Here is a 54,869-nt window from a genome sequence, read left to right as displayed (position 1 = left end):
CCCCGATAGTCACCCCCGCCTCCGCCGCGCGCTCTGCTTGCAGGGCGCGCGGCGGAGTGTTCGGGTGTCCGGGTTCCTGACGGCACGACCGCCCGCTCCGTCCGACAACCTTGAGGCCCCTCGACGTCCTGGCGTGACCTTGCCGTGTTCGTTACGCTCGCTCACGTGCCTTCGGAGTAACGGAACCGTACGATACAAGTCCGTTTGATCACGGTTGGATAACGGAAGCGTATCGAATCAGGTAGCCTCGATCCGGTCAGTTGAACGGAACACCCCGAGACGGGGGTCGCAGGAGGCAATCGAGTGGGTCGGCACAACAAGAAGACGGACTCCCATATCCGCCGCAATTCGGTCATCGCGCTTACCGGACTCGTCCCCATCGGACTGATCACCGCAGCCAACACGGCCGGCGCCGCACCCAAGGTCCCTTTCCTTTCCACGAGCTCCTCGTCGGAGGTCGCCGACGTCGCCCAGGAGGCGACTGACACCGCACCCGAGGCCGCGGAAGCCGTCACCCCCGTGGCCGAGACGGCCGCCGAGGCCGCACCGGCAGCCGAAGCAGCGCCCGCTGCGCCGGCGCTCGCACCCGTCCAGGCCACCCCTCCCCTTCCGGCGAGCATCGCCCAGGGCGCGCTCGGCATCCCGGCCATCAGCGTCTCGGCGTACCAGAACGCCGAACGCATCCTCGCGGTCGAACAGCCGGGTTGCGGCATGTACTGGACGCTCATCGCCGGAATCGGCCGCGTCGAGTCCACCCACGCCTACGACGGCAAGGCGGACGACAAGGGCAACATGCTCAAGCCCGTCCTCGGTCCCGTCCTCGACGGCACCCTCGGCGGCAACGCCGTGATCCGCGACACCGACGGGGGCACGTTGGACGGCGACGCCAACTACGACCGCGCCGTCGGACCCACCCAGTTCCTCCCCGAGACGTGGAATCGTTATGCGGGCGACGGCAACGGCGACGGCGTCGCCGATCCGCAGAACCTCTTCGACTCCGCGCTGACCACCGGAAAGTACCTGTGCGACGGCGGATTGAACGTCAAGGACCCGATTCAGGCCGCCAAGGCCGTGCACCGATACAACAACTCCGCCGCCTACGTGGCCAACGTGCTCGCATGGTCCGCCGGCTACTCCAGCGGAATCATCCCGGCGGCCGCGGACCTGCCGCGCATCCACTGAGCGCACATCCTTACCATTGAGTCATGCCAGTCCTGAGCGAGTCCGCTGTACGTAGCGCCCTGGCGCGCGTCCAGGATCCCGAGATCCGGAAACCGATCACCGAACTCGGGATGGTCAAGAGCGTCGACATCGCGGCCGACGACAGCGTCGACATCGCGATCTACCTGACCACCGCGGGCTGTCCGATGCGGACCGAGATCAGCGACCGGGTAACCAAGGCCGTGGCGGACGTCCCCGGTGTCGGTGCGATCCGCGTCGAACTCGACGTGATGAGCGACGAGCAGCGCACCGAACTCCGCAAGTCGCTGCGCGGAGACTCGGCCGAGCCCGTCATCCCGTTCGCCCAGCCCGGCTCGCTGACCCGCGTCTACGCTGTCGCGTCCGGCAAGGGCGGTGTCGGCAAGTCCAGCGTCACCGTCAACCTTGCCGCCGCACTCGCGGCCCGCGGACTGTCGGTGGGCGTGCTCGACGCCGACATCTACGGACACTCCGTTCCCCGCATGCTCGGCACCGACGCCAAGCCCACGCAGGTGGAACGCATGATCATGCCGCCCGTCGCGCACGACGTGAAGATGATCTCGATCGCCCAGTTCACCCAGGGCAACACCCCGGTCGTGTGGCGTGGGCCGATGCTGCACCGCGCGCTGCAGCAGTTCCTCGCCGACGTCTTCTGGGGCGACCTGGACGTTCTGCTGCTCGATCTGCCGCCCGGCACCGGCGACGTCGCCATCTCCGTCGCACAGCTGATCCCCGGTGCGGAAATCCTCGTCGTCACGACCCCGCAGCAGGCGGCCGCCGAGGTGGCCGAGCGCGCAGGCGCCATCGCACTGCAGACCCGTCAGCGGATCGTCGGAGTCGTCGAGAACATGTCCTGGATGGACTTGCCCGACGGCAGCCGGATGGACATCTTCGGGTCCGGCGGCGGGCAGGCCGTCGCCGACCGACTGACGAAGGCCGTGGGCGCGAAGGTGCCGCTGCTGGGGCAGATCCCGCTCGAGCAGGCGGTCCGTGAAGGCGGCGACGGCGGTGTTCCCATCGTCCTCGGCCACCCGGATTCGCCGGCCGCGACGGCACTCCGCGACATCGCCGACAAGCTGGCCGTCCGCAAGCGTGGACTCGCCGGAATGTCGCTGGGGATCGACACCACCCGCCACCTCTAGGCGCTGCGCGCTCGTGCGCCATTCTGGTTGCTGGAACAACCGGAAAGGCGCACGAGCCCGGAGGGCCTATGTTGCGTCGAGGTCGATCGGGGGGCGCTCGCCTGCCGCGAGCGGCTTGCTCTGCGGTGGAGTGGGCGCCGACGGATCGGCGCTGACGGCCTTCGTTCCCGGCTTGTCGAACGACACCGAACTCGGCTTGTCGAAGTTGCCGGTGAGAATCGAATCGTCACCGTCGAGCAGGTGTTTGGTGATGACCGCGCGCGGTGTCATGCCGCGCAGCTGATTGAGGTCCGACAGCGGCTTGCGCAGATCCTCGAACTCCGGACCGAGCTCGTCCTTGAGCTGCTGGCTGGCGCCGCTCGCATACTCACGGACCTGCCTCAGTGATTTCGTTACCCAGCTGACCGCACCCGGAAGCCGCTCGGGTCCCAAGATGACCAGAGCCGCGACGAGGAGGACCATGAACTCGCCCCAACCAATGTTGCCGAACACGTGGTCAGCCTACTGTGCGGTGAGGGTGTGTGCCCAGGTGACGGAGCGATCTCACAGCAACCTCTCGAGTCAGTCGGAGGCCGGGGTCACGTCGACATCGACGAGTCGGCCCTCGCGGATCAGCTGAACCCGGACGGGTTCGCCGATCTTCTGCAGGTTGACGGCGACGACCAGTTCGTCGGCGCTCGTGACCGTGCGGTCGCCGACCTTGACGATCACATCGTTCTCGATGATCCCGGCCCGCGCGGCCGGGCTGTCCGAGCGGACATTGGCCACCTGGGCACCGCTGGTGTTGTCGTTGACGACGGTGCGGGCGTTGACGCCGATGTCCGGGTGGTGCATCCGGCCGTCCCGGATGAGGGTCTGAGCGACCGTCGTGACGTCGTCGATGGGAATCGCGAAACCGAGACCCACCGAGCCGCCGGACTCACTGAGCATGGCGGTGTTGATGCCGATCACCCGGCCGGTGTCGTCGACGAGCGCGCCGCCCGAGTTGCCGTGGTTGATGGCGGCGTCGGTCTGGACGGCGTCGATGACGGCGTTCGTGTCGGAGCCCTCGCCGGACAGTCGCATCGGACGGTGCAGGGCGCTGACAATTCCGCGGGTGACGGTCTTGCTGAGCCCGAGGGGCGATCCGACCGCGACGACGTCCTCACCGACCTGCACGTCGCCGGACTTGCCGAGTTCCGCGACCGTCAGGTTGTCGGCGGAAACCTTGAGTACGGCCAGGTCGGTCTTGATGTCGCGACCGACGATCTGGGCCTCGGCCTTGGTCCCGTCCGAGAAGATCACCTGGATCTTGCCGCCGTCGGGGGCGGTGGCCGCGGCGGAGATGACGTGATTGTTGGTGACGATGTAGCCGGCGCCGTCGATGACGACACCGGAACCGGTGCTGCCCTGGTCGCCGACCGCCACCTGGATGGAGACGACGGCAGGCAGCACGGCGTCCGCGACTTGCGCGACGGGCGACTGGCCGAGGTCTTCCTCGCCGCCACCCTGGACGAGGGTGACGCTCTGGCTGGTGAGCGAGCTGCGATCGGCGGTGATCACGGCGGCGAGGAGGCCACCGACCAGACCGATCGCGAGCGCGATTCCGCCGAGCGCGACGAGGGCCTTCGGCGCCACCTTGCCGGCGAACAGGACCTCGCGGGCGCTGAGCGCGGGAGCGGGCGGGCGCGAATGTTCTTCGGCGTGCAGCGCCGGGGAGCCGAGCTCGACGCCCGCATCGGGATCTCGCCAGGGGTCGGCGGGCGGTGCCTCGCCCGCCGGGGTCGCGGGCTTCCGGTGAGGATCACGCTGAATGGTGTCGACCTCGCCGTCCGGCCGGCCGAACGCCTCCGCCAGCACGGGGTCGGGGGCACCGACCTTCACCGAGGGTTCGCTCTCACGCCGGGCATCCGACGGGGCGAAGGAACCGGTGACGCCACCCGGTCGGCCGAACGCGCGGCTGGACGCTGCGTCGATCTGCGGGCGGTAGACGGGCCTCGGATCGAGCCGTGGGGCGTCCGCCGGGCGGAGCGTGCCCGCCTCGTCCGCCACGGGACCGTCGGGTGCCGTCGTATCGGAACCCGGAGTCTTGTAATCCGCCGTCACGCTGTCGTGTCCCCCTCGTGTGCGTCAGTCACGCGCCCCAGTATCACCGATGCCTCGCTGAGCGCGGACACCGCCGTCGTCGGTCCGGATGCGCTCAACGGCGCCGGCGCCGGGACCAGATCCGGCTCGTGATCGAGTACGCGCTCGTGACCGGCGAATCCGGGGAGTGGGAGTCGAACGGGGACTTGTCGGCGGGATCGCCCTGGTTGCAACTGGGGATCTGGCTCAGCAGACCCAGGAGACCGGAGGGCATGGCGACGTCGCCGCTGCGGCGCAGGGCACGCCGAGCCTGCTGCTGGGAGTCCACCTCGAACGCGCACTCGGGGCAGATCGACAGGTGGTGGGCGGCGCGCAGATAAGCGGACATGCGGAGCTCACCGTCGACGTAGGCGGCGATCGCCTCACTCGCCAGGTGTTCGGTGGAGCCAAACTGGCGAGGTACACGCCCCTGCGTCATTCGTCCCTCCTGGTAACTACCCGACGCCGATCTGATCGGAGTCAACCTTTCCGTTCACAGCCAGATGCTCACGCAGAGCCTGCCTGCCGCGGTGGATGCGGCTACGCACGGTTCCGAGCTTGACACCCAGTGTGGCACCGATCTCCTCGTAGGACAGTCCTTCGATGTCACACAGCACGACCGCGGCGCGAAACTCCGGGGCCAACGAATCGAGCGCTGCCTGCAGATCCGCGTCCAGGCGGGCGTCGTGGTAGATCTCCTCGGGGTTCGGCCCGTCGGCCGGGACACGATCGTAGTCCTCCGGGAGCGCTTCCATGCGGATGCGGTTACGACGGCGGACCATGTCGAGGAAGAGGTTGGTGGTGATGCGGTGCAGCCAGCCCTCGAACGTGCCGGGCTGGTAGTCGGACAGGGACCGGAACACGCGGATGAACGTGTCCTGAGTGAGGTCCTCGGCGTCCTGCGCGTCGCCCGACAGCCGGTAGGCCAGTCGGTAGACTCGGTCGCCGTGCTCGCGGACGAGTTCGTCCCAGGACGGCATGGCGGACTTCTCGCCTGTGGCATCGAACACAGCCGTACCCGTCAGCTCGGCGTCCGACAGCTGCTCGTCGGTGTTTCTCTCGTCTGGAGCCATCGTGTGGTTGCTCATCGAGTTAAGTGGATCCTCCTACTCAGGACCGCAGATCACTGAACGTGGTATAGGCGTCAACTCCCGAGGGCCGGGATTTGTTCCCGGATTCTCGGACCTTCCTCCGTCGTCGTGATCTCCCCGCCGGGCGGTCTTCGGATCTGGCGTTGGACATACTCTTTCCCACCGCGATATGTGTGCGGTGTGAGCAAGCTGAGGTATTCCTGAGAATCGCGGCCGGACAGGTCGCGGCATCGTTGTCGAGCGCGCCTCGCAGCGGCGATGACGAGACCCCGATAGCCTCATGTGCGTGCAGACAAACGCCGAACGGATACTCACCCACGCAGAAGGGGCTGTCCGTGAAGACGAGGCCCTCGGTGCGGCCAGGGAGCGGGCGGACGACCTCGGTGCCGGACCGGTACCTCCCGCGGTCGGTGCTGCTCTAGCCCTGTTTGCCCGCATGCTGGACGCCAAGACGGTCGTCGAGGTCGGAACCGGCGCGGGTGTGAGCAGTTTGTGGCTGCTCCGGGGCATGCGCGAGGACGGCGTCCTCACCACCATCGACAGTGAACCCGAGCACCAGCGGGCCGCCAAGCTGTCGTTCCGGACCAACGACATCGCACCGGCCCGGACACGGCTGATCAACGGCCGGGCACTCGACGTCCTGCCGCGGCTCGCCGACGGGGCGTACGACCTGGTATTCGTCGACAGCGCACCGGTCGATCACCCGCACTACGTCCGCGAAGGGGTCCGCCTGCTGCGTCCGGGCGGCGCCATCGTGCTGCACAACGCCCTGCACGGGGGGCGGGTCGTCGACCCGAGCCAGCGTGACGCGGCGACCGTCGCCGTCCGCGAGGCCGCGAAGGCGCTCGCCGAGGACGACCAGTTGATCCGCGTGTTCCTGCCGATCGGCGACGGACTGCTCTGCGCGTCCAAGCTCTGAGAGCCCCGTTCCGGGGCCCTCCCGCTAGATCCAGACGCCCTTGCCGATGGCGACGACGCCGCCGTTGCTGACGGCGAAGCGTTGCTTGTCGCGCTCGAGGTCGACGCCGATGATTTCGCCGTCGCCGACGACCACGTTTTTGTCGAGGATGGCGCGGCGCACCACGGCGCCCTTGCCGATGCGCACACCGGGCATGAGGACGCTGCCCTCGACCGTCGCGCCGCTGTCGACCATCACGTTGGAGCTGAGCACGGAGTTGCGCACCGTGGCCGCCGACAGGATGCACCCGGCCCCGACCACGGACTCCTGCGCGAGGCCGCCCTGCACGAACTTGGCGGGCGCCAGGTTCTCCGTCTCACCGCGGATCGGCCACCGGCGGTTGTAGAGGTTGAAGATCGGGTGGACCGACACGAGATCCATGTGGGCGTCGTAGAACGCGTCGAGCGTTCCCACGTCGCGCCAGTAGCCCCGGTCGCGGTCGGTGGCGCCGGGAACGATGTTGTCCTTGAAGTCGTACACGGACGCCTCGCCCGCCTCGACGAGCGCGGGGATGATGTCGCCGCCCATGTCGTGGTCGGAGTCGGAGTTCTCGGAGTCCGCCCGGATCGCGTCGACCAGCACCTTGGTGGTGAACACGTAGTTACCCATCGACGCGAACGTCATGTTGGGGTCGTCCGGGGTTCCCGGCGGATGCGCCGGCTTCTCGAGGAACTGGACGATGCGGCCCGACTCGTCGCTGTCGATACAACCGAACGCGAACGCCTCGCTGCGCGGCACCCGGATCCCGGCCACCGTCACGCCGGCACCCGACTCGATGTGGTGCTGCACCATCTGCTCCGGATCCATCCGGTACACGTGGTCGGCACCGAACACGACGATGTACTCGGGATCCTCGTCGTAGACGAGGTTCAGCGACTGCAGGATCGCGTCCGCACTACCGGTGTACCAGCGCGGGCCCAGACGTTGCTGCGCGGGAACGGGAGTGATGTATTCACCCGCGAACCCGGACAGTCGCCACGTCTGAGAGATGTGGCGGTCCAACGAGTGCGACTTGTACTGCGTCAGAACACACAGGCGGAGGTATCCCGCATTGACCAAATTGCTGAGCACGAAATCGATCAACCGGTAGGCGCCTCCGAAAGGCACAGCGGGCTTCGCCCGATCCGCGGTGAGCGGATAGAGACGTTTGCCCTCGCCGCCGGCGAGCACGATTCCAAGCACATGTGGCTGGCTCCTCACCCTGTCAACCTATCGGGCGGCCACTCCCCCCGCCAGCGAAGCGCCGAGTCACCGTTTCTCCGATACCTGAATGTGTCCGAGAGCGGTGGCCCGAAGCGTCCCGGACGGTTACGTTAGGCCGGTGCGGGTGGCGATGATGACCAAGGAATACCCACCGGAGATCTATGGCGGTGCGGGTGTACACGTCACCGAACTGGTTGCTCAGTTGAAGCAGCTGTGTGAGGTGGACGTGCACTGTATGGGCGCTCCGCGCGTCGGAGCGGTCGTGCACACCCCCGATCCCGCGTTGGCCGGGGCCAATCCGGCACTCGCGACGCTGTCCGCCGAATTGCGCATGGCCGACGCCGCGACCGGTGCCGACGTCGTGCACTCCCACACCTGGTACACCGGCCTGGCGGGCCATCTGGCGTCCGCGTTGTACGACGTCCCCCACATCCTCACCGCCCACTCCCTCGAGCCACGGAGGCCGTGGAAGGCGGAGCAGCTGGGCGGCGGCTACCGCATCTCCTCGTGGTCGGAGCGCAACGCCGTCGAGCACGCCGACGCGGTGATCGCCGTGAGCGCCGGGATGCGACTCGACGTCCTCGACGCGTACCCGTTCGTCGACCCGCACCGGGTCCACGTGGTGCGCAACGGGATCGACACGTCGGTCTGGCATGCGGGGCCCGCAGGTCCGAGAGACTCCGCCCTCGCGAAGATCGGCGTCGACCCGGACCAGCCGATGGTGGCGTTCGTCGGCCGCATCACCCGGCAGAAGGGTGTCGGTCATCTGATCGCCGCAGCCCACCACTTCGCGCCCGAGATCCAGTTGGTGCTGTGCGCGGGCGCACCCGACACCCCGGAGATCGCCGCCGAGACCGAGCAGGCCGTGGCCGCGCTCGCCGCGCACCGGGGCAACGTGTTCTGGGTGCGGGAAATGCTGCCCACCGACCAGGTGCGGGAGATCCTGTCGGCCGCAACCGTCTTCGTGTGCCCGTCCGTGTACGAGCCGCTGGGGATCGTGAACCTCGAGGCCATGGCCTGCGAGACCGCGGTCGTCGCGTCCGACGTCGGCGGTATCCCCGAGGTGGTGGAGGACGGGGTCACCGGCCGTCTGGTGCACTACAACTCGTACGAGCCCGAGGCGTTCGAACAGGCGCTGGCCGAGTCGGTCAACGCAATCGCCGCCGACGTCGGCACCGCCCAGGCGATGGGCAAGGCCGGGCGGGCGCGGGCGATCGCCGAGTTCTCCTGGGCGGCCATCGCACAGCAGACCCTCGACGTCTACCAGGACGCGCTGTCGAGGCGCTGACCGAGGTGTTCAGAGCCGGGCGTAGGTGGACACCGTCACCGACGCCGTCACCGGATAGTCCTGCGGCAGCGCGGCGATCGAGGATGCGAGCCGGTCGGGGGTGAGGTGCCGCGCCGACGGCCCCATCCCGACGAGCCGGGCCACGTCGAGGTGCGACAACGACATCGGGTACTCCACGGCCGCGTGGTCGGTGCGCTCGAACCGCCCGGACATCGCGGCCCCGAGCCGCTCGACCTTCCGGTTGTCCACCCGGACCATGCCGAGCAGGTCCACGAGCTCCCCCAGGTGCCGCTCGGTGGGGGTGAGGACCACCAGGGAGCCGCGCTCGCCGAGCACCCGGTGTGCCTCGTCGGCGTTGCGCGGCGCGAACACGCACAGGACGTGGCTGAGCACGTGGTCCCGCACCGGAAGGTGTTGCCACACGTCGGCAACCACTGCGCCGGCGCGTGGGTGGGCCTTGGCGATGCGCCGCGCCGCGTACTTGGACACGTCGAGTCCGATTCCCCGGCCGGTCGGGACGGCGTCGAGGACGCGCGCCAGGTAGTGGCCTGTGCCCGCGCCGATCTCGAGGATCCGGGGATCGTCGCCGGGCCCGGTGCCCGCCACCACCGCGTCGGCGACAGCGTCCATCAGCGGATCGAAGCTGCCGCCGCCGAGGAAGTCCGCACGTGCGGCGATCATTTCGGGGCTGTCGCCGTCGAACTTGCCACCGGCCCCGGTCATCAGACTCACGTAACCCTGACGCGCCACATCGAAGGCATGCCCCTGGTCGCACAGGATCGCGCCGTCGTCGAGTTCCACGCGAGACCGGCACTGCGGGCACGCCAGCAGGTCGGTCACATCGGCCAGCACGAACGTTCGCCTCCCGGTTCCGGACACGGAACAGGCCCCGCACCGAGAACGGCGACGGGGCCTGCCCTGTGAGGTTCTCTCCGCACTCGACTAACTGGTGACGCCCTTGAGCTCTTCACCGAGTGCGGCAGCTTCCTCCGGGGTGAGCTCGACAACCAGACGTCCACCACCCTCGAGCGGAACCCGCATGACGATTCCTCGTCCCTCTTTGGTTGCTTCGAGGGGACCGTCCCCGGTCCGGGGCTTCATGGCCGCCATCCTCTGCTCCCTCCAGATCTGCGCTGCCTGCTTGCGCCTCGACAAATTTTGGCACCCCGCCAACACTCGGCGAGGCTTGTGACATCCATTCTTCCCTATGGACACGAGTACCGGGAACCTGAGTCACGAATAGGCAGGTCCACCGGCACTTCAGGCAGTGATCGGGACCCAGCAGGCGGCCACGTGGTCGTCCACCATCCCGGTGGCCTGCATGAGTGCATAAGCCGTGGTAGGGCCCACAAATTTGAACCCTCGGCGCTTCAATTCCTTCGCCATCGCGGTGGACTCCGGTGTGACGGCCGGGACGTCGTTCACCGTGGCGAGGCGGCTCGGGCGCGGCGGCGGGGCGAACGACCACAGCAGGGTGTCGAGGTCGGTGTCCGACAACTCCAGGAGGGCCCGCGCATTGCTCACCGACGCCTCGATCTTGGCCCGGTTCCGCACGATCGACGCGTCCTCGAGCAGGCGCGCCACGTCCCGTTCCGTGTACCGGGCCACCGCCTCCGGATCGAACCCGGCGAACGCGGCCCGGAAGGCCTCGCGCTTGCGGAGAATCGTGATCCACGACAGTCCCGACTGGAACGCTTCGAGGCACAGCCTTTCGTACAACTCGTCGCGGCCGTGCAGCGGACGACCCCACTCGAGGTCGTGGTAGTCCCGGTACAGCCGGGACCCGTCCGTGTCGACCGCCCACGCGCACCGCACCCGGTCCTCGGGGGCTGTCACGAGGCATCCCCCGGCCGTTCGGACGCGGCTTCGACCGCCGCCAACTGCTCACGCAGCGAATCGATTTCACGGCCCAGCCGGGACAGCGCCCAGTCGACCTCGCTGGCCTTGTACCCCCGCAGCGTCTGCTGGAATCGCAACGCCTCCACGTCAGCGCCCGTCACGCCCTCGGCAGGCAGGGCCGTGAGTGTGGTGCCGGGCGGCAGGGGCGCGAGTTCCTCGGAACGGCCGAACACCGCACTGGCGGCGAGGAACAGCATCGCGCCGACAAACGCCATGACGAGCAGATAGAGCAGGGCTGTCACCATGCCCCGATCCTGTCACGGACGTCCGACAGCAACCTCCCTCAGGTGCGCGCGGTCAGGGGCACACCGTGTTCATCGGTGGGCGATCGGCCAGCGCGACGTCCGTCGTCGTAGGAACGAAGGAGTCGCCGTCCACCAGGAACTGGGTCAGACCCGCCCCGGAGTCGGGCACCCCGCAGCGCCGCATCATCGTGCCGATGATCTGCCTGCTCATCACCCCGAGTTCGGACAGCGGGCGGTTGCGGTGCTTGCGCACCCCCAGATTGACCTGGCCGATCGCTCCGAGCCCGAGACGGTCGTACGTGTCGAGCAGCAGGCCGATCTCGACGCCGTAGCCGGGGGCGAACGGAACCGCCGACAGCAACTCCCGGGTGCCCGCATACTCGCCGCCCAGCGGCTGCAGCACGCACGTCAGCTCCGGCCGGAGCGAGGCCAGCATGGGACGCGCCACGAGCTCCGTGACCCGGCCACCTCCGTTGGCGTCCTCCGTGCCGCTGAGGCGGAGCGGACGGCGGTAGTAGCCCTTCACGAGATGGATGCCGTCGGCCGTCAGCAGCGGTCCCAGCAGCTTCGGGACGAAGGCCGGATCCGGGTTGATGAGATCCGAGTCGACGAAGGCGATGAGGTCACCGGTGCTCGCGGCGACGGAACGCCACAGCACCTCACCCTTGCCCGCCACCGGCGGGAACGCCGGCACCGCCTCCTCCCGGCTGATGACGGTGGCGCCCGCCGCGCGTGCGCGTTCCGCCGTCAGGTCCGTCGATCCGGAATCGAGCACGATCAACTCGTCCACCAGACCACCGAGCAACGGGTGGATCGTATCCACCACCGCGGCGACGGTCTCCTCCTCGTTGAGCGCCGGCAAGACCACCGACACGGTGCGCCCGGCCTTGGCCCGTTCGAGTTCGGCGATGCTCCACGACGGCTGGTCCCAGCTGTTCGCCTCGGCCCAGCTGCGAGGGGTCCGCTCCTCCGCCACCATCGTGCGGGCCGCCCGGGCCCCCACGGCACTCATGCCAGCCCCCGCACGGTGCGGGACGGTGCGCGCCGGCCTTGAATCGCGGCCACCATGTCCACCACTCGACGCGTGGGGGCAACTTCGTGGACACGGAAGACACGGGCGCCTCCTGCGGCGGCCATCGCTGTCGCTGCCAATGTTCCCTCCAACCGCTCGACGAGATCTACCCCTAGAGTCTCCCCGACGAAGTCCTTGTTGCTCAGCGCCATGAGCACTGGCCATCCGGTATTTACAAGATCTTCCATTCGCCGCAACAACTCGAGCCCGTGATAGGTGTTTTTCCCGAAATCGTGGGTCGGATCGATGAGGATCGAATCGGCGGGCACACCCAGCCGGGCCGCGTTCTCGGCGGCCGACACCACTTCCCGGAGGACGTCCGCGACGACGTCGGTGTAGCGGACACGGAACGGCCGGGTCCGCGGAACCGCTCCCCCAGTGTGTGAGCAGACGATGCCGGCGCCCGTCTCCGCGGCCACCTCGACGAGCGCAGGGTCGGCGCCGGCCCACGTGTCGTTGATGAGATCGGCGCCCTCGGCGACGGCGAGCCGGGCCACGTCGCTGCGCCAGGTGTCGACGCTGATGAGCAATTCCGGGTAGCGCTCGCGGATCGCGGCCACGAATGGCACCACCCGCCGGGTCTCCTCCGCGGAGTCGACGACGTCACCCGGTCCGGCCTTCACACCCCCGATGTCGACGAGGTCGGCACCCTCGTCCACAGCCCGTTCGACCGCCGACATGGCGGCGGAATCGGTGAATGTGGCACCGCGGTCGTAGAACGAATCGGGTGTCCGGTTCACGATGGCCATCACCAGCGCACGATCGACCGCCACGGGGCGCCCGCACAGCGTGGGCGACGGGTGGTCGGGCGCGGGCGGTACGTCGGTCTCGGCCATGTCACCAATATTGGCACGCAGCGAAATCGAAACCACCCGTGAGTACTTGTTAACGGCGGGCGGTTAACAAGTACTCACGGGCGGCGTAGCCGCATTACCCCTTGGGCAGCGAACCCTTCGCCACTTCGTCGACGTACCCGTCGTACGAGGGCTTGTAGCCGTCGCTGCGCCCGGACAGCACGTGCAACGTGTCGGTGTCCTCGACGTCGTAACCCTCTTTGCGGAGTTCCACCTTGCGGCTCTTGAACGTCGACGTCTGCTCGAGGGAATCGACGACGCGGACGAACAGCGGCACCGCGTACGACGGCAGCCGCTGGAACAGCAAGTCCGCGACGTCGGCGCCGTCGAACTTCTCGTTCTCGTGCAACGTCACCGCGGCCATCCCCGCGCGACCGTCGGTCCCGGGGATCTCGACGCCGTAGACGACGGCGTGCTCGACCGCCGGATGCGCGAGGAGTGCGCCCTCGACCTCGGTGGTCGCGACGTTCTCCCCCTTCCAGCGGAACGTGTCGCCGAGCCGGTCGACGAACGCCACGTGTGACCAGCCCTGGCGGCGCACCAGGTCGCCGGTGTCGAACCAGCAGTCGCCGTCGTCGAAGCCGTCGCGGACGAGTTTCTTGTCGGTGGCCTCCTCGTCGGTGTATCCGTCGAACGGCGCACGGTCCGTCACCTTCGACAGCAGCAGTCCGACGTCGCCGGTGCGTACCTTCCGCAGCTTGCCGTCGGAGTGCCGCCGGGGCGATCCGCTGTCCTCGTCGTACTCGACCACCGCGTGCGGCAGGGGGCAGATGCCTGCCGTCCGGTCGACGTTGAGGGCGTTGACGAACGCGATGTTGCACTCGCTGGCGCCGTAGAACTCGGCGACCCGGGAGATCCCGAACCGGGTGGTGAACTCGGACCAGATCTCCGGACGGAGACCGTTCCCGACCATCAGCCGGATGGAGTTGTCGCGGTCGCCGGGCTTCTCGGGCTGGTTCAGCAGGTACCGGCACAGCTCGCCGATGTAGGTGAACCCGGTGGCCCGGTTCAGTTCGACGTCGGCCCAGAACTTGGACGCCGAGAACTGCTTGCCCAGTGCGAGCGTCGCACCCGACCCGAGCACCGAGGACAGCGACACCGTCAGCGCGTTGTTGTGATAGAGCGGCAGGCAGCAGTACAGGACGTCGCTGCCGCGCAGCCGGACGCCCATGTTGCCGAGTCCGGACATGCTCTTGAGCCAGCGGAAGTGGCTCATCAGGCTGGCCTTCGGCAGTCCCGTGGTGCCGGAGGTAAAGATGTAGAAGGCCTTCTCCCGGGCCTGGATCTGCTCGCACACCTCGGGGTTGTCGTCCCCGGCCTTCTCGGCGAGACGGTCGAGGTCGTCGAAGTACAGCACCGAGGGCACGGCGGGTGGTTCGTCGAGCGAGTCCATGGCCTCGCTCGACGCCTCGGACGCCACCAGGACCCGGCTGTCGAGCAGCGAGATGCTGTGGGCGAGCACGTCTCCGCGCTGGTTGTGATTCAGCATCCCGGCGGCGGCGCCGAGCTTGACCGCGGCGAGTGCGATGAGCAGCGTCTCGGGTGAGTTCTTACCGAGGATCCCGACGACGTCCCCGCGTGCCACGCCGAGGTCGGCGAGCACGTGGGCGTAGCGGTTCACGCGGATGTTGGCGTTCCGGTAGCTCAGCGATTCGCCCTCGAACCGCAGGAACGTGCGGCGCGGGTGCGCCGCGGCGGCGCGCTGGAAGACCAGGCCGATCGATTCCCTCGCGTCGGGGGTCCGGATCAGGCCGAGGACCCCTCTCGCCATGATCGGCAGCTCCGGAATCATGGCCGGCAGCCGCCTTGCGAGGTCGACCACCCCGATCGTCGAACGAGCTTCAGAACGCATGACATCCCCTCAGGCCTGCAGTATGAGTCAGGTCACCTTACTGCACGGTAACAACGTGCGCCACGACGCGGACCGGGCGGCGCCTCAGGAGACGCAGGCGTCCAGCGCCTCCCCGACATCGGCCCGGACGAGCAGCCTGTCGAGGGCGCGCTGCGCCACGAAACCGCCGCCCCGCAGCCCGTCCAGCCAGTCGAGCAGCCCGGTGTAGTGACCGTGCGGATCCAGCAGGACCACCGGCTTCTCGTGCATGCCGAGATAGCCCGCGGTCCACGTTTCGAACAGCTCCTCGAGCGTGCCGATACCGCCGGGCAGCGTCACGAACGCGTCGGCCCGGTCCTCCATGATCTGCTTGCGCTGACGCATGGTGTCGGTGACCACCAGCTCGTCGGCGTCGACGTCGGCGACTTCCCTGTGCACCAGAGCTTTCGGGATGACACCGACGGTTGTCGCCCCTGCCGCGCGGGCGGCCTCGGCCACCGCGCCCATCATCGAGACGTTGCCACCGCCGGACACGAGTTGCCAACCGCGCTTTCCGATTTCGGCACCCACCCGGGACGCGAGCTCCAGGAAGTGGTCGTCCACGGGGCCGGACGCACAGTAGACGCACACCGAGAACGGCTGCGGTGGAACAGTTTCCGGCATCACCACTGGTCCTCCGTCCCGAGCAGGGCAGCTTCGTCGACACCCTGCTGCGACCGTATGACGATCTGCACTGCTTCCTCCACGTCGTCCGTGACGTGCAAGAGATTGACGTCACCTTCCGAGATCTTGCCGCTGCGTTGGAGAGTTCCCCGCAACCAGTCCACCAGCCCGGACCAGTACTCGGTGCCGAACAGGACGATCGGGAATCTCGTGACCTTGCGCGTCTGCACCAGAGTCAGCGCCTCGAACAGCTCGTCGAGCGTCCCGAACCCGCCGGGCAGGCAGATGAACGCCTGCGAGTACTTCACGAACATCGTCTTGCGCGCGAAGAAATAGCGGAAGTTGATGCCGAGGTCGACCCACTCGTTGAGGCCCTCCTCGAACGGCAGCTCGATGCCGAGGCCGATGGAGTAACCACCCGATTCGCTGGCGCCGCGGTTGGCCGCCTCCATGACGCCGGGGCCGCCGCCGGTCATGACGGCGTAGCCGGCCTCGGCCAGGCGGGCACCCAGCGCCCGTCCCGCCTCGTATTCGGGGTGGCCCTCCGGTGTGCGAGCGGAACCGAAGACGGTGACCGCGCGCGGCGCCTCGGCCAGGGCACCGAACCCCTCGATGAACTCGCTCTGGATCCGCAGTACCCGCCAGGGGTCGGTGTGCACCCAGTCGGTCGAGCCCCGCTCGTCGAGCAACCGCTCGTCGGTGGTGGTGTCGTCCTTGCGGGCGCGCCTCAACTGCACCGGACCCCGGTGCTTCACGGACGAGGACTTCCGGCCGTGAGTGTTCTTCTCGGGTGCCATGCGCCCCAGGCTAGCGGGTGGCCCGTTCGGGGCACCGGGCAGTCACTTGGCGCTCAGGTAGGCGCGCAGCACCGTCGTCACGTCGGTGATCTGCTGCACGGGCACGTGCTCGTCCCGCTTGTGGGCGAAGTTCGGGTCACCGGGACCGTAGTTCACGGCCGGGATGCCGAGCGCGGAGAAACGCGAGACGTCGGTCCACCCGTACTTGGCGCGGAACTCGCCACCCGCCGCCTCGATCAGGGCCGCGGCCGCCGGGTCGCTCAACCCGGGCAGGGCTCCCGGCGACAGATCGGTGACCTCGAAACCCAGCTCGATCCCGTCGAAGACCTCCCGCACGTGGTCGATCGCCTGCTCGGCGCTGCGGTCGGGGGCGAAGCGGAAGTTCACGTCCATCTCCGCCGCGTCGGGAACCACGTTGCCTGCGACCCCACCTGCGATCCGCACGGCGGACAACCCCTCCCGGTACACGCAGCCGTCGATGTCCACCGACCGCGCGGTGTAGTCCGACAGCCGCTGCAGAACCGGGGCGAAGCGGTGGATCGCGTTGTCGCCCAGCCACGATCTCGCGGAGTGCGCGCGGGTGCCGCGGGTGGTCAGCGTCACCCGCAACGTGCCCTGACATCCCGCCTCGATGAGGCCTCCCGTCGGCTCGCCGAGAATCGCGACGTCCGCGCGCAGCCACTCGGGGATCTCGCGTTCGATCCGTCCGAGCCCGTTGTGGACGGCCGCGATCTCCTCGCAGTCGTAGAACACCAGGGTCAGATCGTGCGCGAGGTTCTCGATGGTTGCGGCGAGGTGCAGGAACACCGCGTCACCCGACTTCATGTCGACCGTTCCGCATCCGTGCAGCAGATCGCCCTCACGCCGCGAGGGCACGTTGTCCGCGATCGGCACCGTGTCGAGGTGACCGGCGAGCATCACCCGGCTCGGCAGTCCCCGATCGGTCCGGGCGAGCACGGCGTTGCCGTTTCGGATGATCTCGAAACCGGTGGCCTGCTCCCGCAGCGCCGACTCGACGGCGGCGGCGATCGCCGACTCGTCGTGCGAGACGCTCGGGATGTCCACCAGGGCGGCGGTGAGGTCGATGGGATCGGCGTGGAGGTCGAGTGGGCTCACCCGTCCACCCTAAGCCGACCCGTCCGCCCGCTCGGGCGTTGCTACCCGTCGAAGCCGCCCGGGATCTCGTAGATCGCACCGTCGAAGCCGATGCGGAACAGCCGTCCCGCCGAGAAGCCGCCGGACCCCTGCCCGTAGACGACCATGCTCGACGTCGGCAGACCGGACGCCAGCACGCAGTACCGCCCCGGCGAGTCGAGGCGCCAGATCTCGCCGCGCACGTTGGCCGGGACCACCGGACGGCCTCTCGAGTCCAGGGCCAGACCGTCGGGTGCGGCGAAGGTGTCGAGACCGGACAGGTCGAGGATGCTCTCGGGCGCTCCGGGGTTCGAGAGCGGGATCCGGCTCACGCCCGGATTCACGAACGTCCGCGACACGTAGAGGTACCGATCGTCCGCGCCGAGCACCGCGCCGTTGGCGCTGGGCAGCGTCGCCCAGTGGGGCTCCACCCGCCCGTCGGGGAACACCCGTCCGATCTGGGTTCCGAAGTCGTTGGTGGCGTATGCGGTTCCGTCGGCGGCGACATCGAGTCCGTTCGCCGCGCTCAGGCCCGATACGAACGGGGTGAGCACGTTGGTCGCGGTGTTCAGCTTCGCGATCGCACCCGGACGCAGGATGTCGCCGAGGAACACGCGGGCGTCCGCGCCGTACCCCACCAGCAGTGAACCGTCCGACGCCCAGGCCAGCGCCCCGGCCCCGCCGTCCGGCACCGTCGCGACCGGGACCGCGGGGGCTCCCGGGGCGTCGAGGCGGAACACCCGCCCGCTCAGAAGGTCCGTCGTGTAAAGGCGGCCGCCGCCGTCCACGGCGACTCCCTCGAGCGCCGCTCCCGGCACCCGCCCGACGAGGACCGGTGCCTGGCCGGTGCCCGGGCACACCGGAGCGGCGGACGCGGTCTGCGGCGCCACCACCGACACGGCCCCGGCGAGCAGCGCACCCGCGGCCACGGCCCGGACGCCTCCTCCGATGAATCGACCCCAGTGCGACATGCGCATTCCCACGACCTTTCCCGGTGTGTCCCACGTGCCCCGTGCATGGTCCCCCACATCGCCGGAACCCGCTCGGTTTCGATTCGATCACGCCCGATAACGACCGCTGGGAATGCCCGAGTAATGAGGCAGTAACCTTTACTGCCGTGAGCACACAGGGAGCATCAGCAGTAGGCATCGCCAACGTGACCGTCGGCGGCACGGTCCTCGACACCTGGTTCCCGGCGCCCGAGCTGGGAAACTTCGACGACGCGGGCACCGTGCGGATCGAGGGTGGCGACATCCCCTCCGATCTGGCACTTCTCGCCGGACCCGACGAGGCGCGTGAGGTCGACCAGGTCGTGGTGCGCACCACCATCGCCGACCTGTCGGCGCCGCCGGTCGACGCCCACGACGCCTACCTGCGCCTTCACCTCCTCTCGCATCGCCTCGTGACCCCGCACGGCGTCAACCTCGACGGTCTGTTCGGATTGCTGTCCAACGTGGTGTGGACCAACTTCGGTCCCTGTGCGGTCGAGGGCTTCGAGAAGGTGCGGTCGCGTCTGCGCATCCGCGGCGTGGTCACCGTGTTCGGTGTCGACAAGTTCCCGCGCATGGTCGACTACGTCGTGCCGTCCGGCGTCCGCATCGCCGACGCCGACCGCGTCCGCCTCGGCGCCCACCTGGCAAGCGGCACCACCGTGATGCACGAGGGCTTCGTCAACTTCAACGCCGGTACGCTCGGCAACTCCATGGTCGAAGGCCGTATCTCCGCGGGCGTCGTCGTCGACGACGGATCCGACGTGGGCGGCGGTGCGTCGATCATGGGCACCCTGTCCGGTGGCGGCAAGGAGACCATCTCCGTCGGCAAGCGCTGCCTGCTCGGCGCCAACGCCGGTCTCGGCATCTCGCTCGGCGACGACTGCGTCCTCGAGGCCGGCCTGTACATGACCGCGGGCACCAAGGTCACCGGGCCGGACGGCACCGTCGTGAAGGCCAAGGAACTCAACGGCCAGTCCAACCTGCTGTTCCGTCGTAACTCCGTGTCGGGAGCCGTCGAGGTCGTGCCGTGGAAGGGCACCGGCGTGGAACTGAACGCCGCTCTGCACGCAAACGACTGACCCGGTGAGCGGTACGCGAACACCCGGCACCGTGAGCGATTCGACCAGCACCCTGGGCCGGGGCCTGAAGGTCCGTCACCTCACGATGATGGGCCTCGGTTCCGCGATCGGTGCCGGACTGTTCCTCGGCACCGGTGTCGGCATCGCGACCGCCGGTCCCGCCGTCCTCGTCTCCTACCTTCTCGCCGGCATCATCGTCGTCTTCGTGATGCGGATGCTCGGCGAGATGGGAGCGGCGATCCCCGCCAGCGGATCCTTCTCGCACTACGCGCGGATCGGCATCGGCGAGTGGGCCGGATTCGTGATGGGCTGGCTCTACTGGTTCATGCTGATCATGGTGCTCGGCGCCGAGATCACCGGCGCCTCCGGCATCGTGAGCGGCTGGCTGCCCGGCGTGCCGCAGTGGGTCGTCGCCCTCGTGTTCGTGATCTTCTTCGCGGCCGTCAACCTCGCGAAGGTCAGCAACTTCGGCGAGTTCGAGTTCTGGTTCGCCGCCATCAAGGTCACCGTCATCATCGCGTTCCTGGTGATCGGCGTGCTGCTGGTGTTCGGCCTGCTGCCGGACACCGAACCGGTGGGCACCACCAACCTCTTCGGCCACGGCGGCTTCATGCCGGAAGGCTTCGCCGGTGTCGCCGCGGGACTGCTGGTGGTGGCGTTCGCCTTCGGCGGCATCGAGATCGTGACCATCGCCGCCGCCGAATCCGAGGATCCCGAGCGGTCGATCGCCGTGGCGGTGCGCAGCGTCGTCTGGCGTATCAGCGTCTTCTACCTCGGTTCGATCTCGATCATGGTCCTCGTCCTTCCCTGGGATTCGTCGGACCTCAAGAGCGGACCGTTTGTGGCCGTCCTCAACCAGGCGCACATCCCGTACGTGGCCGGGTTCATGGAACTGGTGGTCGTGGTCGCGTTGTTGTCGGCGTTCAACGCCAACATCTACGGCACGTCGCGGATGGCGTACTCGCTGTCCCGGCGCGGCGACGGTCCCGCGTTCATGGCCCGGATCTCGAATTCCGGGGTACCCCTCAATGCGGTGCTGCTGTCGGTGTTCTTCGGTTTCGTCAGCGTCCTGCTCAACTGGTGGCTGCCGGACGACCTCCTGGGACTTCTCCTGAACGCCGTCGGTTCGGCGCTCCTGGTCATCTGGATTTTCATCGTCGTCTCGCATCTGAGACTGCGCCCGCGGCTCGAACGCGAGGGCAAGCTGACCGTGCGGATGTGGCTGTTCCCGTGGCTCAGCTACGTCACGCTCGCAATGCTCGCCGGTTTCGTCGTGCTCATGCTCTTCGACACCGACGCCCGCACCCAGCTGATCTCGACGTGCGTCCTGTTCCTCGCGATCGCGGCGCTCGGTGTGCTCAACACCCGGCTGCGCAAGCGGTCGCAGACGGTGTGACCGGTTCGGGCCGGCGACTCACCGGCCCGAACTCGACTCCTGCCCCGCGGACGAGCGCGCCGCATGGGCGAGCACCTGCGGTCCGGTCACGAACGCCTTCCGCCACGGTGCGACACCGTCGATTTCGATCTCGATGGACAGGCTCAGCACGGTGCGGATCAGCACGATCACTCCCAGGACGGCGGCATCGGTCAGTGACGGTGTCGACGTGACCGTCTTGACGATGTCTGCCGCGACGAGCAATTCCAGGCCGAGCAGGATCGCGCCCCCGAGCGACTCCCTCAGGGTCTTGAACGCCTGAGTGCCGTCTCCGGTCCGCTTCCACGCGCGCACCGCGAGGAAGAAGGCGAAGAGGAACCCGACAATCATCGCGAGGACACCGAGCACTTCGAACACTTCGGTTGCGAGTTCGAAGAACCTGACAGTGTCCATGGTGTGAGTGTTCCTGTTCGGGACGGTGTTCGCAGTCGAGCCCGGTCGTTCCAAGTATCACGCCAGGCGTCGATTCCCCGATTCGCGGCGAACCCACGAGGATTCCTCGGACTATTCGAGTTGCGGCGGGAGAACCGTTGCCCAGTCGTTTTCGATACTGACGACCGTCCAGTCGTGGGTGCCGGCCAGTGCGAGCGCCTCCTCGGCGCCCGCGACGTAGTCGAACTCGCGGGCGGCGTCGTCGTGGCGCAGCAGCAACCGCAGCGACGGCCGGTCCGGTGCCTCCGCGAATTGCAGCATCGGGATGTCGCCGTTGCTGTTTCCCGCCGCCAGCAGGGGTCGCCTGCCGATCCGGTTCCAGATCTGCACCGGCTTCTCGGGTCCGTCGTCGAGGACGTCCGCCTCCGCTCTGCGGACGATCGCGCCGCTGCGCCCGTCGTGCTTCCAGGCCAGTGACACCCCGCTGCCGATGACCCGCTGCCGCGGAATGCCGTACACGTCGTGACTGATCGGCCGCATGAAATCACGGCCACCGCCGGACACGATGTAGTTGCGGAACCCGTTGACAGCCAGGTAGTCGAGCAACTCCACCATCGGTGCGTAACTGCACGCCAGGTAGTTCCGGTCGAGGGTCGGATGCCGGGCGGTGCGCAGGAACTGGTCCGCCCCGGCCTCGAACTCCTCCACGGTCACGTCGGCGAAACCGGTCAGCACACCGGCGGCGAGTTCTCTCACGCCGCTGTCGTCGCCGTTGTAGTGCCGCGTGATGACGTCGTTCAACCAGCCGTAGTCCTGCGTGTAGGCGGCCTGCCAGGGCTGACGGGTGCGAAGATCCTCATCGTGCTCGGCCATGACGACGAGACGGCGCAGGATGAAGTCGAGCTGAATGGGCATCGGCTTCTCACACCACAGTGTGCCGTCGTTGTCGAAGACCGCGATCCGATCCTCCACGGGGACGTCCTCCGCCGTCACCCGCCCGACGAATCCCAGGATCGCGGTCTTGCAGTCACCCTCACGCCAGCTCGGAAGAGGTTCTGTCATGGCGCTTCCGCTCTCACTCGCGAGAGAGCATGGCCGCGGCTTCGCGTTCGAGGTCGACGAACGGTTCGCCGCTGACGTCGATAGCGATTCGGTTCAACGTCCCACCGGTGAAGGCCCACGGTGACGAACCCGGGTAGTCGTCGGTGACGGGTTCGCCGCTGTCCCGGCCGGCGTTGAGACCCTCACCGCCGCCGATGCTGAATTTGCCGGGCTGCGTTCGGATTCGGCCCTCGCCGACCTTGCGGTCGCCGTAATACAGGCTCAGGACGCCGTGGGCGGTCCCGGGTGGGTCCTCACCGTCCTTCTCGAACGACGCGGCCAGGATGAGGTTCTCCCCGGTCGGCAGGTCCTCGGTCGCATCGATCCTCTGCTGATCGCTGCCGAGGAAGTTGTACACGTAGTGCAGCCGGTTGTCCTTGACGTACAGCGAGTGCCCACCGAACCTACCGCCGTGGGAGAACAGCACCCCCGAGGCACCGGGTTCGGGGAGGTCGACGAGCGCCCCGATCGAGTAGGAGCGGTTACGGAGGTTGACCGCCACCGCCTCCGGTACCTCCGCGCCGCCGGGTCGGTAGACGTAGCGGTTGCGCGGGGGCGCGAGCTGCGGGCGTGGGGTGGTGAGGAGTTCGACGGGCGAGCGGTCGTCGAGCGGCAACGCCTGATTCGCGCCGGCCTCGTGGAACCACAGCCCGACGAGCTCGGCGAGTCGGCCGGGTTCCTCGGCCGCGAGGTCGTGGAGTTCGGCGCGGTCCACCTGGGTGTGGTACAGCTCCCAGGTGTCCTCCGGGAAACGACTCCACCCGCTCAGCGTCGGGTGGGTGGTGACGGCCTTCCAGCCGTCGTGCCAGATGCCCCGCCCGCCGAGCATCGAATAGAACTGGGTGTGCTTGGCGGTGGGGATGGTGGCGGCGTCGAAGCTGTAGCGCATGCTCACGCCCTGAATCGGGTGCTGGGTGTACCCCTTCACCGTCTCGGGGAGTTCGACACCGAGGCAGTCGAGCAGAGTCGGGACGATGTCGATGGCGTGGTGGTACTGGTCGCGGGTCTCGCCGCGGGCCTCGATCCCGGCCGGCCACGACAAAATGCACGGATCGCTGGTGCCGCCGTTGAACGAGTAGCGTTTCCACATCTTGAACGGGGTGTTGAAGGCCATCGCCCACCCGTTCGGGTAGTGGTTGTAGGTCTCGGTGCCGCCGAGCTGGTCCAGCTTGGCCAGATTCTCGGCGAGATCGTCCGGCACGCTGTTGGCGATCTTGTTCTCGTTCACCGAACCGTTGGGTCCGCCCTCCCCGCTGGCGCCGTTGTCGGAGACCACCACGATGATGGTGTTGTCGAGCTGCTCGATCTCCTCGAGGTAGGCCAGCAGTCGGCCGATCTGGTCGTCGCAGTGCGAGAGGAATCCCGCGTACACCTCGGCCATGCGCGCGAAGAGCCGTTTTTCGTCGTCGGACAGGGTGTCCCAGGGGCGGGTGAAGTCCAGCGGTGGGAACGGCTGACCGTCGGGTCCGGTGCGGGAGTCGGGGGTGCCGATCGGGTTGAGCGGCGGCAACTCGGTGTCCGGAGGTACGAGGCCCATCTCCTTCTGCCGGGTCAGGGTCCGCTCGCGCATCGCCTCGTATCCGTCATCGAATCTGCCGCGGTAGCGGTCGGCCCACTCCTTGGGCACGTGGTGCGGGGCATGGGCGCAGCCGGGTGCGTAATACAGGAACACCGGCCTGTCCGGGGCAATCGCCTTGACGTCGCCGAGGTAGTCGAGCGCGTGGTCGGTGATGTCGACGCTGAAGTGGTAGCCCTGCTCCGGGGTGGCGGGCTGCTCGACGGGGTGGTTGTCGTGCACGAGATCCGGATACCACTGGTTCGTCTCCGCGCCGAGGAAGCCGTAGAAGCGCTCGAAGCCGCGGCCGACCGGCCAGTTCCGTTTCGTTGACGCCAGGTTCATCTCGTCCTCGGCGCACAGGTGCCACTTGCCGACCATCGCGGTGCTGAAGCCCTGCTCGACCAGGATCTCGGCGAGGGTAGCGCACTCGGGAGGGATGTGCCCGTTCCCACCGGGGAATCCGACAGCACACTCACTGATGCAGGCCATCCCGTTGGTGGTGTGGTTACGCCCCGTCAGCAGGCAGGATCGCGTCGGGGAACACAGGGCGGTGGTGTGCCACTGGCCGTACCGCAGACCGTTTGCGGCGATCCGGTCGATGTTCGGGGTCTCGATCGGCCCGCCGTAGCAGCCCATCGCTCCGAAACCGACGTCGTCGAGCACGATGTAGAGGACGTTCGGCGAACCGGGCGGCGCCTTCGGCTGCTCGTAGGGACCCCAATCCGGGATCGAGTCCCGAATATCGAGATTGACGACACCTCTGAACGGCTTGGCCATGACGAGCTCCTCGAATGGGTCCGACTCCCCCTTTCACCCAAGCACTGTCGACCGATGGATGGCTAGTGCGCCGGAACAGTATTCCGCTAGCTGCGACCGCGCGCCGCCAATGCGTTGACGAACACGTTGGCGATGTCGGCGGGATCCTTCGCGACGTAGCTCGATCCTCCGGTCACCCGCGAGATCTCGGCGAGGGTGGCCGCGTCCGCGTCGTCGGTGATGCCGATCGTCACGATGATGACGGGCCGGGCCGGATCCGTCTCACGCTGCAGGATGCTCAGGAGCTGTTCCTTCGTGATGGAGTCCGGATCCTCGTTTGCGCCGTCGGTCAGGATGATCACACTGTTCACAGCGCGCGGGTCGTACGTCTCCTGCACCGTCCGGAACGCGGCGAGCGTCGTGTCGTACAGACCGGTGCCGCCGCCGATCAGCGCGTCGACCTTCCCCGCCTGCTGCGCCATCAGCTGGCGCTGCGTGAGACCGTCGACCACCGTGTCGTAGCGGCGGATCGGGACCATCTCCTTGTAGTCCTGCGGTCCCCCACCGAGGCCCTGCGAGAACGCCCACAACCCCGCCGACACGCTGTCCGGGAACATCGCATTGCCGGCGAGTGCGGCATCGACCGTGAGATCCATGCGCGACCGGCTGCCTGCGGGGGTCTCCATCGACCCCGACACGTCGATCGCGACGAGCGTGCGAATGGGTAGTGCCATCAACGCCCACCCGCCGAGGGCGTCCTGTAGTGCCGACTCGTCCTCGAGCGCGAGCTTGGTGACCCTGCCGACACCGCGGCCGTCGGCCAGTGGACTCCCGTCGGGTCCGCGGAATCCGTGCTCCGCGAGTACCGCGCGGGCCTCCTCGCCACCGAGAACCGCGGCGACGGCACGTGCCACCTGGGTGGCCTTGTAGTGCCGGTCGGGGGCCGGCGACGTGACGACGAGCGGGAAGTTCATGAAGTTGCTGCCCGTCGGGGGCACCGTCGCGGTGAGCGTGCGCGCGCCGTCACCGTCGGAAAAGTCGAGCACGGACTGTTCGGTGGCCACGGCAACTCCGCCGTTGTCGACGACGCCCTGCAGCATCTCCTCGCCAACGGGCTCGTCCGCGGTGCGTGCACTCTCCTCCTGCGCGAGCGGGACCAGCGCCGCCCGCACCGTCCCCGCGGACACGGGATCGGCCTGGCCCTCGGCGAGTGCCGCGTTTATCGGAGCCTGCGCCACCCCGGTCACGAGGGGGTTGCCCAGCTGGATGTCCTTGATCTGGAGGGCCGCGAGCCACGTCGGCGCCGTGGGGGCGTCCGCCTCGCGGGACGCCAGGACAACGGGCGACGATGCGATCGAACCCGACATCACCTCGACCGGACCGGCTGCGGTGAGTGCCGCCTTGCCCACCCAGGCGCCGGTGTCGGGGATCCAGAGATCCGGGGCGTCTGTTCCCTTGCCGAGCCGTCCCGCGATGTCGCCGGACGTCGCGCCGCTGACAGCGACGTTCGCGCAGCCCAGGTCGGTGTCCTTCGCCTCGCCGAGAATGCGGTTCAGAGCGGGCACGATGCTCGGGTCGGCGGCGAGCGTGTAGTCGGTGACCTGATCGCAGTCGTCGGCCCAGGAGCGCACCGCCTGAACGACGACGACCACGGAGGCCACGAGCCCGATCACGACAGCGGCGCACACCGCGTAGAACCCGGGCGAGCGACCACCGCGCTCCTGCCCCGCGCTCGAATGACGCCCTCCGGCCATCGTCTGCCTCCCTAACATTTCGGTCACGAGACGTCCACCGACACACCCGGACCGAATATAATCCGCCCCACATCGTAGCGAACGGTGCAGCGTACGATGCTGCGCGAGTGACGGGTCGGAGCCCTCTTCCGCCTCGGGGGCGACCAGCGGGTCAGCGCTCGGGTTGTGCGACCTCGAGCCGGCGGGCGACGAGCGCGGCCTGGATCTGCCGCAGCCCGGACGGGCGGGTCGGATCGCAGCCCGTCAGCTGCGCCACCCGCTTGAGCCGGTAGTCCACCGTATTGGTGTGAAGGTGCATCTGCTTCGCGGTGCGCTGCCGATTGAGATCGTGGCCGATGTGCACCTCGAGCGTTTCGATCAGTTCGGGTGAGCCCTGCAACGGCTCGAGGAGCCGCGCCAGGTGGCTTCTGCCCGGTCCGGGCCGGGTGAGCTGGTATTCGAGCGCCAGATCGTCCATCTCGTAGAGACCCGGTTCCAGCGCCAGCTGATGGGCGAGGTCGAGGAGTTCGTGGACCTGGTCGGCAGCCGCGGGGATACCGGCGGTGCGAACCCGGGTTGCCGTGGCGGTGAGCGGAACTCCGGCGGCCGCTCCGATGCGGTCGAGCAGGGACACCATCCAGGCCCGCTCGGGTGAGCCGGGCAGCAACAGCGTTCCACCGTCCGGGCTCAGCGAACAGAGGGCGGCACCACCCGCGGCGTCCGCGAGCTCGATCTGCAACCGGCGGAGCTTCTGCCGGGCGACGACGGTTTTGCGCCGGTGTGTCACGGCCTCCGTGGGATGCGACGGAATCGACAGTCCCAGCACCACGTACTCGTCGGCCAGCTCCACGCCCGCGTGCCGCGCGGCGGTCGCCGCCTTTCTGCCGCTGAGCAGCGCCGTGACGAGATTGACCGCGGCACCGTCACGTTCGCTGTTGACGGCTTCGAGTTCCTCCACGTAGCTGGTCGTGGCGGCGACGGTCACGCATTCGAGGAGGCTGAACATCACCTTCTGGATGACCAGGAGTTCGGGCAGGTCTTCCTCGCGGGCGTTCGAGGCGACGAGGTCGCCGGCCTCCTGGATACCTTCGTGCAGGATGCGGAGTACGAGCTTCAACGGGAATCCCTCGCGGGCCCAGCGCGCGGAACTGTTGCGCACCTCTGCGAGGTCCTCGTCCGTCGGGCTGATGCCCTCGTCGAGCATCTGGATACCGAGGCCGAGGCAGACGATCGTGAAATCCATGACGTCGCTCTGCAGCTGTTCGCCGGGAAGCGAACCGCACGGGGTCACGTTGTCGGCGAAATGCCGGACCAGTTTCTGCGCGACCGTCAGTGTGTCGCGCAGCGGGGCGGAGGCGGGCCTGCCGTCGACGAGGATCTGCGAACCCGGCCCCGAACTATGATTCGTCATAGATCTGATCACTCCCATATGTGGATGACACCGAACTCCCGCACCATCGACATCACGAAAACATAACGAGGGTTCGCTTCTGTCACCGTTGTATCACGACAGAGCCCTGTCCAGGGCGAATACGGGCGATCCGACGTGGACGGCCGTCGTCCGGTCCCGTGTCCGGCGGCGAATCGACCGCCGGTCGAGTCTCGGCTCCGGGCCGAGCGGGGCCCTCCCGGCATCCCCGCGGGTGTGAGGTGCCACAGACCGGGGTGTGAACTGTCCTGGGTCGGGTGGAGACTCCTGATTGAACCAGGAGAATGAAGTCATGCCAGCACCGAGGAAGTACGACACCGAGACCCGTGAGCGGGCAGTGCGGATGTACCGGGATCGGATCAACGAGCACGGCGACACGAAGGTCGCAGCCCGCCGCCACGTCGGAGCGCTGATCGACGTCAACCCCGATACGCTCCGGAACTGGATCGACCGTGAGGGTTCCGACACCGGCACCGCCCCCGAGTCCTCGGCCGCCGCCAGCGCCGCCGAGCTGAAGGCGCTGCGGAAGGAAAACGCCGAATTGCGTAGGGCCAACGAGATTCTCAAAACCGCGAGCGCGTTTTTCGCGGCGGCGGAGGTCGACCGCCGACTGCGGTGATCGTCGACTACATCGACGCCTACCGTTCCCAATTCGGGGTCGACCCGATCTGTGCCGTGCTCACCGAGCACGGCATCAGCATCGCCCCGTCCACCTACTACAAGACCAAGCAGCGCGGACCCATCTCGGACACCGACCTGGACGAGGCGTACGCCGCAAACGCCGTGCACAGGGTGTACGTGGCCAACAAGCGCCTCTACGGTGCCCGCAAGATCTGGTGGGCGATGAAACACGCCGGCGACGTCATCGGGCGCGATCAGGTGGCCCGCCTGATGAAGATCTGCGGGATCCGCGGGGTGATCCGCGGCAAACGCCGCACGACCACCACCGAGAGCGACGAGCGGGCACCACGACACCCGGATCTGATCAACAGGAAATGGGACACCCCTCACCGTCCCGATCAGTGGTGGGTCGCGGACTTTACGTACGTGTGGACACTCACCGGATTCGTGTACACGGCGTTCTGTGTCGACGTGTTCTCCCGCCGGATCCTCGGGTGGCAGGTGATGACATCCAAGACCACCGTGTTGGTCACCGGAGTGCTCGAGCAGGCGTTGTTCACCCGCAGGAGAGCCGACATCCGTTTCACCTCAACGGGTTTGGTGCATCACAGCGATGCGGGGAGCCAGTATACGTCGCTGGCGTTCACCGAGGCATTGATCGCTTCGGGGATCGCCGGGTCGATCGGCAGCGTCGGGGACGCCCTCGACAACGGGTTGATGGAATCGACGATCGGTCTCTACAAAACCGAGTTGATCGACCGTGCCGCGTCGTGGAGCGGTCGGGCCGAGGTGGAGAGGGAAACCGCCGAGTGGGTGCGGTGGTTCAATGCGGACCGGTTGCACTCGTCGATCGACTATCTCTCGCCGATCTGGTACGAGACCCGCTATCGTGAACAGCGTCCCCCGGCTGCCTCAACCCCCGAGGTGGCCTGAACCGGAGTCTCCACTCGATCCAGGGCGATTCAGTGTGTCAGTTCTCCTCGGCGACCCGGACCACCAGCTTGCCGAAGTTGCTGCCCCGGAGGAGGCCGATGAACGCCGCAGGCGCATTCTCGAGCCCGTCGACGATGTCCTCGCGGTAGGCGAATCGGCCCTCTCGGATCCACCCGGACACATCACGCTGGAAGTCCGCGTACATCTCGGAGACGAACTCGCGCTGGATGAATCCGCGGATCGTGAGGCTCTTGACCAGCACCCGGGTGAAGAATCCCGGCAGCCGATCCGGCCCCTCGGGGACCTCCGTGTCGTTGTACTGCGCGATCAAGCCGCACACGGGAACTCGCGCATACAGGTTGAGCAGCGGCAGCACTGCCGCGGCCACCGCACCGCCGACGTTCTCGAAGTACACGTCGATGCCGTCGGGACACGCGGCGCGCAGTTCCTCGGCGAAGTTCGGGGACCGGTGGTCGACGGCGGCGTCGAATCCGAGTTCGTCCAGCAGGTAGGCACACTTCTCCGGTCCGCCTGCGATCCCGACGGCACGGGCGCCCTTCAGTTTCGCGATCTGCCCCACCGCCGAGCCGACCGGACCACTGGCCGCCGCGACGACCACCGTCTCACCCGCCTTCGGTTGCCCGATCTTCAACAGGCCGGAGTACGCGGTGAAGCCCGGCATGCCGAGAACTCCGACGGCGGTCGACAGCGGCGCGGCGTCGCGGTCGAGTGTGCGGAGTTGGTTGCCGTCGACCACGGCGTGCGACTGCCAGCCCGCATACCCGAGAACGTAGTCACCGGTTGCGAAATCCGGGTGCCGGGAATCGACCACCTGCCCGACGGTGCCACCGACCATGACCTCGTCGATCTCGACCGGGTCGGCGTAGGACTCCGCCGCACTCATCCGGCCGCGCATGTACGGGTCGAGGGACAGGTAGATGACGCGGACCAGCACCTGACCGTCGGCGGGTTCGGGCAGGTTCACCGCCTCGAGCCGGAAGTTGTCGGCGGTCGGCGCACCGTCCGGCCGTGACGCGAGGACGATTCGGGTGCTCTGAACGATGCTCTCCACACTCACTGTGCGCCTGCCAATCCGTGTCGGGCCGGTATCGTTCGCCAGCCTACCGATTTCAGAACAGTTGCTTCTTCTGCACCTTGCCCATCGCATTGCGCGGAAGCGACTCGACCACCCGGATCTCGCGGGGCCGCTTGTGCACCGACAGTTCGGTGGCCACATGCTCGATCAGCTCGGATTCCGACACATCGTCCCCCACCACGAACGCCACGAGCCGCTGCCCGAGGTCCGGGTCGGGAACGCCGACCACCGCGGCTTCCCGCACACTCGGGTGGCCGAGAAGAGAGGTCTCCACCTCCCCCGCCCCGACCCGGAATCCGCCCGACTTGATGAGGTCCGTGGATTCGCGGCCGACGATGCGGTGGAACCCGTCCGGGTCGATGACGGCGACGTCGCCGGTCTTGAAGAAGCCGTCGTCCGTGAAGGATTCGGCCGTCGCGTCGGGCCGGCCCAGATAGCCGTCGAAGAGCATCGGGCCCCGCACCTGCAGACCGCCGATGGATTCGCCGTCGTGGGGGACGTCGCCGCCGCGCTCGTCGCGCAGCCGGGTCTCGACGCCGCGGACCGGCACACCGACCCACCCCGGGCGACGCTCGCCGTCGGCCCGGGTGCTGAGCGTGAGCATCGTCTCGCTCATGCCGTACCGCTCGATCGGTGCGAGCCCGGTCAGCTCGTGCAGCTTCTCGAACACCGGCACGGGCAACGGGGCGCTGCCCGACACCAGCAGTCGCGCACCCGACAACGCGCGCGCCGACTCGGGGTCGTCGGCGATGCGACTCCACACCGTGGGAACACCGAAGTACATCGTTCCCCGTGCCGCGGCGTAGGCCGCCGGGGTGGGCTTGACCGTGTGGACGAGACGGCTGCCGATACGCAACGGTCCCAGCACACCGAGGATGAGACCGTGGACGTGGAACAGCGGAAGTCCCTGCACCAGTGTGTCGTTGCCGGTCCACTGCCAGGCGTCCGCGAGGGCATCGAGGCCGGCGGCGATGGCCTTCCTGCTGATCAGGACCCCCTTGGGCGGCCCCGTGGTGCCGGAGGTGTAGAGCACGAACGCGATGTCCGACTCGGGCGGCTCCGGGTAGCTGTGCCACGACCGGGCGTGGACGCGGACCGGAACGACGGGCAGGCCCGCCGCGTCCGCGGGCGCCTCGCCCAGCCACGCCTGCGCGCCGGAATCGCGCAGGATGTGCTCGAGTTCGGCGGGGCCGGAATCGGGCGGCACCGGCACCGCGGTCACCCCGGCGATGAGGCAGCCCACGACGGCGAGGACGGTGGTGACGGTGGGGGTGGCGAGGATCGCGACCCGATCCGCGCGTGCCACACGTTCGGCCACGGACGTCGCCGCACCGAGCACGTCGCCGCGCGACAGGGTGGTGTCGCCGATCCGGATGGCGTCGGGAATGTCGTCGCCCTGGGCGACGGCCAGAGGGTTCAGAGATCGCAGCAGCACACGGTCAGCTTCTCACAGGGCCCGGACGCGGTCCGGTGGGTCTCCCGGTGGCGGACTGACGGTGGCCAGCGCCGCGCCCAGCAGCGCCCCGGTCAGAACAGCCAGTCCGTGGGCGTCGTCGACGACCACCAGCAGGACACCGGCGACGACGATGCCGCCGCTCGCGGCGAGTGCTCGCCGCTCCTTGGACTGCATCACCACCAGACCGGCGAGGGACGCGGCCAGCGCGAGCGTGGCACCCGAGTTGCCCGCGCCGGGCGACGGGAACAGGAACGCGGTGAACAGGCCGAAGATGATCTGGCTCGCCACGAACAGCAGTACGGCCCGCGCTCCACCCCAGACCCGGACCGCGAGCGGGGCCACCCAGGCGAGAACGAGCAGATTCACCACGGTTCCGGCCAGTCCCCCGTCCTGCACCGCAACCGAGGTGACGATCCGCCACCACTGGTGGTCCCGGATCTGGGTGGGGTCACGCTCGAGGGCGTCGAGGACTGCGGGGACGACGAACTGCAGCAGCGACGGCACCGCGATCAGCAACCACAACACCACCGCGGTGCGCGGCGGACGGGTGAGCCGGACCTCGCCGATGCGCGTCGAACCGAGCAGCGTCGCGAGTACGAGAACGACCGCGAAGAGGACCGCGCTGGTCCATCCCGCGCCAGAAGTCGTCACCGCGAAACTCTACAACGGCGCGCCCTCGCGGGAACCGAACCGCGACTGCACCGGTCAGTCCCGGGTGACCACCGAGCGCAGGAAGAACCGCAGGTTCGAGGGACGCTCGGCCAGCCGCCGCATGAAGTACGCGTACCACTGACTTCCGTACGGCACGTACACCCGAACCTGCTTGTCCTCGTTCGCGAGCCGACGCTGCTCGACGTCCCGGATCCCGAACAGCATCTGGTGCTCGTAGGCGTCCGCGGCGCGGCCGGTGCGCCCGACCAGCGGGGCGACCGCGTCGATGACGGCCGGATCGTGCGAGGCCACCATCGGGTACCCGGATCCGTCCATCAGGATCCCGAGGCAGCGCAGATACGACGCGTCCACGGCGGCGCGGTCCTGGAAAGCCACGGACTCGGGTTCCCGGTACGCCCCCTTGCAGAGCCGGACTCTCGAACCGGGGCCGGCGAGGGCACGGCAGTCGTCCTCGGTGCGTCGCAGGTACGACTGCACCACCGCACCGAGCCAGGGGTAGTCGCTGCGGAGTTCACGCACGATCGCCAGCGTCGAATCGGTGGTCGTGTGGTCTTCGGCGTCCACGGTCACCCACACCCCGGCCGCCTCCGCGGCGGCGCAGATCGTGCGGGCGTTGTCGGTGGCGATCCTGCGACCGTCGCCGGCGAGTGCCAGCCCGAGCGCCGACAGTTTCATCGACACCTCGAGGCGGCGAACACCCGAAGTCCCTTCCGCGGCTTCCGGTAGCGCTCCGAGATCGGCTACGAGCGCCAGATATTCGTCGACCGTCGCCTGGGCTCCGGCCGCGTCACGCGTGTCCTCACCGAGGAAGTCGATCGACACCGACCGGCCCGAATCGAGGATCTCCCGGACGGTTGCGAGCGCCGACTCCCGGTTCTCCCCGGCGACGAAGCGGTCGACGAGTTTCCGTGTGACGGGGGCGCCGGTGACCGCCCGTTTGACGCGGGACGACCGGGCCGCCGCGAGGATCGCCGGGCGCAGCGGATTCGCCAGAACCGTGGGCGCTTTCATTCCGACCCCATGTGCGGATATCGGTAATCGGTGGCGGGGACGAACGTCTCCTTGATGGTGCGGGCCGACACCCACCGCAGCAGGTTGAGCTTGGACCCGGCCTTGTCGTTCGTGCCCGAGGCGCGGGCCCCACCGAACGGCTGTTGCCCGACGACGGCACCGGTCGGCTTGTCGTTGACGTAGAAGTTTCCGGCGGTGAACCGGAGAGCAGACGTTGCCTGCTCGACGGCCTGGCGGTCGTCGGCGATCACCGCACCGGTCAGCGCGTACGGGGCCGCCGAGTCGACCGTGGCGAGCACGTCGGCGAACGCGTTCGGCGCCGAGTCGTCGTACACGTGCACCGTCAGGATCGGACCGAAGTACTCGGTGGTCATCGCCTCGTCGGCCGGGTCGTCGGCGAGGAGCACGGTGGGGCGGACGAAGTAGCCGACGCTGTCGTCGTACTTGCCGCCGACGGCGATCTCGAGGCCAGTAGCGCTGCGGGCGCGTTCGATGGCCGCGACGTTCTTGTCGTACGCACGCCGGTCGATGAGGGCACCGCCGAAATTCTCCAGATCCGTCACGTCACCGTAGGTGAGGGCGTCGACTTCCGCGGTGAACGTGTCCCGCATCCGCCGCCACAGCGACTTCGGGACGTACGCACGGGAAGCGGCCGAACACTTCTGGCCCTGGTATTCGAACGCGCCGCGGATCAGCGCCGTTCGCAACACGTCCTCGTCGGCCGACGCGTGCGCGACCACGAAGTCCTTCCCGCCGGTCTCCCCCACCAGCCGGGGGTAGCCGGCGTACTTCCCGATGTTCGCGCCCACCTCGCTCCACAGATGCTGGAACGTCCGGGTCGACCCGGTGAAGTGGATACCCGCGAGGCGAGGATCGCTCAGCAGCACCTCCGAGACCGCCTGCCCGCTGCCGGTGAGCAGATTGATCACACCCGGAGGCATTCCCGCAGCCTCGAGCAGCTTGATGGTCCAGTACGCGGCGACGGTCTGCGTCGACGACGGCTTCCAGATCACCGTGTTGCCCATCAACGCGGGCGCGGTCGGCAGGTTGCCCGCGATCGCGCTGAAGTTGAACGGCGTGATGGCGTAGACGAAGCCCTCGAGCGGACGGTATTCGAGCCGGTTCCACACACCCGGTGAGGAGATCGGCTGATCGGCGAGGATCTGGCGGGCGAAGTGAACGTTGAAGCGCCAGAAGTCGATCAGCTCGCACGGCGCGTCGATCTCCGCCTGCTGAACCGACTTCGACTGGCCGAGCATCGTCGCCGCGGCGAGCGTCTCGCGCCACGGCCCGGACAGCAGGTCGGCGGCGCGCAGGATGACCGCGGCCCGGTCGTCGAACGAGAGGGCCCGCCAGTGCGGTGCCGCGGCCGTGGCCGCCTCGACCGCCGCCGACGCGTCGTCGTGGGTGGCGCTGCGCAGTGTGCCGAGCACGGCGGCGTGCCGGTGGGGTTGCACGACGTCGACGCGCTCGCCGTTGCCGTGCCGGTGTTTCCCGCCGATCACGTGCGGGATGTCGACGGGATTGGTGGCGATGTCGGTGAGTGCCGATTGCACTCGGGAACGTTCGGGACTGCCCGGCGCGTACGTGTGGACCGGCTCGTTGGTGGGCACCGGAACCTGGGTGATGGCGTCCATGCTGCCTGCCTCCTGCCCTCAGATCGTGAGGAACTGTGACCGGGACCGCGGGCGGACGGGGACACCCGTCCGAGCGGAACCCTTGAGCCCAGGTTAGCGCCGGATGGGGGTACTCATCCGGTTTTGACGCGCGGGTCGGCTGGCTACCATCGGCACATGGCCGAACGGAATCGCGTGTCACCCCGATCCGAGATCGTCGCCATTCCACTCCGTGGCCGGTTCATGGGGAACCGGGGCTGCCTGCACCGCGGGCACACCGTCGTGCGCAACCATTCCGGCAAGCGGTGGATCATCTGCGTCACCGACTACCCGGCCCGCACCGTCGCCCAGTGGAGCGAGGGCCATTACACGGTTCTGTTCTTCCACGACGAGGCGGTGGCCCTCGCGGCCGGGCACCGGCCGTGCGCCCTGTGCCGACGCGAGCGGTACAACGACTTTCGCGCCGCCTGGCAGTCGGCACACGGGGGCGGGCAGCCCGGCGCGGACGAGATGGACGCCCGGTTGCACGCGGAACGGCTGGTCGGTTCCCACCAGCGCACGCACGAGGCCCCGTGGTCGTCGTTGCCCGACGGCGCCTTCGCGCTGTTCGACGGCGGCCCCGCCATCGTGCTGGGTGAGACCGTCGTTTCGTGGTCGGCCGAGGGATACGGGACTCCGGCGAACCGGCCGACCGGCACCGCCACCGTCCTGACACCGCCGCCCACCGTCGCCGTCCTCGCAGCCGGCTACCGCCCGGACGTCGCGTAGGACTGGTGGTGTGCGGTATTCGAAAGGTGCGGTATTCCTCCACCGTGGCACGTGGGTCAGCCCGGCGCATCTCATGCGTGGCCCTGGCATAAGCGATCCGGTGTGACCGTCCACCCTGCGGCCGAGAGCCATCGTTGAACCGGCTCAGTCAGGTTGCCGTTCTTCGCTTGCTCGGCGAGTGTGCCGGCGAGGATGGGCCCGTCGCCGCAAATGCTGCAGGCGACATCGAATGAAGGTTGCCCGGGTTCGCAATGCCGACAGTGGTGGCGGCTGGCGACTGTCCCTCGGTGGTCGGGATCGGCGTGGAGCCAGGCCACCGCGAGGTCCGCAGTTTGGTGCGCTACCTCGGCGCGAGTGGTGGGTTCATGTCCACAGGTCGGGCACGTCCGAGACGTCGGCAGCGGTGCAGGTGGATCGGCGACTACGGTGATCTCCTGCGTAACCGGCGCGATGTCCACGCGCTTGTTCAAATGCCCATACACCGTGGTGCGCGGCACTTTCAGCATGCCCGCCATCTGCGCGACGGTGTGTTCCCCCGCGTCGTACAGGCGTTGAGCGAGTTCGATCTGGTCCGAGCTGAGCTTCGAGGGCCGGCCACCCTTCCGGCCGCGGGCACGGGCGGCGGCCAGGCCGTCGCCGGTGTTAACCATGACCGGCCTGACGGCAGTGACGTTGTCGCCATCATCGACCCGGGCGGTTCGATTGTGACCAACCGCGGGGTGTTAGAAGTCGCACCTGAGGTGTCCGTTTGTTCACCCTAGGGCTGGTGCACCTTCCGGTGCGTGAGGACGAGGGTTGTCCGCAACCACGAGGGTGTTCCCAACCGAAGGGATGCTCCAGACGATAGAAGAAGAATCCCAATGACCGAGCCAGGAATACCCTGGGCAACAATCATCGAGAAACTGCGGTACGGGCAGATGACCGTGGCCGAAGCTGCCGCAGCGGCGAACACCACCGTCGCGACAGTCGAGGCGGAGCTTCAGACAGCAGCTTTCCTCGGAAAGCACGGCCCCGAAGCTGCGCAGATGGCCGAGAAGTTCTTTGAGATGCGCAAGTTCGTAGACGCTAAGAACGCCGCCCAGGCCGCTCGGGCGGTCCAGACACTCAGCCGGGGCGCCAGGCTCGCCAATAGTGCCGCCCAGGCGGCCCGACCCTTTGGTGTCGTGAAGAGGGCTCGGGAGGCCCGGCTGCTCCTTGGCCTCAGCGGGCCCGCTGTGGTTCTCCTTGTCGTCGGCATCGCCGCGATCGGCCTGATCGGTGCCGTTTACGTGAACTACGGGAACACCCCGGTCCAACCCGGCCCGAAGATGTTGAACCGCCCGGCCGCCCAGATCGAGGCGCCCGATCCGGGGAGCGAGGTGGCCGCCCCGGTCGAGCCCGCACCGGGTCCGGAAGTGCCTCCTGAATCCGTATCCGATACGCCCGCGCCCGCGCCGGTTCCCGTACCGGCTGCTGCGCCGGCGCCGCCAGCTCCCCCTGCCCCCGGCCCCGCAAATTCTGCACCCGGTGATCTACCTGCTGAGATCCCCGATCCTCCGGCGGATCCCGCGGCGGCGGCTCCTCCGGTGCCCATGCCGGCCCCGGTGATAGCACCCGTCCCAGTGCCCTCGGCCACCGAACCGGGCCATGACGGGACGGCACCCGCGCCGCTCGCCCAGCCAGTTCCCGCACCCCCGGTCGAGGCCGCTCCCGAGCCCCCACCGCAGGGCCCTGTCCAAGGAGGGGTAGCGCCACCGCTCGTTGCACCGGCTCCGGTGCAACCGATGGCGGGCACGGACCAACACGGTGCGACGGATCCCGGCACCACCTATGGCGGGACGGATCCTGGCACCACCTACGGCGGGACGGATCCTGGCACCACCTACGGCGGGACGGACCCCGGCACCACCTACGGCGGGACGGACCCCGGCACCACCTACGGCGGGACAGATCCCGGAACCTATGGCGCGACGGACCCCGTGAATCCGGGCTACAACTACACCCCGGAGTGTTCTACGCCCGAGAAACCCTCCCCGGTGTATTGCGGCGGGTTTTAGCCCCGACGGCGACATCCCCGAGCCTTACCCAAGGTTCGGGGATGTCGCATATGCGGCCAGGGTGCCGTTCAGGATTGGGCCGTTCCCAGCGCCCAGACACGGCTGCGCACGTCACACAGCACGGGGAGGCTGGCGAGGTTTTGCCGCCGCAGGTGGTACTCGGTGCGGTGGTCAGGGTTCTGGTCTGCGCTGGAGACCCGTGCGTAGCCAGCGCCGGGGCAGGGCGGGAGAATCCTACCGCCGACGCTCACCGCAGTTCCCGCGCGATCGCTCGGGCCGCGCGGCGAGCCTGCTTCGCCGCGAACCCGATCTGCGACGGCCTGGGCACGAACCCGATGAAACGCAACCTCTCGGCGGCCGGCTTTTCACCGGTGGCGTGCGGCCAACCTCGCTCGTCCAGTACGCCGAGGTGCCCGACCAGCTTTTCGAGTTCCTGGCGGAACCCCGTCGCGCAGACCATCGCCTCCGGGTCGATTCGCACACCGTCCACCAGCCACACGCTGTCCGCGTCGAGTGACTCGACTCCGCGAACGACCTCGATGGACCTGTCTCGGATCGCGGCGATGAGCTCCTTGTCGACGATCGCCGGTGCCACGCCGAGGCGGGCGCTGCGGGCGAAGATCCCCTCGTCGGGGATCGGTAATCCGAACTCGCGCAGGTCGCCGATGCTCCTCTCCCGGCCGAACCGAGCGATTGCGTCCGCGATAGGGACCGGGGCATGGTAGAGCGGCGTCGCGATGAAGTCTCCCGGCATGCCACCAGGTCCCTGGCGGAGCATGATGTTCGGCGGCGTGCGAGCCGAAAGCCAGACCTTTGCCGCGCCTCCGGTGGCGAGGTCGTAGGCAATTTCCATGCCCGAGCAGCCCGCTCCCACCACGAGGACCCGTTTCCCGTTGTACTGCGAGGGATTCCGGTACTGCGAGGAATGAACCAGTGCACCCCGCCAGTCCCCGCGTCCGGGCCAGTCCGGGACGAAGGGCTCATGATCGAAGCCGGTCGCGACCACCACCTCGGCAGCGTCGACCGAACCGGCAGCGGTGGTCAACCGCCAGTGCCCGTCCGTTAGGTCGAGCCGTTCCACCGGGCAGCCCAGGCGCAGCTCGATCCCGTCCGCACGTGCGTGCCGCTCGAGATGCTCGATCACCTGTTCCCGCGTGGGAAAGGTCGGTGTGCCCTTGGGGTAGGGGCGGTTCGGCAGGTGGGAGAACTGCCTGCCGGTGTTCAGTCGCAGCCGGTCATAACGAGAGTGCCACGACGAACCGACTTGGTCGGCTCGGTCGATCAGCAACGGGTTGATGCCACGGTCGGCGAGGGCCACCGCCGCCGCGACCCCGGAGGTGCCGGCACCGACGATTGCGACTTGATGCTCGCTCATCGTGTGCTCCTTGGGTGTTGTCTTGTTTCATGCGGTTTCGGCGACAATGACGCTCATCGGGCCGGTGAGCGAGCGATGGTCGTGGTAGCGCCAGCCAGTGTCCTGCAGCCAGGCGATGCCTTCTCCGGCGCTGTAGACGTCGCCGTGTTCGAGGTGGACCGCGAATTCGCCCGCCATCAGGGCGGCCGCGACCGGCTGGGTGTGGGTGGGGTCGGTCCAGAAGTCGGCAATCAGCAGCATGGCGCCGGGTGCGGCGACGTCGCGAATGCGTTGTAGCAGCGCACGATTCTGCTCCGGCGACCAGTAATGCACCAGGTTCGCGACCAGGAAGGCGTCATATCCGGCGGGCAGCGGGTCGGCCATCGCGTCGCCGGCGCATACGTCGATTCGCCCCTCCAGCCCGACCGACGCGATGCGGTCCTGCGCGGTCTGGGCAACCGCCGGCAGCTCGAACACGGTCGCGCTCAGTTGCGGGCAGTGGCGCGCCACCGCGATGGACCAGGAGCCGGTGCCGCCGCCGATGTCGAGGAGTCGATGACTGCCGGACAGATCGACCGTGTCCGGCAGGGCGAGCGAGGGGCCGGCCGAAAACGCCTCGACACCGATCGAGGCGATGGGTTGCAGGGCGGCGTCGAGGTCGAAGATCTGGCGTTTCGGCCCGCGGGCGAGTGCGCCGGCCAGGTCTTCCCACGCCGGGAAGCTGATCTTGTCCCAGAACCGCAGCAGCGGACGCAGGTCGGCGGGCGATCCGCCGGCGAGGAACGCGGCCGCCGTCTCGGTATTGACATACTGTTCGCCGCGGCGTTCGAGCATACCCAGCGCGATCATGGCGTCGGCGCTGATCCGGGTGGCTCGGGCAGTAAGCCCGGTGCGGGCGGCCAGGCCATGCAGGTCGGTGGGGCCCTCGCCCAACGCCTCGAACAAACCGAGTTCGCTGGCGGCGAAGAGGTGTTTGGCGGCCATGAACCCGGACGCCAGCTGCATGATCGGCTCCGGGTTAGGCAGGTCGTGGTCGGTTTCGGCGGAGGTATGGGCTGTCATCGTCATGAAACCAGCGTCGTCGTTGTCGGTTCTGCGTCATATCCCTGAATCCTGGGGAATTCACCCAGATTTCTGGGGTAGGCAGCCCTAACCTGCTGCGATACACTTCGGACATGGCACAGAGCTTGCTGCCACGCGTCCGTGATCTAATCTCGCGTGCCGCCGCCGACCAGCTGGACTGGGTGGGGTACAGCGCGCGAATGAGCGAGGCCCTGCGCGCGGTGATCCCACATGACCGCTGCTGCTGGCACACCGTCGACCCGGGCACCATCCTGTTCACCGGCAGCGTCAACCGGAACGTTGGGTGTTCCGGATCCTGGTTGGCGCACTACGAATACGAGGTCGAGGACGTCGACAAGTGGGCGTTTCTTGCGCACAGTGGCCGCCTGGCGGGTGCACTTAGTCTGGATACCCACGGAGATTTGTCCCGCAGTGCACGGCACCGTTCGCACGAGGCGTACGGAATCGGCGACGAGCTGCGGGTCTCCCTGGTGTCGGACGGGGTCTATTGGGGTGCAGCGGCATTCCTGCGCGATGCGGGCGCGCCGTGGTACACCGCCGAGCACGTCCGCGCAATCGCCGCGCTGGCGCCCGCGCTCGCGACCGGTCTGCGACGTTCGATGCTCCACGAGGTCGAGGCCGCCGTGACGACCGTGGACTACGGCCCCGGCGTGGTGGTCTTCGACGCCGCGGGCAACCCGGAATCGGTCTCACCCGCCGCGGAACGCTGGATCGACGAAATTGTCGAGGTCCCGGCGCCGTCGACGCCGTTCGAATCGAAGGTCGTGCAGGCCATCGCGGCCCGGGCGCGGGCGATCGAACCGGGCACCGATCCGCTGGAACTTGCCGCGCGCTCGCGGGTACGCACGCGATCCGGCGCCTGGCTGTTGCTGTACGGGACCAGGCTTTCCGGCGTCGAAGACGGACGCACCGCCGTCATCATCCAACCCGCGACGCCGCATGAGATCGCGCCCGTCATTGCCATGGCCTACGGACTGTCCCAACGCGAATGCCATCTCACTGCGCTGTGCATCCAAGGGCGATCGACAAGGGAGATGGCGCACGCAATGTCGTTATCCGTCTACACAATTCAAGACCACATGAAGTCGATCTTCGACAAGACCGGGGTGCGCAGCCGCGGGGAACTGGTGGGGCAGATATTCCTCGAGCACTACGCGCCACGCTGGGAGCTTGCGGCATCCCCGCCATCCGGATGGTGGGCGAAGGGCATCAACTGAATTCGCCGAACTCTCAGCTGTGCGTATCTGCTTCACGGCCAATGGCGCGCCAACCAAGAAGGTTCACCGCCCGAACCATCTCTCCTTCCACGACGCCGGCGCTCACCGACAGTTTGCCGTCGACCAGGAAGGTGCCCCTCGCACATTCTGTCGCCGCCGCAGCGAACGGAGGTGGCCCCGATTCCCTCCGTTCGTCCTGCAAGCCCAATCCCAATTCACACGACCAACGGCGGCTCCGCGAGTCCGGCAGGCAGCGCCATATAAAGCCGCGAAATCAATGCCACTTATCGCCGTGAGTCACAGCCATCAGCTTGTCGAAAAGTGCAGTGGGCTAGGGTTTTCGACATAGTTTCTCGACACAGGTTTTCGACGCCTCCGACGTGCCGAATCCGCCGGTCAGAGGCGGTGTCGAAAAAGGATCGGTTTTCGACAGTGGGGTCGCGATCGGGTGCTGGGGCAGTCCTCGCCTGTCACGCCGTTACAGCCGGTTGCCGTTGGTGGCGTCGATGACCTGCCCGGTGATCGCACCGGCGGCGTCGCTGGCGAGAAAGGCCACGACCGCGGCGATGTCGTCCGGGGTGGCGAGTTTCCGCAGCGCGGTGGTGGACGCGGCGGTTGTGCGGGCATGGTCGTCACCGCGAAGCCAGTGCGCGTTCATGTCGGTGTCGAGGGCGGCGGGCGCCACGGCGTTGACGGTGATGCCTCGTTCGCCGACGTCTACCGCGAGGGCGCGGGTGAACACCTCGATCGCCCCCTTGGTCATGGCGTAGCTGATGACGTCGGGTCTGGCGTAGCGGGCGGATCCGGAGGAAATGTTGACGATGCGGCCGCCGTCGCGCATGCGGGGCAGGGCACGCTGAGTCACGAAGAACGGGGCTCGCTGGTTGAGCGCGACCAGACGGTCGAAATCCTCAACAGTGACGCGCTCGAGCGCTCCGCGTCGATTGACCCCGGCGTTGTTGACGAGGATGTCGAGCCCCCGGTCGAGCCCGAGACCGTCGAGCGCGGAGTCGAACTCCCGCATCAGCGCTTCGGGCCCCTCGGGTCGGGACAGGTCGGCCTGAACGGCGGCCGCGAGATGCCCGGCAGCCGTAATGCTGTCAACCACCGCAGCAGCGGCCACGTGGTCGGATCCGTAGTGAACGATCACGGCGAAGCCGGAGGCGGCCACCGCATGTGCGATGGCCGCCCCGATGCCGCGGCTGCCCCCGGTGACCAGGGCGACCCGTCGGCCCATGTGCATTCCTACTGACGAGCCGCGAGGTCGAGGGCGATGTCGGTGATGAGGTCTTCCTGGCCGCCGACCAGTCCGCGTTCGCCGACGGCGAGCAAGATCTGCCGGGTGTCGAGCCCGTACTGTTTGGCGGCCGTTTCGGCGTGCCGCAGGAAGCTCGAGTACACGCCGGCGTAGCCGAGGGTGAGGGTTTCCCGGTCGACCTGCACCGCACGGTCCTGCAGGGGTCGGACGACGTCGTCGGCGGCGTCCTGGAGGGCGAACAGGTCGCAATTGTGCTTCCAGCCGTGCAGGTCGGAGACGGCAACGAACGGTTCGATCGGGCAGTTGCCGGCACCGGCGCCGTGCCCGGCGAGGGAGGCGTCGACCCGGGTGACGCCCTCTTCGACCGCCACAACGGAGTTGGCGACCGACAGAGACAGGTTCTGGTGGGCGTGGATGCCGATCTGGGTCTCGGCGTCGAGGATGTCGCGGTAGGCGCGGACCCGTTGGCGGACACCGTCCATCGTGAGCCGGCCGCCGGAGTCGGTGACGTACACGCAGTGCGCGCCGTAGGACTCCATCAGTTTGGCCTGCTCCGCCAACTGCTGCGGTTCGGCGAGATGGGACATCATCAGGAAACCGGAGACGTCCATGCCGAGTTCGCGGGCGGTGCTGATGTGCTGGGCGGAGACGTCGGCCTCGGTGCAGTGGGTGGCCACCCGCACCGACTGGACGCCCAGGGCGTGGACGCGTTTGAGTTCGGCGACGGTCCCGATGCCGGGGAGCAGCAGGGTGGTGAGCTTGGCGCGGTGCACCACCGCGGCGGCGGCCTCGATCCATTCCCAGTCGGTGTTACTGCCCGGCCCGTAGGTCAACGAGTGCCCGGCCAGGCCGTCGCCGTGGGAGACCTCGATGGCGTCGACGCCAGCGCTGTCGAGGGCGCCGGCGATGACGGCGACGTTCTCGGGGGTGATGTGGTGGCGGGTGGCGTGCATGCCGTCGCGGAGGGTGACGTCCTGAATGTAGAGGGTGACGCCGTCGTCGGCGGTCGGGGTGGTGGTGCTCATCGTACGATCTCCAATGCTGCGCGCTCGGCCAGCTTTTCGGCGACCTGGAGCGCTGCGGATGTCATGATGTCGAGGTTTCCGGCGTAGGCGGGCAGGTAGTGGGCGGCGCCTTCGACCTCGAGGAACACCGACACCTTCCACACCGGTGAGCCGATATCGGCGCCGCCGGTGAGGGTGGCGACCGTGTCGGCGCCGCCGAGCTCGGTGAACTGCACGTCCTGCTTGAGCCGGTAGCCGGGTACGTAGGCGGCCACCGTGGCGACCATGTCGGTGATCGACTGGCGGATTGCGTCCTGGTCGGGGTTGCTGACCAGGGCGAGGACGGTGTCGCGCATGATCAGCGGCGGGTCGGCGGGGTTGAGGACGATGATCGCCTTGCCGTGCGCGGCGCCGCCGACCTCCTCGATGGCCTTCGCGGTGGTTTCGGTGAACTCGTCGATGTTCGCCCGGGTACCGGGGCCGGCGGACTTCGACGCGATCGAGGCGACGATCTCCGCGTAGTGCACGTCGGTGACCTTGGAGATCGCGGCCACGATCGGGATGGTGGCCTGTCCCCCGCAGGTCACCATGTTCACGTCGGGGGCACCCAGGTGCTGGTCGAGGTTGACCGCGGGCACCACGTAGGGTCCGATCGCGGCGGGGGTGAGATCGATCAGGTGCTTGCCGTAGGGGCGCAATGCTTCTGCGTTGGTCAGGTGCGCCTTGGCGGAGGTGGAGTCGAAGATGATTTCGATGTCGTCGAACTCGGGGTGCTCGATCAGCCCCTGCACCCCGGTGTCGACGGTGCTGATGCCCAGGCGGCGGGCCCGTGCGAGTCCGTCGGAGGCCGGGTCGATGCCGACGAGGACGGCGATCTCGACGTTCTTCGCGATCCGCTTGAGCTTGATGACCAGGTCGGTTCCGATGTTTCCGGATCCGATGACCGCTACTTTGGTGGTGCTCATGGGTTTCTGCTTCCTTCTTCAGTCTGTGAACGAGACCCGGACGTCGCCGATCCCGGTGATGGAGGCGGCGTAGGTGGCGCCGGCGACGACGGGGACCATCGGGCCCAGCGCCCCGGAGAGCACGACCTCACCGGCACGCAGGGGGGAGCCGTAGGACAGGCTGGTGTTTGCCAACCACACCAGCGCGTTCCAGGGGCTGCCCAGGCAGTCCGCCCCCACCCCACTGGAGACTTCGGTGCCGTTCTCGGTCATCGTCATCGAGATGGCGGACAGGTCCGGTGCCTCCGTGCGGGGGATCGACGCACCGAGGACGTACAGGCCGGAGGAGGCGTTGTCGGCGATGGTGTCCGCGAGGCTGATGTCCCAGCCGGCGATGCGGGAGTCGACGATCTCGAACGACGCCACCACCTGCGCGACGTACTCGGGGGCGTCCTCGCTGGTGATCGGGTCGGTGATGTCGCGCGAGAGAATGAAGGCGATCTCGGCCTCGATGCGGGGTTGCAGCAACCGCGACCGTCTGACCTGCAGCTCGGAGCTGACATCCATGTGGTCGAACAGCACCCCGAAGTCGGGCTGATCGACACCGAGCTGGGCCTGCACCGCGGGTGAGGTCAGGCCGATCTTGCGGCCGACGATCCGGTGACCGGCGGCGACCGCCGCATCGACGTTGCGGGTTTGTACGCGGTAGGCGGTGTCGACGTCGGTCCGCCCGATCAGATCCCGTACCGGGGTGCACGGGGCGCCGGCACGTTCGGCGTCGGCCAGCCGTGCGGCGGCGTCCTCGATCAGGTGATTGTCTACTGGGCGGACGGAGGTCATCCGGGGTCTCTTTCGTTGGTCGGCGTGATGGGAGCGGCGGGGTCTATTCGTCGACGGCGACGGCGGTACTGATGCCGAATCCGGCGATCCACTCCGGGATTTCGCGGTAGAAGGTCGAGGTGACGCGGTACTTCCCGGCGGCGCTCATCGCCGCGTACGCGGCGATCCAGGTGCGTACTTCGTGGGAGGAGTGCCCGGCCTGTTCGACGAACCATTCGTTGGTCCAGGAGTCGATCTGCTCGATCTCGCCGGAGGCGAGAACGTCGAGCAGGTTGCGATCCCAGTGCGGGTTGAGCGGCGCAATGGTGGCCACCCCGGCGGCGAAGTCGCGACCGGCGTCGATGACCCGCTGTTCGCGGGCGTTGCGCTCGTCCTCGGTGGGGTTGCGACCGTCGATGAGCTTCTCCTTCACCTCCACGGGGGCGGTGGCGAACTGCGGTACCGGCGGATCGTGGGACAGCCCACCGGATCCGACGAACAACACCCGCTTGTCCAGGTTCGCCGCGGCCCGCCCGACTGCCTCGCCGAGTAGCCGGACCCGGCTGACCGGGCCGAGCGGTTCGGCGACGGAGTTGATGAAGATCGGGACGGTCGGGACCGCGGTGATCGAGCCGACCAGCAGCTGCAGGGCCTGCGCGAAGCCGTGGTCGACGTGCATGCGTTCGGAGAACGCGACGTCGACGCCGCTGGCGAGGACTTCCCGGGCGAGGGCGTAGGCGGCGTCGCGGTCGACGCTCAGCGGTCCGGATTCGGTGCCGTAATCGCCGACCGACTGGGCCGCGGCACCGATGCAGAACGGGGGCATCAGATCGTAGTAGACCCCGTTGTAGTGATCCGGGGCGAAGATCACGATCAGGTCGGGGGCGAAGTCGGCGATGAACGTGCGCGCATTCTCGAACGCGGCATCGACGTCGTCGATCACGGTTTGGGCCGGGTCGTTTCGTCCCATGAGGGGGGAATGCGACATCGTGCACAGCGCTACGGGCATCGTCTGTTTCCTTCTGGTTCTCGCGCGGTTCGTCGACCGGGAGTGCGAGGGATCGGGGTGGCTGTGTAAGGGGCGCCGATCGCGGGTGCCTGCTCGCGGTGGCAGACACCCACGGGCGATCAGGCGCGGTCGAGCATGAAATCCAGGTGCAGCTGGTTGAACGTGTCCGCGTCCTCGTACTGGGGCCAGTGCCCGCAGTTCTCCATGATCGCGAGCTTCGCGCCGGGAATGTGGGAGGCGATCCGCTTGGCTTCGTCGACGGGACCGGAGGGGTCTTTGGTGGTCCACAGCACCAGCGCGGGCGCGGTGATGCCCTCGAGGGTGGCGTCGGTGATCATGTTGCGTTTGCGGGTTTCCGGGTCCTGCAGGGCCATGTTCGCCTCGCAGGCCTTGAGCCAGTCCGGCTGTTGGAAGATCGCCTGCCGGGTGCGGATCAGGTCGTCGGTGACCATCGCCGGGTCGGCCATCAGCCACTCGAGCCGGGCCTGGACGCGTTCCCAGCTCGGGTCCTTCGCTGCCTCCATGGACAGGGTGTAGAGACGTTCCATCACCTTCGGGTTGGCCATGGTGCCGCCCATGGTGTTGAGCACGATCCGCTCGACCTTCTCCGGGTGATCGTGCGCGAACTGGGCGGTGACCCAGCCGCCGAGCGATTCGCCGGAGAACGAGGCCTTCTCCACGCCGATCGCGTCCATGAACTGCAGGACGTGGTCGATGTAGTGCTTGATCTCGAGCGGGTGATCGGGCTTGCTGCTGTAGCCGTGGCCGATGAAGTCGATCGCCCACACGTTGAAGTGCTCGGCGTGTGCGGCCAGGTTGCGGACGTATGCTTCGGCGTGGCCGGTGATGCCGTGCAGCAGGATCAGTGCCGGCTTGGAGGTGGCGCCGGCGTGCAGGTACCGGGTCCGGTAGGGGCCCGCTTGGATGAAGCCCTGGCTGAATTCGACCTGGTTCAGATCGTTCCAGACGCTGGTGTACGGGCGGGTCATCGGTTTACTCCCTCGGTTGTGGTGCTGGTGGCGGAGGCGGGTGCTGCGTCCGCGGGGGTGGTGTGCGGGACGGTGATCGGCACGGCCCGGGTGTTGTACTGCGGCTCCTGCGTGGCGCCCGGGGCCGGTTCGCTGCTGCCCGACGGGCGGTCGAGGACTGCGGTGAGCGCGTCCTCGAGGCTGGTCAATGCTTCGCTGTCGTCCCAGACCGGGGCGCTGTGCCGCCACGCGATGTACCCGTCGGGTCGGACGAGGAGGGCACCGGCCTCGTCGATGTCGCGGACCTGCCGCCAGTAGCCGTAGGGGTCGATGGTGCCGGGTTCACCGACGACCACGGTCCGCAGGAACGGCACGTCGAGTTTGGCGGCGGCACGCTTCCACGCCTGGCCGCCGATTCCGGTGAGCAGGGTCATCATTCCCTTCCCGGTGACATCGAGAGTGGAGATGCGGGTGCCGCCCTCGCCGACCAGCCACGCGTGCGGCAGCTTCGCGCCGGGCCGGGTGGTGGCCTGCAGGTACAACTGCCGGTCTCGTGCCCACACCTCGTCGCCCGCATCGGGCTCGGGGACGACCGCGGAGGAGGCGTAGCGCTGGTTGAGTTCGACGCCGTGGGCGTTGAATTCGGTGTTCTTCACCTCCAGCGCCTCGTACAGCTGCTCGCGCAGGGCGACCCCCTCGGGTGTGGGTTCCTTCAGCTTCGCCAGACCGGCGGCGACCGGATCGTCGCTGCCGGGGTCGAACCACTCGCGCAGCCCGGCGTAGTCCTTGCGGGACTGGTTGGCGCGAGCGACGATCTGCTTGCCGACCGGGACCCGCTCGGGCGAATAGGACTCGAGCAGGCCCTGCCCGGCGTAGCCCTTGACGACGAACGCGACCTTCCACGCCAGGTTGAACGCGTCCTGGATGGAGGTGTTCGATCCCAGCCCGCTGCTCGGGGGGTGCCGGTGCACGGCGTCACCGCCGCACAGCACCCGCCCGGACTGGTAATGCTCGGCGTACTGCTGGTTGACGTACCAGAAGGACCGCGACACGATCTCGACGTCCAGGTGCGGGTCGCCGACGAGGGTCCGGATCTGTTCGAGGACAACGTCGTCGGAGACGTCGGGCTGGCCCTTGGCCATGTCGAATCCCCAGCCGGCGATCCACTGGTTCCACGGCTTGATCGCCCGCAGCAGGCCCATGCCGATCTCACCGAACCCGGCCTTCGAGTTGACGATCCAGTGCAGGATGGACGGCCGGTGAGCGACGTACTTGCTCAGGTCCGCGTTGAAGAGCACGTAGGCGGTGCCGGCACGGGCCAGTTCGCCTTGGAAGGGAAGGTCGATCTCCTCGGCGATCTTCGAGCGTGCACCGTCGAAACCGAGCAGAAAGCGGGCTCGCTGGGTGAATTCGGTGCCCGAGCGGACGTCGCGGAACCGGACGGTCACCCCGTCCGCGTCCTGGGTGTGGTCGAGGTATTCGGTGTGGAAGCTGATGATCGCGCCGCGTTCGGCGGCGTTCTTGATCAGCACCGGCTCCATCAGCGGTTGGGGGATGTCGAGCATCGTGCACGGGCTGCCGGACAGGTAGTCCCCGTAGCGGGTATCGCCCGTTCCCCAGGTCTGCATCCGGACGATTTCTTCGCCGGCCAGGCTCGTGGTGAACAGCGTGTCACCCATCTGCTCCCACGGTGTCGCGTATTTGCGTGCCTCGTCTTCGACGCCCAGGTCGCGGAGCACCTCGACGGCGCGCTGGTTGGTGATGTGCGCGCGCGGCGAGTTCGCCACCCAGGGGAACATCGAGACGGCGTGGACGCGCAGGCCGTAGGTGGCCAGGGCGAGCGCCGCCGTGCCACCGGCGGGCCCGAGTCCGACGATCACGACGTCGGTGTCGTAGGAGGTTCGGTCGTGGTCACTCATGTCTGTCATCACTTCACTTGTCGAGGACACGCAGGTCCGTGGCCGTGTCCGGCGTTGAGAATGTGGTCACCGCGGGGGTGGGCTGGGCGGAGCCAGCTTCGTCTCGAACGAGTTGGCTCGCTGCGCCTTTGCGGCCCCAGCCGCCGGGCAGCAGGATCACCGAGACCACCGAGATCGCCGAGACCACCAGCAGGTAGGCGACGATCGAGGTGCTGGACTCGGTGGAGGCATACAGGGCGGTGGCGATCGTCGGCGCGAACGCCGAGCCCACGACCTGGGAAAGGGTGTAGCCGATCGAGACGCCGCTGTAGCGCACGTCCGCGTCGAACACCATGGTGAACAGGGATCCGGTGACTCCGGCGGCGGGTGCCATCGCGATCCCGAAGACCAGCACCTGTGCGGCCATGAACAGCCAGGGGTTGCCGGTGTTGATCAGCGCGAACGCCGGGGCGATCACCACCCCCATGGCCACGGCCCCGAGCAGATACATCGTCTTGCGGCCGAAGGTGTCGGAGAGGGCCCCGAAGACCGGGTAGAGGATGACGGCGACGATGCCGGCGACGAACACCCCGGCGAGGGCGAAGGTGCGGCTGATCCCCGCGACGGTGGTGCCGTAGGAGACGAGGTAGGCCATGCAGATGTAGGCGAACACGCCCTGGGACAGGTAGGTCCCCGCGATGAGCAGGATTTCCTTCCAGTGCTTGCGGAATGCTTCGGCGATCGGCATCCGCACCACCGCGCTCTGCGCCTTCACCTCGGCGAAGTCGGGGCTCTCGGCCAAAGACAGGCGGATGAACAGCCCGATCACGATCAGTACCGCACTGAACAGGAACGGCAGTCGCCAGCCCCAGCTGAGGAACTGCTCGTCGGGCAATTGGGAGACCGCGAAGAATGCCAGGGTCGCGACGCTGGTCCCGGCCGGGGCGCCCATCTGGGAGAAGGATCCGAAGAAGCCCTTCTTCGCGGTCGGGGCGTGCTCGACGGCCATCAGTGTGGCCCCACCCCACTCGCCGCCGACCGCGAAGCCCTGCACCAGGCGCAGCAGGGTCAGCAGGATCGGGGCGGCGATCCCGATCTGGGCGTAACCGGGCAACAGTCCCATCAGGACGGTGGCCGAGCCCATTCCGACCAGCGAGATCACCAGCATCTGCTTGCGACCGACCCGGTCACCGAAGTGACCGAAGACGATGCCGCCGAGCGGGCGGGCGAGGAACCCGACCCCGAACGTCGCGAAGGACAGCAGGATTCCGATTGCCGGGGACACATCGGGGAAGAACAGCGTGGGGAACACCAGGGCGGCGGCGGTGCCGTAGATGAAGAAGTCGTAGTACTCGACCGTGGTGCCGATGAAGCTGGCCATCGCCACCCGTAGCGGTGAGGTGGCTGCGGGCTTCGTCGAGGAAGCGGAGGTGTTGCTCACGGTCGGGCTTCTCCGATCCGCGGGCCGAAACATGCCGGCGCCGCGTGGACCAACCTGCGCGAAGCGGTCGTCATGGCCGCTCCTTTCTCTGAGGGAAGTGAGAGAAACATTCGCAACTGGAATGCTAGACGTCTAGAAGAGAAGCTACGCCGCCGTGGAAGGTGACGCAAGTCTCTCCGGTGTGCGAGATGCGACCCGCAGTACTCACCGGCACGGGACGCCAGTCATCGTCAAAGGGTGTTTCGCCCGGCAGTGGGCATAGAAAAGGCCCGCCCCGTGCAACGTGTGGTTACGGGGGCGGGCCGCCGGTGGGGCGTCTCAGCCGGCCAAGTCGTCGGCTTCGTCGCGGATGACCGAAATGGTTCCCACGATGTGCCGTTCCATGGCCTCGCGGGCTCCCGCCTCGTCCTGTTGCCGAATCGCCTCGATGATCGCGTGGTGATCGTCCTGGCGTTCGGGGAGGGCGCTCGACAGCGGGTTGGTGATCCCGGTGGTGTTGATCAGGAAGTCGGACATGTCCCACATCCGCTGGCTGGTCTCGGCCATGATCCGCGAATGCGCCATTGTGTGGATGGCGGCGTGGAATTCGCGATTGTGGATGCGGTATCCGTGCGCGCGCACCTCGGGGTCGTGGGAGGTGAGCAGCGCATCGATCCGCGACGAGATCAGGCCCAGCTCGATGAGCTGGGCGTCGGTCCGGCGGGCGGCGGCGACCGCCGCGATCGTGCCCTCGAAGCCACCGAACAGAGTGAAGAAGTCCTCGACCTCACGCTGGGTGTAGGAGACGACCTCGCACCCGCTCTGCGGGAAGATGTAGACGAGCTTGTCGCTGGAGAGTCGGCGCAGGGCGTCCATGACGGGCTGCTTGCTGACCCCGAACTCCTGGCGGATGGACTCGACGACGATCTTCTCCCCGGCCGCGTAGCGTCCCTCGAGCAGTCTGGTCTTGAGGATGTCGTACATGGCGGCGGAGAGCCGCGCGCCCGAGGTCCGGACATTCGCGAGAAGGGCGGCAGCCTCCGGATCGGTGCTGGTGGTGCTCATACGTATACGCTTTCGTCGGGCGCGCTGATCATGGTGTCCCCCTCGTCTGCGGCGCTCACCACAGTAACTTGCATTCTAGTACTTGTGGTCCGCGTCACTGTCAGCTACGGTCATCTGGAACGCTAGAATTCCAGTTTTGAGGTGTGCGGCTTGTCTTACCAGCGCGACGGGTCGGCGGCAACTCTTCCAGAACGGGATCGCTCCGATCAATGCCGTTCCCTTTCAACGGAATTGCTCACCGTTCCGGCGCTTGCGCGCCCTGGCCCGGGACCGAACACACAGTCCCGGATCGCCCATCCCGCGAGCCAGTCGCCCTCGTTCATGGTGTCGAACCACACCAGCGGGTCAATGCAAGGAGAAGAAGATGGAATTCTGTATCGGCACCTGCGCGAAGATCGACCAGGTCGCGATGGTGAAGCAGGCCGAGGACCTCGGGTTCTCGCACTTCGGTGTCGGCGAAGGACCCTTGCTGTTTTCCGACCCGTACCAGTACCTGGCGCTCGCAGCGACGCAGACCAGCTCGATCAATCTGGGCACCATGGTCACCAATCCGCTGACCCGGATCGCCCCGGTCACCGCGAACTCCATGGCCACCCTCAACGCCCTGGCACCGGGGCGTACCTTCCTCGGTATCGGGACCGCCAACAACGCGCTGCGCTCAATGGGTAATCGCACCGCGAAGATCTCCGAACTCTCGCACGCCATCGAAGTCTCGAGGGAGCTGATGGCCGGACGCCGCGTCACCCACAACTGGCTCGGACAGTCCCGGGAGGTGGAGTTCCTCGACAAGGACAGCGGTTTCTACAACGTCACCGACCACATCCCGATCTGGGTGGCCGCCGGCGGACCGCGCGGGCTCGCCGAAGCAGCCAAGTACGCCGACGCCGTCGTCTACTGCCTCGGACCGAACGTCGAGATGATCAAGCTGATCCGCAGTCGCCTCGACAAGGCGGTCGCCGACGCCGGCCGGGCGCCGGGCTCGGTCAAACTCGTCTCCCTGTCCTGGTTCTACCAACTCGGCAGCGGTGAGACCTGGGAAGAAGGTGTCACCAACGGTTTCGGTTCCGGACCGATCAGCTCGTGCATCACCAACGCGGGCCTGATGGACCAGCACCGCGACCAGCTGGGCGATTCCATCGTCGATGCCTCCATCACCGCCGCGCAGCAGTATTTGGGCGACCCGAAGGCCCCGGACCAGCCGCACTACCTCGACGTCTGGGCGAAGTACCTGCGCGGACTCGATCCTGCACACCGGCCGATCATCACCAAGGATCTCGTCGACTACTGGTGCCTCTACGGATCACCCGCCGAGCTGCGGGACAAGGCCGCCCTGATGCGCGAGGCCGGTGTCGACATCCTCCAGGTCTTCCTGTCCAACCCCTTCACCGCGGCCCGTGACATCGACAACATCGGGCACTCGATCCTCGCTCACGCGTAAACCCGCACCCCCCGAACCAGGAGCTATTGATGGAACTCGACCCCCGCACCACCGCCGTCGTGGCCGTTCACTGCCAAGGCGACGTCGTCGGCCCCACCGGCGCTTTCGCCGACTTCTTCCACCAGGAGGTGAGCGAACGCCGCGTCATCGACCAGATCGCCGCGCTCATCGCCGCGGCCCGCGAAGCCGGCGCCCCCGTGGTCTACACCCGGGTCGCCTGGAAACCCGACTTCTCCGACCTCGAGGTCAACTCACCGCTGCTGGGCATCGTCGCCCAGTCCGGCTGCCTCAAAGAGGGCAGCGAACTCGCCGGGATCGTCGAACCGCTGAAGCCGCACGGCGACGACATCGTGCTCACGCACCAGCGGATCGGCGCCTTCGCCGGGACCGACCTCGACACCATCCTTCGGGGCAAGGGCATCACCACACTGCTGTTCGCCGGTGTGGCCACCAACGCCTCTGTCGAGGGAACAGCCCGCGTTGCAAGCGATCTCGGCTACCACGTCGTGATCGTTGAGGACGCGTGCTCGGCGGCCAACCCCCAAGCGCACGAGGCGAGCATCAACTCGCTCGGACTGCTCGCCGAGATCGCCACCGTCGACGACATCCGGACCGCCCTGACCGCATCGGTCACCGGCACCACCGCCTGAGCACACCACCACTCGAAACCCCGGTTGCACTGGTGTGGGCGCCCCGCGGCGCCCACACCAGCACTCTGTGCGCCTGCCAACCCCATTCCCAGTCCGAAGAACACACCACTCAGGAGTTTCCTTTCATGAAGTCGACCATGCGCGTTGCCCGCCTCCACGAGATCAACCAGCCGATGCAGATCGAGGAACTCCCGATCCCCGAACCGCGGGCGACCGACGTGCTGGTGCAGGTCAAGGCCTGCAACGTCGTACCGAACCTGTCCAACGTGCTCGCCACCTACAGCGAATGGTTCCCCTACCTGCCGCTTCCGAAGCTCCCCGCCATCTTCGGCCTCGACTCCGCCGGCGTCGTCGCCGCCGTCGGCAGCCACGTCACCGACGTCGCCGTCGGCGACCGCGTCTACGTCAACCCCGGAATCTCCTGCGGCGGCTGCCGCGCCTGCCGGCAGGGGCACGATCAGAACTGCGACAAGTACACCTTCATGGGCTACTTCTCCTTCTGTCGACCGTCACGTAATTCCCCAGGGGTGTCCGTCACGTAATTCCCCATGCTCGGGCGTGCTGAGTCGAGGGTAACCCGAGCGGGCGGGGTGCGGGT

General features: G+C 67.9%; 50 protein-coding genes, 1 pseudogene and 1 other annotated feature. Of the genes and pseudogenes, 13 read left to right on the top strand and 38 right to left on the bottom strand.

The genetic code is table 11. The annotated features are described in order from the left end of the window. Window positions 1–303 precede the first annotated feature (303 nt). On the top strand, window positions 304–1,182 hold the full coding sequence (locus tag G9373_RS27125) for a lytic murein transglycosylase (protein WP_005264638.1): 879 nt from the start codon (window positions 304–306) through the stop codon (window positions 1,180–1,182). A gap of 23 nt (window positions 1,183–1,205) precedes the next feature. Beyond that, window positions 1,206–2,342, top strand: coding sequence for an Mrp/NBP35 family ATP-binding protein (locus G9373_RS27120; RefSeq protein ID WP_005573467.1), 1,137 nt, complete (start codon window positions 1,206–1,208; stop codon window positions 2,340–2,342). Window positions 2,343–2,408: 66 nt separating this feature from the next. On the opposite strand, the gene tatB is transcribed toward G9373_RS27120, so the two are convergent. The 4 genes from tatB to sigE all read right to left on the bottom strand — a co-directional run bounded on the left by tatB (window position 2,409) and on the right by sigE (window position 5,533). After that, on the bottom strand, window positions 2,409–2,834 hold the full coding sequence (gene tatB / locus G9373_RS27115) for a Sec-independent protein translocase protein TatB (RefSeq protein WP_005264637.1): 426 nt from the start codon (window positions 2,832–2,834) through the stop codon (window positions 2,409–2,411). 69 nt (window positions 2,835–2,903) lie between these two features. Then, the gene (locus G9373_RS27110) at window positions 2,904–4,427 is read right to left on the bottom strand and encodes a trypsin-like peptidase domain-containing protein (protein WP_167117651.1); all 1,524 of its coding nucleotides are present in this window, start codon (window positions 4,425–4,427) and stop codon (window positions 2,904–2,906) included. A gap of 94 nt (window positions 4,428–4,521) precedes the next feature. Next, on the bottom strand, window positions 4,522–4,884 hold the full coding sequence (locus G9373_RS27105; RefSeq protein WP_005264635.1) for a DNA-directed RNA polymerase sigma-70 factor: 363 nt from the start codon (window positions 4,882–4,884) through the stop codon (window positions 4,522–4,524). Between the two features lie 16 nt (window positions 4,885–4,900). Beyond that, entirely contained in the window at window positions 4,901–5,533 is a 633-nt protein-coding gene (sigE, locus tag G9373_RS27100) for an RNA polymerase sigma factor SigE (protein ID WP_005239257.1), read from the bottom strand. Window positions 5,534–5,816: 283 nt separating this feature from the next. Between sigE and G9373_RS27095 the strand changes: the two genes are divergently transcribed. Further along, a complete protein-coding gene (locus tag G9373_RS27095; RefSeq protein ID WP_005239255.1) occupies window positions 5,817–6,455 on the top strand; it encodes an O-methyltransferase in 639 nt (212 codons plus the stop codon). Window positions 6,456–6,479: 24 nt separating this feature from the next. Here the strand turns inward: G9373_RS27095 and glgC are convergent, their stop codons facing one another. Continuing rightward, on the bottom strand, window positions 6,480–7,694 hold the full coding sequence (glgC, locus tag G9373_RS27090) for a glucose-1-phosphate adenylyltransferase (RefSeq protein ID WP_005239253.1): 1,215 nt from the start codon (window positions 7,692–7,694) through the stop codon (window positions 6,480–6,482). 121 nt (window positions 7,695–7,815) lie between these two features. Between glgC and glgA the strand changes: the two genes are divergently transcribed. Next, a complete protein-coding gene (glgA, locus tag G9373_RS27085; RefSeq protein WP_005264634.1) occupies window positions 7,816–8,985 on the top strand; it encodes a glycogen synthase in 1,170 nt (389 codons plus the stop codon). Between the two features lie 9 nt (window positions 8,986–8,994). On the opposite strand, the gene G9373_RS27080 is transcribed toward glgA, so the two are convergent. From G9373_RS27080 to G9373_RS27030, 11 genes are all read right to left on the bottom strand, one after another. Next, window positions 8,995–9,837, bottom strand: a complete 843-nt coding sequence (locus tag G9373_RS27080) for a putative RNA methyltransferase (protein WP_007298738.1) — start codon at window positions 9,835–9,837, stop codon at window positions 8,995–8,997. Between the two features lie 90 nt (window positions 9,838–9,927). Next, complete coding sequence (locus G9373_RS27075) at window positions 9,928–10,095, bottom strand: DUF3117 domain-containing protein (protein ID WP_003936084.1); 168 nt, start codon at window positions 10,093–10,095, stop codon at window positions 9,928–9,930. 150 nt (window positions 10,096–10,245) lie between these two features. Then, window positions 10,246–10,821: a DNA-3-methyladenine glycosylase I gene (locus G9373_RS27070; RefSeq protein ID WP_005573402.1), complete on the bottom strand. Its 576-nt coding sequence runs from the start codon at window positions 10,819–10,821 to the stop codon at window positions 10,246–10,248. Then, a complete protein-coding gene (locus G9373_RS27065; protein ID WP_005239244.1) occupies window positions 10,818–11,129 on the bottom strand; it encodes a DivIVA domain-containing protein in 312 nt (103 codons plus the stop codon). The genes G9373_RS27070 and G9373_RS27065 overlap by 4 nt, the downstream gene beginning before the upstream one ends. A 52-nt stretch (window positions 11,130–11,181) precedes the next feature. After that, window positions 11,182–12,108 carry a glucosyl-3-phosphoglycerate synthase gene (locus G9373_RS27060; protein ID WP_005573403.1) on the bottom strand — a complete coding sequence of 309 codons (927 nt, stop codon included), beginning with the start codon at window positions 12,106–12,108 and terminating at the stop codon, window positions 11,182–11,184. Between the two features lie 29 nt (window positions 12,109–12,137). Then, window positions 12,138–13,037 (bottom strand): dihydropteroate synthase, encoded by a 900-nt coding sequence (folP, locus tag G9373_RS27055; protein ID WP_005264628.1) that lies wholly within the window; start codon window positions 13,035–13,037, stop codon window positions 12,138–12,140. Window positions 13,038–13,131: 94 nt separating this feature from the next. After that, the gene (locus G9373_RS27050; RefSeq protein WP_167117648.1) at window positions 13,132–14,907 is read right to left on the bottom strand and encodes a long-chain-acyl-CoA synthetase; all 1,776 of its coding nucleotides are present in this window, start codon (window positions 14,905–14,907) and stop codon (window positions 13,132–13,134) included. An 84-nt stretch (window positions 14,908–14,991) separates the two neighbouring features. Next, window positions 14,992–15,549, bottom strand: a complete 558-nt coding sequence (locus tag G9373_RS27045) for a TIGR00730 family Rossman fold protein (protein WP_043788732.1) — start codon at window positions 15,547–15,549, stop codon at window positions 14,992–14,994. Continuing rightward, a complete protein-coding gene (locus G9373_RS27040; RefSeq protein ID WP_007298742.1) occupies window positions 15,549–16,346 on the bottom strand; it encodes a TIGR00730 family Rossman fold protein in 798 nt (265 codons plus the stop codon). The genes G9373_RS27045 and G9373_RS27040 overlap by 1 nt, the downstream gene beginning before the upstream one ends. A gap of 42 nt (window positions 16,347–16,388) precedes the next feature. Beyond that, window positions 16,389–17,462 (bottom strand): succinyl-diaminopimelate desuccinylase, encoded by a 1,074-nt coding sequence (gene dapE / locus G9373_RS27035; protein ID WP_167117645.1) that lies wholly within the window; start codon window positions 17,460–17,462, stop codon window positions 16,389–16,391. A gap of 41 nt (window positions 17,463–17,503) precedes the next feature. Next, on the bottom strand, window positions 17,504–18,457 hold the full coding sequence (locus G9373_RS27030; RefSeq protein WP_167117642.1) for an SMP-30/gluconolactonase/LRE family protein: 954 nt from the start codon (window positions 18,455–18,457) through the stop codon (window positions 17,504–17,506). Window positions 18,458–18,597: 140 nt separating this feature from the next. Between G9373_RS27030 and dapD the strand changes: the two genes are divergently transcribed. Together dapD and G9373_RS27020 are read left to right on the top strand one after the other, a co-directional pair. After that, window positions 18,598–19,551 carry a 2,3,4,5-tetrahydropyridine-2,6-dicarboxylate N-succinyltransferase gene (dapD, locus tag G9373_RS27025; protein ID WP_167117638.1) on the top strand — a complete coding sequence of 318 codons (954 nt, stop codon included), beginning with the start codon at window positions 18,598–18,600 and terminating at the stop codon, window positions 19,549–19,551. Window positions 19,552–19,555: 4 nt separating this feature from the next. Next, complete coding sequence (locus G9373_RS27020; RefSeq protein ID WP_005263042.1) at window positions 19,556–20,947, top strand: amino acid permease; 1,392 nt, start codon at window positions 19,556–19,558, stop codon at window positions 20,945–20,947. Window positions 20,948–20,965: 18 nt separating this feature from the next. Here the strand turns inward: G9373_RS27020 and G9373_RS27015 are convergent, their stop codons facing one another. The 5 genes from G9373_RS27015 to G9373_RS26995 form a co-directional block, all read right to left on the bottom strand. Next, window positions 20,966–21,379, bottom strand: a complete 414-nt coding sequence (locus G9373_RS27015) for a DUF1622 domain-containing protein (RefSeq protein WP_005263040.1) — start codon at window positions 21,377–21,379, stop codon at window positions 20,966–20,968. Between the two features lie 111 nt (window positions 21,380–21,490). After that, window positions 21,491–22,420 carry an HAD family hydrolase gene (locus G9373_RS27010; RefSeq protein ID WP_133986443.1) on the bottom strand — a complete coding sequence of 310 codons (930 nt, stop codon included), beginning with the start codon at window positions 22,418–22,420 and terminating at the stop codon, window positions 21,491–21,493. Between the two features lie 13 nt (window positions 22,421–22,433). Further along, window positions 22,434–24,794: an arylsulfatase gene (locus G9373_RS27005; RefSeq protein WP_133986442.1), complete on the bottom strand. Its 2,361-nt coding sequence runs from the start codon at window positions 24,792–24,794 to the stop codon at window positions 22,434–22,436. Between the two features lie 86 nt (window positions 24,795–24,880). Further along, complete coding sequence (locus G9373_RS27000) at window positions 24,881–26,527, bottom strand: substrate-binding and VWA domain-containing protein (RefSeq protein ID WP_133986441.1); 1,647 nt, start codon at window positions 26,525–26,527, stop codon at window positions 24,881–24,883. A gap of 151 nt (window positions 26,528–26,678) precedes the next feature. Further along, window positions 26,679–27,917: a helix-turn-helix domain-containing protein gene (locus G9373_RS26995; RefSeq protein WP_005263037.1), complete on the bottom strand. Its 1,239-nt coding sequence runs from the start codon at window positions 27,915–27,917 to the stop codon at window positions 26,679–26,681. 310 nt (window positions 27,918–28,227) lie between these two features. On the opposite strand from G9373_RS26995, the gene G9373_RS26990 reads away from it, so the two are divergent. Beyond that, a protein-coding gene (locus G9373_RS26990; RefSeq protein ID WP_167117635.1) for an IS3 family transposase occupies window positions 28,228–29,489 on the top strand; the annotation gives its coding sequence in 2 pieces (ribosomal slippage) (window positions 28,228–28,525 and window positions 28,525–29,489; 1,263 coding nt in all). Further along, window positions 28,512–28,643 (top strand) — a sequence feature (AL1L pseudoknot). (Overlaps the previous gene by 132 nt.) Window positions 29,490–29,526: 37 nt before the next feature. Here the strand turns inward: G9373_RS26990 and G9373_RS26985 are convergent. Genes G9373_RS26985 through pruA form a run of 5 tightly spaced genes read right to left on the bottom strand, consistent with a single transcriptional unit; the run spans window position 29,527 to window position 35,361 of the window. Further along, window positions 29,527–30,567 carry an NADP-dependent oxidoreductase gene (locus tag G9373_RS26985; RefSeq protein ID WP_167117632.1) on the bottom strand — a complete coding sequence of 347 codons (1,041 nt, stop codon included), beginning with the start codon at window positions 30,565–30,567 and terminating at the stop codon, window positions 29,527–29,529. 52 nt (window positions 30,568–30,619) lie between these two features. After that, the gene (locus tag G9373_RS26980) at window positions 30,620–32,020 is read right to left on the bottom strand and encodes an acyl-CoA synthetase (RefSeq protein WP_167117628.1); all 1,401 of its coding nucleotides are present in this window, start codon (window positions 32,018–32,020) and stop codon (window positions 30,620–30,622) included. A 12-nt stretch (window positions 32,021–32,032) separates the two neighbouring features. Further along, window positions 32,033–32,692, bottom strand: a complete 660-nt coding sequence (locus G9373_RS26975) for a rhomboid family intramembrane serine protease (protein WP_005263017.1) — start codon at window positions 32,690–32,692, stop codon at window positions 32,033–32,035. Between the two features lie 54 nt (window positions 32,693–32,746). Beyond that, window positions 32,747–33,724, bottom strand: coding sequence for a proline dehydrogenase family protein (locus G9373_RS26970; protein WP_005565396.1), 978 nt, complete (start codon window positions 33,722–33,724; stop codon window positions 32,747–32,749). Beyond that, the gene (pruA, locus tag G9373_RS26965; RefSeq protein ID WP_005263015.1) at window positions 33,721–35,361 is read right to left on the bottom strand and encodes an L-glutamate gamma-semialdehyde dehydrogenase; all 1,641 of its coding nucleotides are present in this window, start codon (window positions 35,359–35,361) and stop codon (window positions 33,721–33,723) included. Before pruA ends, G9373_RS26970 begins: the two co-directional genes overlap by 4 nt. Window positions 35,362–35,517: 156 nt before the next feature. On the opposite strand from pruA, the gene G9373_RS26960 reads away from it, so the two are divergent. Next, window positions 35,518–36,108 (top strand): hypothetical protein, encoded by a 591-nt coding sequence (locus G9373_RS26960; RefSeq protein WP_167117626.1) that lies wholly within the window; start codon window positions 35,518–35,520, stop codon window positions 36,106–36,108. Window positions 36,109–36,179: 71 nt separating this feature from the next. Here G9373_RS26960 and G9373_RS26955 read toward each other — a convergent pair whose 3' ends face one another. Then, on the bottom strand, window positions 36,180–36,758 hold the full coding sequence (locus G9373_RS26955; protein ID WP_005565399.1) for a helix-turn-helix domain-containing protein: 579 nt from the start codon (window positions 36,756–36,758) through the stop codon (window positions 36,180–36,182). A gap of 210 nt (window positions 36,759–36,968) precedes the next feature. On the opposite strand from G9373_RS26955, the gene G9373_RS26950 reads away from it, so the two are divergent. Beyond that, complete coding sequence (locus tag G9373_RS26950) at window positions 36,969–38,144, top strand: hypothetical protein (RefSeq protein WP_167117623.1); 1,176 nt, start codon at window positions 36,969–36,971, stop codon at window positions 38,142–38,144. A gap of 247 nt (window positions 38,145–38,391) precedes the next feature. Here the strand turns inward: G9373_RS26950 and G9373_RS26945 are convergent, their stop codons facing one another. Together G9373_RS26945 and G9373_RS26940 are read right to left on the bottom strand one after the other, a co-directional pair. Beyond that, window positions 38,392–39,519: an NAD(P)/FAD-dependent oxidoreductase gene (locus G9373_RS26945; protein WP_005565403.1), complete on the bottom strand. Its 1,128-nt coding sequence runs from the start codon at window positions 39,517–39,519 to the stop codon at window positions 38,392–38,394. 27 nt (window positions 39,520–39,546) lie between these two features. Continuing rightward, the gene (locus tag G9373_RS26940; RefSeq protein WP_167117620.1) at window positions 39,547–40,566 is read right to left on the bottom strand and encodes a methyltransferase; all 1,020 of its coding nucleotides are present in this window, start codon (window positions 40,564–40,566) and stop codon (window positions 39,547–39,549) included. Between the two features lie 107 nt (window positions 40,567–40,673). Here G9373_RS26940 and G9373_RS26935 point away from each other — a divergent pair, with 107 nt between their 5' ends. Then, on the top strand, window positions 40,674–41,798 hold the full coding sequence (locus G9373_RS26935; protein ID WP_005565407.1) for a helix-turn-helix transcriptional regulator: 1,125 nt from the start codon (window positions 40,674–40,676) through the stop codon (window positions 41,796–41,798). 478 nt (window positions 41,799–42,276) lie between these two features. On the opposite strand, the gene G9373_RS26930 is transcribed toward G9373_RS26935, so the two are convergent. The 9 genes from G9373_RS26930 to G9373_RS26890 all read right to left on the bottom strand — a co-directional run bounded on the left by G9373_RS26930 (window position 42,277) and on the right by G9373_RS26890 (window position 52,183). After that, on the bottom strand, window positions 42,277–43,035 hold the full coding sequence (locus G9373_RS26930) for an SDR family oxidoreductase (protein ID WP_240960749.1): 759 nt from the start codon (window positions 43,033–43,035) through the stop codon (window positions 42,277–42,279). Window positions 43,036–43,043: 8 nt separating this feature from the next. Further along, window positions 43,044–44,081 carry a 4-hydroxy-2-oxovalerate aldolase gene (gene dmpG, locus G9373_RS26925; protein ID WP_167117613.1) on the bottom strand — a complete coding sequence of 346 codons (1,038 nt, stop codon included), beginning with the start codon at window positions 44,079–44,081 and terminating at the stop codon, window positions 43,044–43,046. Beyond that, the gene (locus G9373_RS26920) at window positions 44,078–45,025 is read right to left on the bottom strand and encodes an acetaldehyde dehydrogenase (acetylating) (protein WP_065490189.1); all 948 of its coding nucleotides are present in this window, start codon (window positions 45,023–45,025) and stop codon (window positions 44,078–44,080) included. Before G9373_RS26920 ends, dmpG begins: the two co-directional genes overlap by 4 nt. Window positions 45,026–45,043: 18 nt before the next feature. Beyond that, on the bottom strand, window positions 45,044–45,844 hold the full coding sequence (locus tag G9373_RS26915) for a fumarylacetoacetate hydrolase family protein (protein WP_167117610.1): 801 nt from the start codon (window positions 45,842–45,844) through the stop codon (window positions 45,044–45,046). A gap of 43 nt (window positions 45,845–45,887) precedes the next feature. Next, window positions 45,888–46,832: a 3-carboxyethylcatechol 2,3-dioxygenase gene (locus G9373_RS26910; RefSeq protein WP_065490183.1), complete on the bottom strand. Its 945-nt coding sequence runs from the start codon at window positions 46,830–46,832 to the stop codon at window positions 45,888–45,890. A gap of 119 nt (window positions 46,833–46,951) precedes the next feature. After that, complete coding sequence (locus tag G9373_RS26905; protein WP_167117607.1) at window positions 46,952–47,821, bottom strand: alpha/beta hydrolase; 870 nt, start codon at window positions 47,819–47,821, stop codon at window positions 46,952–46,954. Beyond that, on the bottom strand, window positions 47,818–49,728 hold the full coding sequence (locus tag G9373_RS26900; protein ID WP_065492961.1) for an FAD-dependent monooxygenase: 1,911 nt from the start codon (window positions 49,726–49,728) through the stop codon (window positions 47,818–47,820). Before G9373_RS26900 ends, G9373_RS26905 begins: the two co-directional genes overlap by 4 nt. A gap of 4 nt (window positions 49,729–49,732) precedes the next feature. Continuing rightward, window positions 49,733–51,079, bottom strand: a complete 1,347-nt coding sequence (locus G9373_RS26895; RefSeq protein ID WP_133986837.1) for an MFS transporter — start codon at window positions 51,077–51,079, stop codon at window positions 49,733–49,735. A gap of 378 nt (window positions 51,080–51,457) precedes the next feature. Beyond that, window positions 51,458–52,183, bottom strand: a complete 726-nt coding sequence (locus tag G9373_RS26890; protein ID WP_065490176.1) for a GntR family transcriptional regulator — start codon at window positions 52,181–52,183, stop codon at window positions 51,458–51,460. Window positions 52,184–52,547: 364 nt separating this feature from the next. On the opposite strand from G9373_RS26890, the gene G9373_RS26885 reads away from it, so the two are divergent. From G9373_RS26885 to G9373_RS26875, 3 genes and pseudogenes are all read left to right on the top strand, one after another. Further along, window positions 52,548–53,621, top strand: a complete 1,074-nt coding sequence (locus tag G9373_RS26885) for an LLM class flavin-dependent oxidoreductase (RefSeq protein ID WP_065490175.1) — start codon at window positions 52,548–52,550, stop codon at window positions 53,619–53,621. Window positions 53,622–53,650: 29 nt separating this feature from the next. Next, on the top strand, window positions 53,651–54,271 hold the full coding sequence (locus tag G9373_RS26880; protein ID WP_167117604.1) for a cysteine hydrolase: 621 nt from the start codon (window positions 53,651–53,653) through the stop codon (window positions 54,269–54,271). 125 nt (window positions 54,272–54,396) lie between these two features. Further along, window positions 54,397–54,771 (top strand): annotated as a pseudogene (locus G9373_RS26875) (alcohol dehydrogenase catalytic domain-containing protein); the annotation flags it as partial. Between the last annotated feature and the right edge of the window lie 98 nt (window positions 54,772–54,869).

The organism is Rhodococcus sp. A14, assembly GCF_011603105.1.
Lineage (GTDB): Bacteria > Actinomycetota > Actinomycetes > Mycobacteriales > Mycobacteriaceae > Rhodococcus_F > Rhodococcus_F opacus.
The sequence above is the reverse complement of the archived record's forward strand: the minus strand, read 5'-3'. Positions and strand labels throughout refer to the sequence as shown.

What these genes read in the sequence shown, in the direction of transcription:
- G9373_RS27120 (WP_005573467.1), top strand. Translation starts at nt 1,206, where the DNA reads ATGCCAGTCCTGAGCGAGTCCGCTGTACGTAGCGCCCTGGCGCGCGTC.
- G9373_RS27105 (WP_005264635.1), bottom strand. Translation starts at nt 4,884, where the DNA reads ATGACGCAGGGGCGTGTACCTCGCCAGTTTGGCTCCACCGAACACCTG.
- sigE (WP_005239257.1), bottom strand. Translation starts at nt 5,533, where the DNA reads ATGAGCAACCACACGATGGCTCCAGACGAGAGAAACACCGACGAGCAG.
- G9373_RS27095 (WP_005239255.1), top strand. Translation starts at nt 5,817, where the DNA reads ATGTGCGTGCAGACAAACGCCGAACGGATACTCACCCACGCAGAAGGG.
- G9373_RS27075 (WP_003936084.1), bottom strand. Translation starts at nt 10,095, where the DNA reads ATGGCGGCCATGAAGCCCCGGACCGGGGACGGTCCCCTCGAAGCAACC.
- G9373_RS27065 (WP_005239244.1), bottom strand. Translation starts at nt 11,129, where the DNA reads ATGGTGACAGCCCTGCTCTATCTGCTCGTCATGGCGTTTGTCGGCGCG.
- G9373_RS27060 (WP_005573403.1), bottom strand. Translation starts at nt 12,108, where the DNA reads ATGGTGGCGGAGGAGCGGACCCCTCGCAGCTGGGCCGAGGCGAACAGC.
- folP (WP_005264628.1), bottom strand. Translation starts at nt 13,037, where the DNA reads ATGGCCGAGACCGACGTACCGCCCGCGCCCGACCACCCGTCGCCCACG.
- G9373_RS27050 (WP_167117648.1), bottom strand. Translation starts at nt 14,907, where the DNA reads ATGCGTTCTGAAGCTCGTTCGACGATCGGGGTGGTCGACCTCGCAAGG.
- G9373_RS27045 (WP_043788732.1), bottom strand. Translation starts at nt 15,549, where the DNA reads ATGCCGGAAACTGTTCCACCGCAGCCGTTCTCGGTGTGCGTCTACTGT.
- G9373_RS27040 (WP_007298742.1), bottom strand. Translation starts at nt 16,346, where the DNA reads ATGGCACCCGAGAAGAACACTCACGGCCGGAAGTCCTCGTCCGTGAAG.
- G9373_RS27030 (WP_167117642.1), bottom strand. Translation starts at nt 18,457, where the DNA reads ATGCGCATGTCGCACTGGGGTCGATTCATCGGAGGAGGCGTCCGGGCC.
- G9373_RS27015 (WP_005263040.1), bottom strand. Translation starts at nt 21,379, where the DNA reads ATGGACACTGTCAGGTTCTTCGAACTCGCAACCGAAGTGTTCGAAGTG.
- G9373_RS27010 (WP_133986443.1), bottom strand. Translation starts at nt 22,420, where the DNA reads ATGACAGAACCTCTTCCGAGCTGGCGTGAGGGTGACTGCAAGACCGCG.
- G9373_RS27005 (WP_133986442.1), bottom strand. Translation starts at nt 24,794, where the DNA reads ATGGCCAAGCCGTTCAGAGGTGTCGTCAATCTCGATATTCGGGACTCG.
- G9373_RS27000 (WP_133986441.1), bottom strand. Translation starts at nt 26,527, where the DNA reads ATGGCCGGAGGGCGTCATTCGAGCGCGGGGCAGGAGCGCGGTGGTCGC.
- G9373_RS26995 (WP_005263037.1), bottom strand. Translation starts at nt 27,917, where the DNA reads ATGACGAATCATAGTTCGGGGCCGGGTTCGCAGATCCTCGTCGACGGC.
- G9373_RS26970 (WP_005565396.1), bottom strand. Translation starts at nt 33,724, where the DNA reads ATGAAAGCGCCCACGGTTCTGGCGAATCCGCTGCGCCCGGCGATCCTC.
- pruA (WP_005263015.1), bottom strand. Translation starts at nt 35,361, where the DNA reads ATGGACGCCATCACCCAGGTTCCGGTGCCCACCAACGAGCCGGTCCAC.
- G9373_RS26960 (WP_167117626.1), top strand. Translation starts at nt 35,518, where the DNA reads ATGGCCGAACGGAATCGCGTGTCACCCCGATCCGAGATCGTCGCCATT.
- G9373_RS26955 (WP_005565399.1), bottom strand. Translation starts at nt 36,758, where the DNA reads ATGGTTAACACCGGCGACGGCCTGGCCGCCGCCCGTGCCCGCGGCCGG.
- G9373_RS26950 (WP_167117623.1), top strand. Translation starts at nt 36,969, where the DNA reads ATGACCGAGCCAGGAATACCCTGGGCAACAATCATCGAGAAACTGCGG.
- G9373_RS26945 (WP_005565403.1), bottom strand. Translation starts at nt 39,519, where the DNA reads ATGAGCGAGCATCAAGTCGCAATCGTCGGTGCCGGCACCTCCGGGGTC.
- G9373_RS26940 (WP_167117620.1), bottom strand. Translation starts at nt 40,566, where the DNA reads ATGACGATGACAGCCCATACCTCCGCCGAAACCGACCACGACCTGCCT.
- G9373_RS26935 (WP_005565407.1), top strand. Translation starts at nt 40,674, where the DNA reads ATGGCACAGAGCTTGCTGCCACGCGTCCGTGATCTAATCTCGCGTGCC.
- G9373_RS26930 (WP_240960749.1), bottom strand. Translation starts at nt 43,035, where the DNA reads ATGGGCCGACGGGTCGCCCTGGTCACCGGGGGCAGCCGCGGCATCGGG.
- dmpG (WP_167117613.1), bottom strand. Translation starts at nt 44,081, where the DNA reads ATGAGCACCACCACCCCGACCGCCGACGACGGCGTCACCCTCTACATT.
- G9373_RS26920 (WP_065490189.1), bottom strand. Translation starts at nt 45,025, where the DNA reads ATGAGCACCACCAAAGTAGCGGTCATCGGATCCGGAAACATCGGAACC.
- G9373_RS26915 (WP_167117610.1), bottom strand. Translation starts at nt 45,844, where the DNA reads ATGACCTCCGTCCGCCCAGTAGACAATCACCTGATCGAGGACGCCGCC.
- G9373_RS26910 (WP_065490183.1), bottom strand. Translation starts at nt 46,832, where the DNA reads ATGCCCGTAGCGCTGTGCACGATGTCGCATTCCCCCCTCATGGGACGA.
- G9373_RS26905 (WP_167117607.1), bottom strand. Translation starts at nt 47,821, where the DNA reads ATGACCCGCCCGTACACCAGCGTCTGGAACGATCTGAACCAGGTCGAA.
- G9373_RS26900 (WP_065492961.1), bottom strand. Translation starts at nt 49,728, where the DNA reads ATGACAGACATGAGTGACCACGACCGAACCTCCTACGACACCGACGTC.
- G9373_RS26895 (WP_133986837.1), bottom strand. Translation starts at nt 51,079, where the DNA reads ATGGCCAGCTTCATCGGCACCACGGTCGAGTACTACGACTTCTTCATC.
- G9373_RS26890 (WP_065490176.1), bottom strand. Translation starts at nt 52,183, where the DNA reads ATGAGCACCACCAGCACCGATCCGGAGGCTGCCGCCCTTCTCGCGAAT.
- G9373_RS26885 (WP_065490175.1), top strand. Translation starts at nt 52,548, where the DNA reads ATGGAATTCTGTATCGGCACCTGCGCGAAGATCGACCAGGTCGCGATG.
- G9373_RS26880 (WP_167117604.1), top strand. Translation starts at nt 53,651, where the DNA reads ATGGAACTCGACCCCCGCACCACCGCCGTCGTGGCCGTTCACTGCCAA.